This is a genomic window from Streptomyces sp. NPDC002520 (genome assembly GCF_053595235.1).
Genome location: NZ_JBSFXG010000038.1, coordinates 1 through 55,266, shown reverse-complemented (window position 1 = coordinate 55,266; position 55,266 = coordinate 1). Strand labels below are relative to the sequence as shown.

The following is a 55,266-nucleotide window of genomic DNA, read 5'->3' as shown; positions in this document are numbered from 1 at the left end:
GCATCAACGCCGAAGTCTGCACCCCAGCACCGTAGGGAACCATGCTGGGAGTGCCCGCTGTGCGGCTACTGCCGCACAGTGCCGACGCCAGTCCACCGGTGCTCGCCCTGCACGTGCGACATGGAGTAGCGCGCCGCGAATGGCGGGTCCTCTCTCTTCGTGTATGACGTACCGGGGGCCGCGGTCGCGGCTGAACGAAGAGGGGGGACCTGCAAGGTGACGATGCTGGATCTGGGAGTCGTCGGCCCAGCGCAGAGCGACTATCTGTACCACTTCACCGGTCGCAACGGACAACGGCCCGACTGGGTACCGGAGTCGATCCAGGTCATGAGCGCTCAGCAACGCCTGGACAGCATCCTGCGAGAGAAGCAGTTCCGGGCGTACGCGCCGTTTGGCGCGACCACCCGGTGCATCTGCTTCTCCGAAAGCCCGCCCGACCACCTCAAGTACCTCATCGGCATCGGCCGATTCTCCCCCTGGGGCATCGTCACCCACCGCTCCGCGATCCTCAGCGCCGGCGGGGGCTCCGTCGCCTACGTCCCGGACGCGGTACACGCACAGTTCCAGGAGGCCGGACTCGCGCACTGGAGCGTCCGCACGGGAGCGGGATCGACCTGGATGCACGAACGCGAGTGGCGACTTCCCTGGCCCGAGGGAACCGTCGGAATCCGGTACGCCCAGGCGATCCTCGTGGGCGACCCCAGCTGGCGGCCGGCGCCCGTCGAGACCGGCTGGGTGGACGCGTCCACCGGGGATCCCGTCACCGGGGAAGAGGCCAGCCCGTACGCCGAGCCGGTTTACGAACTGCCCATCCTGTGGCGCACGTCGTGGATATGGGTCTGGGACCCGCACCAGGAGGCGGTGATGAAGTACCCACCCGGCACCCTGTGCTGAAGACCTCACCTGACGCCCCCGAACCGACACCACAGCGCCGTTGCCCGTGGGGGCATCGCACGCGAGCCTGGTCGGGGCGCGACGCTCTGCGCACCTCTGGAGCTGAGACCGGGCGGTCTGCCGAGAGAACCGCCAGTGCACCGGTCTCCGGTGCCCCGAGTGGTTCGAATCCCCTGCCGGAGCCTCGCGCACACCTCTTGCCGACGCAGCGCGGGCTGAGGGCATCGGGGCGATACCGGCGGTCGCACTCTCCGGGACATCCGCCGTTGTCCCTCAGCGTCCTCCTTGTTGACCACGGCGCCGGACCGGCGGATCGGGCGCCGGGGCCGGGGGCTCAGAGCTGCCCTTCATCCAGTCCAGCAGCCGGAATGCCCGGTCGCTGTATTCGCGGGGTGCGTACAGCGCTGTGCAGGCCACTACTCCGAAGAAGACCAGCAAGGCGGTGACCACGACCATGTCTGTGCCGGTGCCTCCCGCGCGTCGGTCTGCGGTCACTATCAACGTCCTCCCTGTCGCTGAGGCCGCGCCGAAATCCCGGAGGCGCGGACTCGGGGTTGCCGGCCACCAGCGTAGGAGCTGGAAGGGGGGAGCCACCGGAGTTCGAACGGAACCTGCCGTTCATCCCCATCACCCGAGTCTGACTGGGAGGAAAGGATGCCCGAACCCCAGCGAAGGGGTGCTTGTGGAGGTCCTACAGTGGCTTCCGTTCGACTCTCCGATCGGTCGAACGCGTGGTCGGGAGCCCAGCTCCGGTCTCGCTGCTGGGCCGGTGACAACCCCGTCGGTGGACAGCCGGTGGACAGACGCCTTTGGACCATGCATCACGGGGTGGCGCAGGTCAACCTGTCGCACGTGCTCTGATCAGGAAAAACGTCACCACGCAGCACGACGAGGTACCAGGCAACACGAACGCTCATGGTCTCGTAATGCGTAGGTCCCGGGTTCGAATGCAGTTGCCCGCGACCCCCGTGCTGGGCCCGCAAGCGCTGGACGGGCCGCTCCGAACCAGGGACTTTTCAGGGACTTTCAGCTCTGTCCCGGGGACTTTCCAGGGACTTTCCGCTGAGTAAGCGGGAAAGGCCCTGACAGCTTCGAAAGACACAAAGCCCCAGGTCAGAGCCTGTTTGATGTCGGTCGATGCCGCTCACCAGGCCGCGTCCCCGTGCAGTCCACACGGGCTGGGCGAGGACGCGCGGATGAGGCCCGGGCGGGCGCCGCGAGAGCCACCCACGGCAGCGCCGCCGTGGGCGCTGGTCCGGTGAATTCGCCCTTGAACAGCGCCACTTGGCGGCGTCGCCGCACTCGCTAGTACGTGTAGAAGCCCGAGCCGGTCTTCCGGCCCAGCCGGCCCGCCTCGACCATGCGCTGGAGCAGCGGGGGAGCGGCGTACAGCGGCTCCTTGTACTCGGTGTACATCGAGTTGGCGATCGAGACGATGGTGTCCAGGCCGATGAGGTCGGACAGCCTCAGCGGACCCATCGGGTGGGCGCAGCCCATCTCCATGCCGTTGTCGATGTCCTCGCGGCTCGCGATGCCCGACTCGAACATGCGGATCGCGGAGAGCAGGTAGGGCACCAGCAGCGCGTTGACGACGAAGCCGGAGCGGTCCTGGGCGCGGATGGCGTGCTTGCCGAGCACCTTCTCGGCGAAGAGCTGGGCGCGGCTCAGCGTGCCCTCGGAGGTGGTGAGCGCCGGGATCAGCTCGACCAGGTTCTGCACCGGGGCCGGGTTGAAGAAGTGGATGCCGACGACGTGGTCGGGCCGGGAGGTGGCGACCGCGAGCTTCACCAGCGGGATGGAGGAGGTGTTCGAGGCCAGGATCGCGTCCGGGCGGGTCACCACCTGGTCGAGGACCTGGAAGATCTCGGTCTTGACCTGCTCGTTCTCCACGACGGCCTCGATGACCAGGTCGCGGTCGGCGAACTCGCCGAGGTCGGTGGTGAAGCTCAGCCGCGCCAGCGTGGCCTCCCGCTCCTCCTCGCTGATCTTGCCGCGCTCGGCGGCCTTGGCCAGGGAGTTGAACAGCCGCGTACGGCCGATCTCCAGGGCCTCGCCGGTGGTCTCGGCGACCCTCACGTCCAGTCCCGCGCGGGCGCACACCTCGGCGATACCCGCGCCCATCTGGCCGCAGCCCACGACTCCGACGCGAGCGATGTCTCCCCCTGGCATGCCTGTCACATCGTCCCCTTCGCTGGTTCTCCGGCTCTGGCAGGACCGCCGTGTTCGGCTCCTGCTTTGACCGTGCACGTTACCGTCAAGTATCGATGATCGATCGTCTGGGTGGGAGAGATCGCGGCGCGCGGTACGATCCGTGACGGATCGATTCCGGAGCGCATGGGGGTGTTCGGCACCCGGGTCACCCGGCGCCGCGACGACATCGACAAGCCGGTGCAGGAGATGGCGGCGGCCGTGAGGCGGGTCCGGCCCGGCACCCGGTTCGGGGGCGGCCCCTTCGGGGTGTGGCGCAACGCCGCCACCGACCCGCGCGGCTCCGACACGCGCGCGGGCGTGCGGACGTACGACCCACGCGGACACCCGCAGATGGGTCCGCGAGCACTGGATCGACTACCTCGCCCCTCAGGTGTACTGGAACATCCGCTTCGCCGCCGCCGCCGACTACGCGAAGCTGGTCGACTGGTGGGCGGACGTCGCCCGGGCACCGCCACAGGGTTGTACAGCGGCGAGGCGCTCTACAAAGCGGGGGCTGCCGGGCAGCCCACGGCCTGGCAGGACCCGGCCGAGCTGTCCCGGCACCTCACGCTCGCCGCCCGCCACCCGCAGGTGCGCGGGCACATGCTCTTCGCCGCCGGGGACGTGGCGAGGGATCCCGTCGGGGCGATGGAGCGGGTGATGGTCGACCACTACCGACGGCCGGCGAAGCCACCGCTCTGAGCTACGACGGCCGGGTTTCCTTGTGCCGGATCTCGGTGTCGGGGCCGGGGGAGCAGATGCCCTCGTGCCCGTCGTCGAAGCGGACGCGGAACGGCGGGTTGCCTTCCTGGCCCATCACCTCGACGATCTCGCCGATCTTGTCGTGCTGTCCGACCACCCGGCCGTGCTGGACAAACTTGTCGCCCTTGGATGCGCGCATCTGCAGGCCCTCCTCACGGTCACGACCTCTGGGTGACGGCGATGCACACGAGCACGGCGACGGCGGTCAGCGGAGCTGCCGCAGTGAGGTGCTCGCCCAATAGCAGTGCCGACCACACCAGTGTGAGCAGCGGCTGGGCCAACTGCAACTGGCTCGCCTTCGGAATGCCGACGGCCGCCATCCCCCGGTACCAGACGACCAGTCCGAGGAACTGCGAGATCACCGCGACCCACAGCAGACCGGTCACCCCGTGCCAGGTGATGTGCACCGGCTCGTGGACCAGCGCCAGCGCGGCACCCGGCACGGTCAGCGGCAGGCACAGCACCAGCGCCCAGCCGATGACCTGCCAGCCCGGCATGGTCCGGGCCAGCCTGCCGCCCTCGGTGTACCCGGCGGCGCACACCACGAGCGCCGCGAACAGATACGCGTCGGCGGCGGTGAGGGCGCCGCCGCTCTGCCCGACGGTGAAGGCGAGCACGGCCGCCGCGCCCGCCAGGGCCGCCACCCAGAACCGGCGCGAGGGACGGTGGTCCATGCGCAGCGCGGACAGGGCGGCCGTGGTCAACGGGAGCAGACCCACCACGACGGCGGCGTGCGCGGTGGTGGAGGTCTGGAGCGCGAGCGTGGTCAGCAGCGGGAACCCGAGCACCACCCCGGCCGCGACGACGGCCAGCCCCGGCAGATGCCGGCGCTCCGGCAGCGGCACGCGCATGACCAGCAGACACCCGCCGGCCACGAGCGCCGCGAGGACGCTGCGCGCGGCCACCAGGGACCAGGGTCCGAAGCTCTCCAGACCCCAGGCGGTGGACGGGAAGGTGAGGGAGAAGGCGGTCACACCGAGGGCGGCCAGCCCGGTGCCGAGACCCCGGTGCTCGGAGGGGGCGGGGACCGCTATCGCCGTTGCGGTAGTAGCGCTACTCTGTGCTCTCATGCACGAGCGTAGCAGTGTCGCTGATCTGGCAGAACAGCTCCGGCGGGAGCTTCACCGCTACTCAGTCGATGGAAAACTCCCGTCGAGCAGGGCCCTGGTCGAGCGGTTCCGGGTGAGTCCGGTGACCGTCTCCCGGGCCCTGGCCCAGTTGGCCGCCGAAGGACTGGTGGTCACGCGGCCCGGCGCCGGCGCCTTCCGCGCACGGCCCCACACCGCCGCCGCGCCCGCCGGGGACACCTCCTGGCAGGAGGTCGCGCTGAGCGCCGACGGCACCGACCTCGTACCGCGCTCGGTGGACGCCTCCGGGGTCACGGTCTCGCTCACCACCCCGCCCCCGGGCGTGCTGGAGTTCAACGGCGGATATCCGCACCCCTCCCTGCAGCCCGAGCGGGCCATGGCGGCGGCCCTCGCCCGCGCCGGACGGCGTCCCGGCGCCTGGGGGCGGCCGCCGCTGGACGGGCTGCCGGAACTGCGGGAGTGGTTCGCGCGCGGCATCGGCGGGGCCGTCACCGCGGCGGAGGTGCTGATCGCCGCCGGTGGCCAGGCCGCCCTCGCCACGGCGCTGCGGGCGCTGGCCCCGCCCGGTGCGCCGGTCCTCGTCGAGTCGCCCACCTATCCGGGCATGCTGGCCCTGGCCCGCGCCGCCGGACTGCGCCCGGTCCCGGTGCCGGTCGACCCCGACGGCGTCCGGCCCGACCTCCTCGCCGACGCCTTCCGGGCCAGCGGAGCCCGGGTGTTCGTCTGCCAGCCCCTGTTCCAGAACCCGACCGGCGCCGTGCTGGCCCCCGACCGCCGCGCCGAGGTGCTGCGCATCGCCCGGGCCGCGGGCGCGTTCGTGATCGAGGACGACTTCGTACGCCGCCTCGTGCACGCGGACGCGGGCCCGCTGCCCCGACCGCTCGCCGCCGATGACCCCGACGGTGTCGTCGTCCACGTCGGCTCGCTGACCAAGGCGACCTCGCCCAGCTTCCGGGTGAGTGCCCTCGCCGCGCGCGGACCGGTGCTGGAACGCCTGCGCGCCATCCAGATCGTGGACAGCTTCTTCGTCCCGCGCCCGCTGCAGGAGGCCGCCCTCGAACTCGTCGGCTCCCCGGCCTGGCCCCGCCATCTGCGGTCCCTGTCCGCCGAGCTGAAGGCCCGGCGCGACGCCATGACCGGCGCGCTCGCCCTGCACCTGCCGGAACTCGCCCTGCCCCACGTCCCGTCCGGCGGCTACCACCTGTGGATCCGCCTTCCCGATGGTGCCGGGGGCACCTCCCAGGCTTCCGGCTCTGAGAGAGAGGCGGCCCTGACCGCGGCGGGCCTGCGCGCGGGCGTCGCCCTCACCCCGGGCCGCCCCTACTTCAGCGCCGAACCCCCCGCGGCCCACCTGCGCCTGAGCTTCGCGGCGGTCGCCGGTACCGGAGAGATCGCGGAGGGCGTACGGCGGCTGCGCACGGCCTGCGACGAAGTGCTCTAGCGCCGGATCCGCCAGGCCGCAGAAGCAGGCCGCCGCCTCGGGCGGAATCGGCTCGACCGCAGCCCCTGCCGCCTGCGAGGATCCCGCCCATGAACGACGCACCCGCCCTCCCCGACGGCTACGAGTTCTCCGCAGACACCGCCCGCGTCGACGTCGACCGCGTCCACCGCTGGCTGTCGACCGACGCGTACTGGGCGATCGACCGCCCCCGCGACAAGCACGAACGTGCGATGGATTCCTCGATCAACTTCGGCGTGTACGAGAGCGCCACGGGGGAGCAGGTGGCGTACGCGCGCGTGGTGACCGACCGGGCGCTGTTCGCCTGGCTCGCCGACGTGTACGTGGATCCCTCGGCGCGCGGCAAGGGTCTCGGCACCGCGTTCGTCGGCCGGATCCGCGACCACCTGCGGCCCTACGGGCTGCGGCGCCTCGTGCTGGCCACGGACGACGCCCACGGCGTGTACGAGAAGCTGGGCTTCCGTCCGCTGGAGCGGCCCGAGCAGTGGATGGCGCACCTCTTCGAGTGAGCAGGGGTCAACCCTGGGTAGCTCACAGCCGACAGCTCTTGACCCGCGTAGATCCGCGGCACACCATCACCGCATGCCACTTCGGGTGACTTTCGTGGCCGCCGCGCGCAGCTCCGCGCTGCTCGCCGAGCGCTTCGAGGACGACCGGCCGCTGGACCAGGCGGGCTGGGACGAGGTGCAGCGCCTCGCCGGGTGCCTGGTGCCGTTGGCCGCCGCCGACCTGCGTTACTGCTCGCCGACCGCGCGCAGCCGCGCCACCGGGGACGCCCTCGGCTACGCGCCACTGGTCCAGCTCGCCCTGCGCGAGAGCGACATGGGCCGCTGGCGCGGGCTGACGCTGGGCGAGGCGATGGCCCGTGAGCCGGCGGCGGTGGACGCCTGGCTCGCCGACCCGCGCTCCACCCCGCACGGCGGCGAGTCGCTGCTGGCCTTCATCTCCCGGGTCGGCGGCTGGCTCGACACCCGGCCCGCGCAGGACAGCGGCCAGATCGTCGCGGTCGCCGAGCCCTCGGTGATCCGTGCCGCCCTGGTGTACGTCCTGAAGGCACCGCCGGCCAGCTACTGGAACATCGACGTGCGCCCGTTGTCGACGACCACCGTGACCGGCCGCTCGGGCCGCTGGAACCTCCGCCTCGACGGGGTGTCCGCCCAGCCCACGCGCACGTAGCCGTCCCGCGCGTGACCGGCCCTTGCGCGGGCGGCCGTCAGCCTTCGCGCACGTAGTCCGTGGTGAGCACGAGGTCCTTCGCCGGGCCGCCGACTCGCCAGACCGTACGCCAGTGGTCGGCGTCCCGGACGGTGAACTCGCCGCGGTAGAGGTCGGCCGCGCACGGATGACCGGCGACGTACCGCCCCGTCGTCAGGTCCAGGTCGTGGAAGGGCCGTCCGTCCGCGAACCGCACGTCCGCCGTGCCGGGCGCCCGCCCCGGCAGGAACCGCAGGGTCCGGGTCGCGGGCCGCGCCACGCCCTGCCAGGTGAAGGTGCCGGACTCCTCGTGCAGCAGACCGCCGTCCGGGAGGGGAGCGAAGACGGTGACGCCCTCGAAGCGTCCCTCGTCGCCGCCCGCCAGGTCCCGCACCTCGCGCGTCACCCGCCAACGCCCGGACAGATGAGTCAGAACGTCCGAAACCGGCCAGAACACACCCGCCGCCACATCCATGGGATCGAGCCTACGGGGAGCGGACGGGCAGGCCGGTTCACCCCGACATCACCTCACCGGAATCCGGAGTTTCCCGCGCGATTGAGAAGTTCATAATCCGTTTCCCGTATTCGATGCGCGTAACCCCTTTTTTCGATGCGCGCACAACCATGGGCAAATTCGCTCCGTCTGACCCCGCGAAATCACCGAACAGAATGCGCTGGGGGCCTGCCGGCAAATGGACCGCTCGACCCCGCCCGTTGAGCCCCGCACGGTCACGCGTGCCACCACGCGTGCCGCCGCTCCGCTCGCCCTGATCACCGCCGTCGCGAGCCGCAGCGACCTCGTACGGTGGTGGATCTGGCCGGTGCTCGCGCTCGCCGTCGCCGGCGCCCTCCTGGGACTGGCCCTGCTGGGGCTCGCCCGAGCCCCGGGCCGTGCCCGGCTGGCCGGCCTGGCCGTCGTCCTGCTGATCGGCGCGCAGCTCGGCGAGAGCGCCGCCACCTCCGCCGTGGCCATCCGGCTCAGGCTCTCGCACCTGGACGACTACGCGCCCTGGGGGGAGCGGCAGGAGCGGGGTGGGGACCGGCGCCGCCGCGTTCGGCGCGACCGTCACGGCCCGCACCCTCACCGCCCGCCTGTACTACCGGCTCGTCAACCGCCTGGTCGACGTCGAACTCGTCGACGGCGTGGGCGACTTCCGCCTGATGTCGCGCCGCGTGGTGGACGCGATCTGAACCTCAGCGAGTACAACCGCTTCTCCGAGGGCCTGTTCGCCTGGGTCGGCTTCCCCAGCACCACCTTCGAGTACGACAACGCGGCCCGCGAGGCCGGCCGCAGTTCCTGGTCCTTCCGGGGCCTGCTCGACTACGGCCTCGACGGCCTGCTCTCCTTCAGCAACCGGCCGCTGCGCGCCGCCCTCTGGCTCGGCATGGGCCTGCTGCTGTGCGCGGGGCTGTACACCGCGTGGATCGTGGGCGCCGCGATGGCCAACGGGGTCCGGACACTCGGGTATGTCACCATCATCACCGCGGTCACCGCACTCGCCGGCGTGCAGATGGTGATGCCGGGGGTCATCGGGGAGTGCACCGGCCGCATCTACTACGAGGTGAAGGGGCGCCCGCACTTCCAGGTGCAGGCGGCCGACGTGGAACGGACGAAGGACCTCATCCCCTGATGTCGAGACAGATGGTCACCTTCGCCGTGGTCGGCGTGATCAACACGGCCACCTACTACGGCCTCTATCTGATGTTGCTCGCTTGGCTTCCGTATCTCGGTGCGCATATTCTGGCATTCCTGCTCAGCATGATCGGGTCCTTTTTCCTGAACGCGCGATTCACCTACAGGACGCGTCCGACCTGGCGGAAATTCCTGCTCTTCCCGCTGACCAACGTCACCAATTTCCTGATCACCACCGCCGGGGTGTACGTGATCGTCGACGTCCTCCACGCCGGAAGCCGCTTCGCCCCTCTTCTCGCCTCCGCGGCGGCGATCCCCGTGACGTTCGTCGTCTCGCGCCGGATCATGCTTCCCCGCGGGGATCGCAGGGATCTTCCCCGACGGGAGACCGTTGCATAAACGTGCATGACTACGTATAGTCATGCCATCCAGAGGAGGGTGGACATGGCGGTACGAGCGGCAGTGGCCGGAGCGAGCGGATACGCGGGCGGAGAGGTCCTGCGCCTGCTCCTCGCACACCCCGAGGTCGAGATAGGAGCCCTGACCGGCAACTCCAACGCCGGCCAGCGGCTCGGCACGCTGCAACCACACCTGCTGCCCCTGGCCGACCGCGTGCTGGCCGAGACCACGCCCGAGGTGCTGGCGGGGCAGGGCCGTCGGCATGACGTGGTGTTCCTGGCGCTGCCGCACGGGCAGTCCGCCGCCGTCGCCGAGCAGCTCGGCCCGGACGTCCTCGTCATCGACATGGGCGCCGACTTCCGGCTCACGGACCCCGCCGACTGGGAGCGGTTCTACGGCTCCCCGCACGCCGGCACCTGGCCCTACGGCCTCCCCGAACTTCCGGGTGCCCGCGCCGCGCTGGAGGGGTCCAAGCGCATCGCGGTGCCCGGTTGCTACCCCACGGCCGTCACGCTCGCCCTGTTCCCGGCCTACACCGCCGCACTCGCCGAGCCCGAGGCCGTGATCGTCGCCGCCTCCGGCACCTCCGGCGCGGGCAAGGCGGCCAAGCCCCACCTGCTGGGCAGCGAGGTCATGGGCTCCATGTCGCCCTACGGCGTCGGCGGCGGCCACCGGCACACCCCCGAGATGATCCAGAACCTCAGCGCGGCCGCGGGGGAGCGGGTCGCCGTCTCCTTCACGCCGACCCTCGCGCCGATGCCCCGCGGCATTCTCGCCACGTGCAGCGCGAAGGCGAAGGACGGCGTCACCGCCGAGTCCGTCCGCGCCGCCTACGAGAAGGCGTACGCCGACGAGCCGTTCGTCCACCTGCTCCCCGAGGGCCAGTGGCCCGCCACGGCGTCCGTCTACGGTTCCAACGCCGTTCAGGTGCAGGTCGCGTACGACGAGGCGATGGGCCGCATCATCGCGATCAGCGCCATCGACAACCTGACCAAGGGCACCGCGGGCGGTGCCGTCCAGAGCATGAACCTCGCCCTCGGGTTCCACGAGACCACCGGGCTTTCCACGATCGGAGTCGCACCGTGAGTGTCACGGCAGCCAAGGGATTCACGGCGGCGGGTGTCGCCGCCGGGATCAAGCAGAACGGCAATCCCGACCTGGCCCTCGTGGTCAACAACGGACCCCGCCGCGCCGCCGCCGGTGTCTTCACCTCCAACCGTGTGAAGGCCGCGCCGGTGCTGTGGTCCGAGCAGGTACTCAAGGCCGGCGAGGTGACCGCGGTCGTCCTCAACTCCGGTGGCGCCAACGCCTGTACGGGCCCCAAGGGCTTCCAGGACACCCACGCCACCGCCGAGAAGGTCGCCGAGTCCCTCAACGCCGCGGGCCACGAGGAGACGGGCGGTCACGCGCCCGGTCAGGTGGCCGTCTGCTCCACCGGCCTGATCGGCGTCCTGCTGCCGATGGACAAGCTGCTGCCCGGCGTCGACCAGGCCGTCGCCCAGCTCAGCGAGCACGGTGGCGAGAAGGCCGCCATCGCCATCAAGACGACCGACAGCGTCCACAAGACCTCCGTGGTCACCCGGGCGGGCTGGACCGTCGGCGGCATGGCGAAGGGCGCCGGCATGCTCGCGCCCGGCCTCGCCACCATGCTGGTCGTCCTCACCACCGACGCCGACCTCGACAGCGCGACCCTGGACCGCGCCCTGCGCGCCGCCACCAAGGTCACCTTCGACCGCGTCGACTCCGACGGCTGCATGTCCACCAACGACACCGTGCTGCTGCTCGCCTCCGGCGCCTCCGGCATCACCCCCGAGTACGACGAGTTCGCCGACGCCGTACGCCAGGTCTGCGACGACCTCGGCCGGCAGCTCATCGGCGACGCCGAGGGCGCCAGCAAGGACATCAAGGTCGAGGTGATCAACGCCGCGACCGAGGAGGACGCCGTCGAGGTCGGCCGCTCCATCGCCCGCAACAACCTCCTCAAGTGCGCGATCCACGGCGAGGACCCCAACTGGGGCCGTGTCCTGTCCGCGATCGGCACCACGAAGGCCGCCTTCGAGCCGGACCGACTCAACGTCGCCATCAACGGCGTCCGGGTCTGCAAGAACGGCGGCGTCGGCGAGGACCGCGACCTGGTCGACATGCGCTACCGCGAGGTGCACATCGTCGCCGACCTCGCGGCCGGCGACCGGACGGCCACGATCTGGACCAACGACCTGACCGCGGAATACGTCCACGAGAACAGCGCGTACTCGTCATGAGCGCCGCGCCCACACGCAAGCACACCGCCCTGCCCAAGGCGCAGATCCTCATCGAGGCGCTGCCCTGGCTGACCCGTCACCACGGCAAGACCGTCGTCATCAAATTCGGCGGCAACGCGATGGTGAACGAGGAACTGAAGAGCGCCTTCGCCCAGGACGTCGTCTTCCTGCGCCACGCCGGCCTCAAGCCGGTCGTCGTGCACGGCGGCGGCCCGCAGATCAGCGCCGCCCTCGACCGGCACGGCATCGTCAGCGAGTTCAAGGCCGGCCTGCGCGTCACCACCGAGGAGGCCATGGACGTCGTCCGGATGGTGCTCGCCGGACAGGTGCAGCGTGAACTCGTCGGTCTGCTCAACCAGCACGGGCCGCTCGCCGTCGGCCTGACCGGCGAGGACGCGCACACCATCACGGCGACCAGGCACCTGCCCGAGATCGACGGCGAACTGGTCGACATCGGCCGGGTCGGCGAGATCACCGAGATCGACACCGGCGCCATCGAGGCCCTGCTCGCCGACGGCCGTATCCCGGTCGTCTCCTCGATCGCCCGTAGCCAGGACGACGGACATGTCTACAACGTCAATGCCGATACGGCGGCTGCGGCACTCGCTGCCGCACTGGGCGCCGAGACCCTCATGGTCCTCACCGACGTCGAGGGCCTCTACGAGGACTGGCCGAACTCCGACGAGGTGATCAGCCGCCTCACCGCGTCCCAGCTGGAGAAGCTGCTGCCGGAGCTGTCCTCCGGGATGGTGCCCAAGATGGAGGGCTGCCTGCACGCCGTGCGCAACGGCGTCCACACCGCCCGCGTCATCGACGGGCGCGTCCAGCACTCCATCCTGCTGGAGATCTTCACCGACGAGGGCATCGGCACCATGGTCGTGCCCGACGAGCCGGACACCGAGGGGGAGTCATGAGCAACGAGGAACTGACCGCGCGGTGGCAGGGCGCGCTCATGGACAACTACGGCACCCCGCGGCTGCCCCTCGTGCGCGGCGCGGGCGCGAAGCTCTGGGACGCCGACGGCCGAGAGTACGCCGACTTCGTCGGCGGCATCGCCGTCAACGCCCTCGGCCACGCCCACCCGGCCGTCGTCGAGGCCGTGAGCCGGCAGATCGCCTCCCTCGGCCACGTCTCCAACCTGTTCATCGCCGAACCGCCCGTCGCCCTCGCCGAGCGGCTGCTCCAGCTCTTCGGCCGGGACGGCAAGGTCTACTTCTGCAACTCCGGCGCCGAGGCCAACGAGGGCGCCTTCAAGATCGGCCGGCTGACCGGGCGCGGCCACATGGTGGCGACCACGGGCGGCTTCCACGGCCGGACCATGGGCGCCCTCGCCCTCACCGGCCAGCCCGGCAAGCAGGAACCCTTCCTGCCGCTGCCCGGCGACGTCACCCACGTCCCCTACGGCGACGCGCAGGCCCTCGCCGCTGCGGTCACCGAGGAGACCGCTCTGGTGATCATCGAGCCGATCCAGGGCGAGAACGGCGTCGTGGTGCCCCCGGCCGGCTACCTCAAGGCGGCCCGCGCCATCACCGCCGCCACCGGCGCCCTGCTGGTCCTGGACGAGGTGCAGACCGGCGTCGGCCGCACCGGCAACTGGTTCGAGTACCAGGCCCACGAGGGCGTCCTGCCCGACGTCGTCACCCTCGCCAAGGGCCTCGGCGGCGGGCTGCCGCTCGGCGCCACCGTCGCTTTCGGCCGCGCCGCCGAGCTGCTGCGGCCCGGCCACCACGGCACCACCTTCGGCGGCAACCCGGTCGCCTGCGCCGCGGGCCTCGCCGTCCTCGACACCATCGCGGACGAGGGCCTGCTGGACAACGTCAAGCGGCAGAGCGAGACGTTGCGCGCCGGTGTCGAGGCGCTGAACCACCCGTTGATCGACCATGTCCGGGGTGCGGGCCTGCTGCTGGGTATCGTGCTCACCGGGCCGCTCGCGCAGCAGGTGCAGCAGGCGGCCCAGGAGGCCGGGTTCCTGGTGAACGCGCCCGCCCCCGACGTCGTACGGCTCATGCCGCCGCTCAACCTCCGCGACGACGAGGCCGGCGCCTTCCTCCGGGCGCTCTCCGGCATCCTCGACGCCAGTGGGGACGGACGAGCCGGAGAATGAGACGACGATGAGCCAGGCGCAGGACAACGAGCAGGCGGCGGGCGCCGGGCCCGCCGTGCCGCAGACCCGCACCGCCCGCCACCGCCGGATCGTGGACATCCTCAACCGGCAGCCGGTGCGGTCGCAGAGCCAGCTGGCCAAGCTGCTCGCCGACGACGGGCTGAGCGTCACCCAGGCGACGCTCTCCCGCGACCTCGACGAGCTGAACGCGGTCAAGATCCGCAACAACGACGGCGACCTCATCTACGCGGTGCCGAGCGAGGGCGGGTTCCGCACCCCGCGCGCCCCGCTGGGCGAGTCGGCGAAGGAGGAGCGGATGCGGCGCCTGTCCCAGGAGCTGCTGATCTCCGCGGAGGCCTCGGCCAACCTCGTGGTCCTGCGCACCCCTCCCGGCGCCGCCCAGTTCCTCGCCTCCGCGATCGACCAGGCGGAACTGCACGACATCCTGGGCACGATCGCCGGCGACGACACCCTGATGCTGATCAGCCGCAACCCGGACGGCGGGCAGGCACTGGCGGACCACATGCTGCGTCTGGCCCAGAACGGGCACTGACCCGCGTGCGGGCCACGGCCCGACGGCGGACAATAGGAATGTGATCTTCCGAGGCCGGGGGGCAATCCCCTGGCGGCGGTCGGCCGTATACAGGGGTGTGTCGGGATTCCGGTTCCCCGCGGACCGTCTCCCGGACGAGGCCCTGCTGTCCGGGCTGTCCGAGGGCGACCCGGAGATCGCCGTCGCCTTCGTACGCAGGTTCCAGCACAGGGTCTTCGGTGTGGCCATGGCCATCGTCGGGGATCCGCAGCTCGCCGAGGACATCGCCCAGCAGACGTTCGAGCGCGCCTGGCGTCACGCGCAGATGTACGACTCGCGCCGCGGGTCGGTCACGACCTGGTTGACGACCATCGCGCACAACCTCGCGGTCGACGCCGTCCGCGCCCGGCGGACGCAGCCGGTGGCACCCGGGGACCTCGAGGCGCTGCTCGGCGCCGTCACGGAGAGCCCCGAGCAGTGGGCGCTGGCCGACGAGGCCTCCGCCCAGCTCCGGGAGGCCGTGGCGCGGCTGCCGCGGGAACAGGCGCGTGCCCTGGTGATGGCGGGTATCTATGGAATGACGGCCCAGCAGATCGCCGACCTGGAGCACATCCCGCTGGGTACCGCCAAGACGAGGATCAGGGCAGCGATGGCCAAACTGCGCACCAGACTCGCGTCCCCGAACCGAGGCGACCATGTCCGATGACATGAGCTGCGAGAAGCTGCGGGAGATCGGCGCCGAGCTCGCGCTGGGCGTGCTGTCCGGCCGCGAGCGGGCCGAGGCGGTCGCCCACCTGGACCGGTGCGCGGACTGCCGGGAGTACGTCGAGCAGCTGACCCTCGTCGGTGACCGGCTCATCGGGCTGCTCCCGGACAGCCCTCCGCCGAACGGTTTCGAGACCCGGGTCGCGCGCAGGCTGGTCCAGGAGGTGACCGAGCCCGAGAACCCGCACGCCCGCACGTCCGGCCTCGCGCTCCAGGACCTGCGAGGCCGTGCCCACCGGGCCCGGCTGCGGCTCGCCTCGGTCGTGGCCGCGTTCGCCGTCGCCTGCGGGCTCGCCGGCTGGGGGATCAGCGACGCCGTCGAGACGATCACGGCCTCGCCCGCCCCCGCCGTCGAGACCGAACCGGTGCTGCTCGGGGACCTCATCTCGGCCACGAGCGGCAAACCGGTCGGCGAGATCTACGCCCGCCCCGGCAACCCGGGCTGGATGTTCGTGACCGTCGCTCTCCCCGGCCCCGGCCCCGGCGCCGCGTACAGCGGAAAGGTCGGCTGCTTCCTGGAGCACAAGGACGGTACGGCCGTCGCGGTCGGCCACTTCTCCCTGCGCGACGGACACGGCAGCTGGGGCGTGACCGCCAAGGTGGACCCCGCGAAGGCCACCGGAGTCCGCCTGACGTCCTCCGACGGCACCGTTCTCGCCCGAGCCCCGCTCCATATCGGTCAGGTGCAGGCTCCGGAGGCCACCTGAGCCCGGTCCCGGCAGGGGCCTCAGGCGTGGGGCGCGCGGTACGCGCCGGGCAGTGTCGCCTCCAGGGCGGCGGCCAGCTCCGTGACCGTCGGACGGGCCGACGGGTCGGCCCGCAGGCAGCCGTCCACCGCGGTGGCGAGGGCGAGCGGCAGGCGTCGCAGGGACGCCAACGGCGGGGGGCTCTGCTCCAGTTGCGGATACCAGTCGTCCGGACCGCCCGTGCCCTCGTCCGCCTCGGCCGCCGTGCCGGGCTCGTCCTCGCTCCCGCCGCACTCGAAGGGCAGATCACCACAGGCGACCTCGAACAGGGTGATGCCGATGCCCCACACGTCCGCGGCGGCCGTGAGCGGTCCGCCGCGGGCCTGCTCCGGTGACAGATAGCAGCACGTTCCCACGCCGGCGGGCGCGGGGCCGGGCGGCCGGGCCACGCTCAGGTCCAGCACCTTCGCACGGCCGCGGTCCACCACCACGTTGGACGGCTTGAGATCCAGGTGCAGCAGGCCCCGGCCGTGCAGATAGTGCACCGCGGAACACAGCTGTACCCCGAGCAGGGCCACGTCGGCGGCGGCCGGCCGGCGCCGCAGCCGGTGCACCAGGTGGGACAGCGTCTCACCGGTCAGCGTCTCCAGGACGACGAGCGGCTCGGGCGAGGCGACGGTCTCGTAGCAGCGGACCAGGTGCGGATGCGTGAAGTCCCGCAGCCAGCGGCCCTCGCGCAGCAGCCGTTCGCCCAGCCGCCGCTCGTCGCGCCGGCCGGGCCGCACCACCTTGATCACGCAGCGGCAGTCGCGTTCCGTGCTCCAGGCGTCATAGACGTCGAGCCAGCCGGTGCGCGTCAGATGGGCCAGCACCTCGTAGCCCTGGACCGGTGGGGTGCCCGGTGCCAGGGGCGGGGCCTCCTCGGGGGCGAGGACCGTCATGACAGCACTTTACCTGGGGGTCCGGTGCCATTCGTACCGTTCGCGCTATTTTGCGCTGCTCGTGCTCGTGCTCGTGCCGTTCAGCCGGTGCAGCCGGGCGTACGTCCCGTCGCGCGCGAGCAGGTCGTCGTGGTCGCCCTGCTCGACGACCCGGCCGCGGTCCAGGACCACGATGCGCGTGGCGTCCCGGACGGTCAGCAGGTTGTGCGAGATCACGATCGTCGTCCGCCCGGCCATCAGGCGGCGCAGCGGCTCCATGATCCGCCGGCCCGAGCGGACGTCGAGACCCGTGGTCGGCTCGTCCAGCAGGAGCACGGGCGCGTCCCTGATCATCGCGCGGGCGATCGCCAGCCGCTGGCACTGTCCGCCGGACAGCGTCCGGCCGCGCTGGCCGACCAGCGTGTCGTAGCCCTCCGGCAGCCGCTCGACGAACTCGTGCGCGTCCGCCGCGCGCGCCGCCGCCACGATCTGCGCCTGCGTCGCCTCCGGACGGCCGTAGGCGATGTTGTCCCGCACGGTGCCGTGGAAGACGAGCGTCTCCTGAAGCACCACCGCGACGCTCTCGCGCACGTCGGCCAGGCGCAGGTCCCGCAGGTCGGTCCCGTCGAGGAGGATCGCTCCCCGGCCCGGGTCGTAGAAGCGCAACTGGAGCTTCGCGACGGTGGACTTGCCCGCCCCGCTGGCCCCGACCAGGGCCAGCGTCTCGCCGGGAGCCACATGGAACGAGACGTCCGAAAGCGCCCAGGGCGACGTGCCCGGGTAGCCGAACCACACACCGTCGAACCGCACGTCACCGCGCGCCCGGCCGATCCGCAGGGCGCGAGGCGCCTCGGCGACCTCGGGGTGCTGGTCCAGCAGCTCGATGATCCGCTCGGCGGAGGCGGAGGCCGTGTAGAAGGTGGTGCCGAGGTGGGACAGGTCGCGGACCGGTCCGTAGAGATTGCCGATCAGCGCCAGGAAGACCAGCAGCCCGCCGAGGGTGAGCTGTCCCTGCGTCAGTTTCCAGGTGCCCAGGCCCATCACCGCGAGGCCCCCGGCCACCTCGATGATCTCGACGACGGGACCGTAGACGGCACGGATCCGGGCCGAGGCCATCGCCGCCCGGAATCTCCCGGCGTTCTCCTTGTCGAACCGGCGCTGCTCCCACCCCTGCCGGTTGTACGCCTGCACCAGGGCGACGTTGCCCAGCGTCTCCTCGGCGATCGCGCTGATCGAGCCGCTGAGCCGCCTGCGCTCCCGCGAGGCCTGCTTGAACAGCCGTGAGAAGTGCCGGGCGGCCGCCCAGAACAAGGGCACGATGACGAGCGCGAGCAGGGTGAGGTCCCAGCTCAGGTAGAACAGCAGGCCCAGGAAGACGCCGAGACGGATCACGTAGTACAGGGCGTCCGCCACCCCGGAGAGCAGGAAGGTCTCGACGGCGTCGACATCGCCGGTGACCCGGGACAGCAGGTCCCCGAGCCGCCGGCGTTCGAAGAAGCCGAGCGAGAGCCCCTGGACGTGCCGGAACACGTCGGAGCGCAACGAGAGCAGGAAGCGTTCGCCGACCCAGGTCGACAGCAGGTCGTCGGTGACCCCCACCATGCCGGAGCCGACGATGAGCCCCAGATAGGCCGGTGCGATCCACAGGAACGGACGCAGATCCCGGGGGACGAGCACGTCGTCCACGACGACCTTGAAGAACCAGATCTCCGCGGCGTCGATGACGGGACCGATCAGGCTGAACAGGACGACGGGCACGAGCCAGCGCCGGCCACCGCGGGTGTAGGGCCAGAACCGCCGGAACACCTCACGCGGGGGCACCGGGGGAGCGGCCGCGACGACGTCGGATTCCCCGCCGACCGCCAGCAGACGCCGAAGGACCTGCGCCATGGCCTGCGTTCCTCGAGCCTCGAGCAGGAGTGGCCGGGCGGACCGCGTCCTCCGCGCCTCCGGTCCGCCCGGCCTCGGGTGTGGTCAGTAACCGCCGTGGCCGCCGCCATGACCGCCGTGACCGCCGTTTCCGTGGTCGCCGTGGCCGTGGTCGCCGTGGTCGCCGCGGTCGCCGTGGTCACCGTGGTCGTGACGGTGCCCGTGACGATCGTCGTCGTGACGCGACGAGTCGTCTCCGTAGTCCCAGCCCCTGGCGGGCAGGAGACTGCTGAAGATCGCCATGTTCGTTCCTCCCGAATGCTGGACTGCAGGGGATACGGCTGAGGGCGGGACTTGGATGGCTGTTCGGGGAAAAAGTAGATGTTTCATCAGAATTTGGGTGAAAGGGGATGAATCGAAGGAGAAGGGGCGCGCGGTGCGGAAGTGCCGCTCGCGCCCGGCCCGTTCGCCTCAGCCCAGGCGCGCCGCCAGCCCCCCGGTGCACCGCACCTCGTCCCCGGCCGTGATCAGCAACGCCTCCACGTCCGGCAGGGACTCCAGCCACTCCAGCCCCGCTCTCGACCCCATGGCGAACGCGGCCGTGGCCCAGCAGTCCACCCACGTCAGCCGCGGCCCCACCACGGTCACCGCCACCAGGTCCGTGACCGCCGGCCGGCCCGTCCGCGGATCCACGATGTGGTTCCCGCGCTCCGCGGTACCGGACGTCGCCACGGACAGCTCCGCCACCCCGGCCGCCGAGACCACCGCCGCCAGCCCACCCGGGCGCAGCGGATCGGACACCCCGACCCGCCACGGCCGCTGCGGCTCCGGCGCGCCCAGCAGTTGGACGTCACCTCCTCCGTTCACGCTCACACCGCACACCCCGTCGACCGATGCCAGAAGCCGCGCCGCCCGCTCGGCGGACCAGCCCTTGACGATCCCTGTCGGGTCCGGCGAACCCCGGTAGCGGATGCTGAACCACCCCTCGCTGACCCGCTCCGCCTCGGCCGCCAGCTCCAGTACCTCGACCACCTCGGGAGCACACCGGTCAGCCGTCAGCTCGCCCCGGGCCAGCCGGGACACCTCGCTGTCCTCGCGGTAGGTGCTGAACAGCGCGTCGACGCGGTGCAGGCCCGCGACCGCCTCCGCCAGCGCCTCGCGCACCGCATCGGGTCGCCCGCCGCGGACGTCGAAGGAGAAGACGGTCCCCATGACCTCCTCCGCGTGCCGCACCGCGGCGGGAGCCTCGGCCGGCTCGGACACCGCGTCAGTCACCGGCCCGGTCCAGCGCGGACTGCAGCGACTGCCTGTAGCCGGTGCTGGTGTACGTCGCCCCTGACACCGCGTCGATGTTCGCGCTCCCGGCCGCCACCGCCTCCTGGTTGAGCCGGGGCACGGCGAGGGCCGTCTTCTGGTCGCTGAGCCCGCCCTTGGGCGCCTGCACGGCCGCCGCGCTGGTGATCCTGCCGCCGCTGACCGTGATCCGGACCTGCACCGTGCCGTACTCCGTCCGCACGGCCGTTCCGGTGACGGTACGGGGCCGCGAGGAGCCGGAGGAAGCAGAGGCGGACGAGGCTGACGAGGCTGACGAGGCGGTGGGCGAGCCCGATGGGGACGCCTTCATCTTGTCCAGCGCCGACTGCAGCGACTGCTTGTACCCCGCGCTCGTGTACGTCGCCCCCGAGACGGAGTCGATCCGCGCGCTCTGGGCGTCCACGGCCTCCCGGTTGAGCCTCGGCACGGCGAGCGCGGTCTTCTGGTCGCTGGTCCCACCCTTGGGCGCCCGCACCGCCTCGGCCTTGGTGATCTTCCCGTCGGCGACGGTCAGGCGCACCTGCACGACCCCGTACTGGGTCGTGGCCGCGTCCCCGGTCACCGTGCCGGAGCCGCCGGCGGCCCGCGCCCCGTCCTGCTTTCCGCCCTGCGGCGCTCCCTGTGCCCCCTGGGTTCCCGCGGTCCGCTGCGGGGCCGCGCCCGATGCCGAGGCCGCCGCCGGATCCGTCGCCGGCTTCAGCGACAGCAGCAGCACGACACCGGACACGGTGGCGGCGGTGGCCAGCACGACGCGCCGAACGGGGTGGCTCTTCCTCATCTCTTTGCAGCTCCGCTCACATCTCGAACGACTCGTGATGGATGCGGCGGGCGGGAACCCCCGCGCCGCGCAGTGCCTCGTACACCGTCTGCGCGAACCCGGGCGGGCCGCACATGAAGACATCGTGCCGGTCGATGTCCGGGATCTTCCGCTGGAGGTTCTCCGCGGAGATGTCCGGACGCTCGCCGTCCGGGCTGTTGACCGCGTACATCAGCCGGGCGCCCCGCTCGTCGGCGATCGCGGCCAGCTCGTCCCACAGCGCCAGGTCCTGGGTGGTGTTGGCCCGGTACAGCAGGGTGATGTCACCGGACGCCCCGGGCAGCGTCTCGAACAGCGCCCGCATCGGCGTGATGCCGACCCCGCCCGCGACCAGCAGTACCTTGCCCCGGCTGCGCCGCTGCGCGGTGAGCGCGCCGTACGGGCCCTCCGCCCACACCCGGGTGCCGGGCGTGAGATCGCCCAGCCGGGCGCTGTGGTCGCCGATCGCCTTCACCGTGATCCGCAGCATGCCGGGGCGGGGCGCCGCCGACAGCGAGTACGGGTGCGAGCTGAACCGCATCCCCGGTGCGAGGAAGCGCCAGCGGAAGAACTGGCCCGCCTCGGCGCCCATCCTGTGCAGCTTCCGGCCGCCGATCAGCACGGACACGATGCCCGGCGTCTCCTCGATCACCGCCTCCACACGCATCCGGTGACGGAGGTTCAGCCGGATCGGGGTGAGGATCCGGTACCAGATCACCAGCGCGGTGACCGAGCCGTACAGCAGGTACCAGAAGGTCTTGGCGGAGGGTTCCACCGCGAAGTCGTTGCCGGAGCTGATCTGGTGCCAGAACGTCAGGAACACCGCCGCGTACGTCAGTACATGGACGTGGTACCAGGTGTCGTACGGCAGCAGGCGGCGGATCCCGCCGATCGAGGTCACCCCGATGAGCACCAACAGGCCCGCGCCGACGGCGGCCTTGCCCATGTCCGGAAGCGTCTCGACGGAGTCGACGGTCTGCCGGACGATGTCGCCGAGCGACCTGCCGGCCTGCAGCGCGTACCCCCACATGGTGAGGAACACGTGCGCGACGACCAGGCAGAGCGTGTATCGGCCGCTCATGGCGTGCCAGCGGGCCACCCGGTCGGAGCCGACGCGGCGCTCCAGCGCCGGGACGCGCGCCATCTGGAGCACGACCAGCGCCATCAGGTAACCGGCGAGCAGACCGGTGATGCGGCCCGCGTTGAGGATCCTGCTGTCGTCGTCGGCGATGGACGGGGTGTCGTGCCACCAGAGCCACAGCACGGCCGCCGCGCCCGCCCAGAGCGCGAGCAGCAGCGGGACGGCCGGGGAGCGGCGCGGTCGGATGCGGCGCATCGTCTGGCGGCGGGCGGCACGACCGCCTGCGAGCGTGGTGGTCACGGTTCCTCCGTGGGGACTTGACCCTTGGCCCAGAGATACGCGTCGCATGCGCCGAGTGTTCAGCGCCCCGACGCGTCCAGCGCCGACTGGAGCGACTGCCGGTAGCCGTCGCTGGTGTATGTGGCGCCGGAGACGGTGTCGATCCGCGCGCTCTGCGCCGCCAGCGCCTCGCGCCGCAACTGGGGCAGGGCGTAGCCGCTGATCTCCTCGTCGCGCGGGTTCTGCGTCGGGTGGGCGAGGGCGGTGACGTCGGTGAGCCTGCCGTTCTCGATCGTGACCCGCACCCGCACCGGCCCCCACCGGGTCTGCACGGTGTCGCCGGTGACGGTCCGGGTGCCGGAATTCGACGTTCCGCCGCTCTTCCCCGGGGACGCGCCGGACGCGTCGGCGCTGCTGCTCGGTGCGGGCGGGGCCGTGTCCGCCGCCAGGGCCGGGCTCGTGTGCGGCTTCAGGGAGAGCAGCAGCACCATCCCCGAGACCGTGGCCGCACTCGCCAGCACGATGCGGCGGAAGGGGCGGTTCTTGTTCAACGCGTGCACGCAGGGCCTCACAGTTCGAACGACTCGTGGTGGATACGGCGGTCCGGCACCCCGGCCGCCCGCAGCGCGCGGTACACGTCCTGGGCGAAGCCGTGCGGGCCGCAGACGTACACGTCGTGGTCGGCCAGGCCGGGGCAGGCCGCGTGCAGCGACTCGGCCGTGATGCCCGGCCGTTCTCCCCGCTGCCCGTTGAGCGCGTACAGCACCCGCGCGCCGCGCCGGCGGGCGATCGCCTCCAGCTCGCCGCCCAGCGCCAGGTCCCGCGCGGTGCGCGCCCGGTAGAGCAGGGTGACCTCGCCGGGGAGCGTCTCGAACAGCGCCCGCAGCGGGGTGATCCCGACACCGGCCGCGATCAGCAGGGCCCGGTGACCGGTGGCGCGGTCGGAGGTCAGGGAGCCGTACGGGCCCTCCGCCCACACCCGGGTGCCAGGGCGCAGCAGCGGGACGGCCGCGCTGTGGTCGCCGAGCGCCTTGACGGTGATCCGCAGCAGGTCCGGGCGCGGGGGAGCGGACAGGGAGTACGGCGTCGAGGCCCAGCCCAGGCCCTCGCCCAGGAACCGCCAGCGGAAGAACTGCCCAGGCCGCGCCCTCAGCTCGTCCAGGTGCCGCCCGCGCACGACGACCGAGTAGACACCCGGAGCCTCCTTGTGAACGGAGTCCACACGCAGTCGGTGGCGCCGGTTGAGCCGGACCGGGGCGAGGATCCGGAACCACACCACCAGGACGGCCACGCCGACGTACAGCGTGTACCAGAGGGCGGTGGCCGGCCTGTTGCCGCTGAACTGCTCGCCCAGCGTCAGCTGGTGCCCGAAGGCGAGGAAGACGGCCGCGTAGGTGAGGAGGTGGACGTAGTACCAGAACTCGTGGCTCGTCCGGCGGCGCACCGCCCGCGCCGAGGTGACGCCGACCGCGAGGAGGATCACCGTGCCGGCGGTGGCCTTGAGCATGTCCGGGTAGTCAAGGACGACGGTGGCCGTCTCGTGCCACAGCGAATCCCGGTCCTGGGCGGCGTACCCGGTGAGGATCAGCACGACGTGCGCGACCAGCAGGCACACCGTGTACCGGCCGGCCATCGCGTGCCAGCGAGCCACCCGGTCCGAGCCGATCCGCGCCTCCAGCAGCGGCACCCGCGCCATCAGGCCGACCAGCACCGCGCAGGCGTACCCGCACAGCAGCCCGGCGATCCGCCCGGCACCGGTCAGCCAGCCCGCCGTACCGACCACGGATCCCGTGTCCGCCCACCACAGCCAGACCACGGCCGCCGCTCCCGCCCACAGCACGGCCAGCACCGGTCCCGCGAGGGAGGACCGTGCGGTCCGGGTCCGGGTCCGGGGCGGGGCGGCCCGCCCCGCGTCCACGGTGGTCATCAGGCCTCGCCTCGTTCCCACGTTTCCTCGTCGCTTCGTCCGCCGGCCGGCCGGCACCCGTGCGTACCCGGGCGCCGACGGCCAGGGGCAACTGTGCGTGCCGAAGCTTTGAGCGAGCTCTGAGCGGGCGCCGTACAGAGCCGGCTCAGAGGAAACTCAGAGGTGCCCGCGTGGCCCGCCGCTCGCCGCAGGGGCGATGCTGGGAGGCGCGATGAACACCACCCGATCCGGCCACCCCACCCTGACCCGACCCGACGGCACCCCGCTGCGCGTCCTCGTCGTCGACGACGACCCCGACCTCGCGGAGGTGCTCACCGGAGCCCTGCGCTACGAGGGCTGGGAGGTGCGCGCCGCCGCCGACGGCGCCTCGGCCCTCACCGAGGCCCGGGGGCTGGCGCCCGACGCCGTCGTGCTCGACGTGATGCTCCCGGACACCGACGGCTTCGCCGTGCTGCGCCGGCTGCGCGAGGTGAAGCCCGACGTGTGTGTGCTCTTCCTCACGGCCCGGGACGCCGTCGAGGACCGCATCGCCGGCATCACGGCGGGCGGTGACGACTACGTCACGAAGCCGTTCAGCCTGGAGGAGGTCGTCGCCCGGCTGCGCGGGCTGCTGCGCCGGGCCGGGATGGCCCGCCGGCCGGAGGAGGGGCCACGGCTGATCGTGGGTGACCTCGTGATGGACGAGGACGCGCGCGAGGTGACCCGGGCCGGCGAGCTGATCGAGCTCTCGCCGACCGAGTTCGAACTGCTCCGCTTCCTCATGCGCAACCCGCGCCGCGTCCTCAGCAAGGCCCAGATCCTCGACCGGGTGTGGTCCTACGACTTCGGCGGCCGCGCCCACGTGGTCGAGCTGTACATCTCCTACCTGCGCAAGAAGGTGGACGCGGGCCGCGAACCCATGATCCACACCGTGCGCGGCGCCGGCTACGTCCTGAAGCCGGTGACCGGATGAGCCCCGTGAGTCCTGTGAACTTCGCAGCACGCCTGCGCCGCCGCCTGTCCCGCGCCCTGCCCCGCCCGCGCGCCCCGCGCACCCTGCGCGCCCGTCTCACCGTCGGCCTGGTGGTCCTCCTCGCCGTGAGCTGCGCGGCTGTCGGACTCGCCGCGGTCGTCGAGCTGAACGGTTTCCTCACTCAGCGGGTGGACGAGCAGCTCTCCCAGGTAGGCACCCGGTTCCCGGAGAGCCTGGAGCACAACGGCCGGGTCCGGGACGACCACGACGGCGACGAGTACGGCGACACCCGCCGCCAGGCCACCGGCACCTTCGGCGCCCGCCTGGTGCGCGGCACGGTCACCCACGAGGGTCTCATCCGCTCCGGCGACCCCGCCGCGGACCTCGACGTCGACCTGACGGCCGCGGACGGGCGGCGGCTCGCGGCCGTACCGGTGGACGGCAGGCCCCGCACCGTCGAGCTGTCCGCGCTCGGCGACTACCGCGTCGTCGCCGCTCCGGGCCGGGACGGGGACGTACTGGTCGTCGGCCTGCCGCTGGAGCCGGCGCGGGCCGCCGTGCACCGCCTGGAACTGGTGGCCGGGATCGTCTTCGGCCTGGCCCTCGTCGTGACCGGGGTGGCCGGTGCGCTCTGGGTCCGCTGGTCGCTGCGCCCGCTGAGCCGGGTGGCCGCGACCGCGACCCGCGTCAGCGAACTGCCCTTGGCCAGCGGAGAGGTGGCCCTGCCCGAACGCGCCCCCGAGGCGGACCCGCGCAGCGAGGTCGGCCAGGTGGCGGGGGCCTTCGACCGCATGCTGGGCCATGTCGAGGACGCGCTGACCAAGCGCCACGCCGTCGAGGAGCGGCTGCGCCGCTTCGCCGCCGACGCCAGCCACGAACTGCGCACCCCGGTCGCCTCGGTCCGCGGCCACGCCGAACTGGCCCTGCTGCACCCGGGCCCGGTGCCGGCGGAGGTGAGCCGTGCCCTGCGGCGCATCGCCGCCGAGTCCTCCCGCATGGGGGAGATGGTCGACGACCTGCTTCTGCTCGCCCGCCTGGACGCGGGCCGTCCCCTGGAGCGCCGCCCGGTCGACCTGACCCGCCTGGTGCTGGACGCGGTCACGGACGCGAGCGCCGCGGGCCCCGGCCACCGCTGGACCCTGGACCTGCCGGAGGAGCCGGTCACCGTGACGGGCGACGCCCATCGCCTCCACCAGGCGTTGGCCAACCTGTTGACCAACGCGCGCTTGCACACACCCGTGGGCACCGAGGTGACGGTGACCTTGGAGGCCGAGGACGGTACGGCCCGCCTCTCGGTCCACGACGACGGTCCCGGCGTCTTCGAGGACGTCCTCCCGCACGTCTTCGAACGCTTCACCCGCGCGGAACACCGCCGACGCCCGGACGGCTCGGGCGGCGGGGCGGGCCTGGGCCTGTCGATCGTCGCGGCGGTGGTGGAGGCCCAGGGCGGCCGGGTCGACCTGGCGAGCGCACCGGGCGCCACGACCTTCACCGTACGGCTGCCCCGGGCGCGCGGCTGACCGCCGTGGTCAGTACCGCGTGATCGCCGTCGCCCCCTGCGCCGTCCCGATCGCCATGTGCGGGTCGCGGCCGGGGTCGGCCCACCGCAGGATCCGCCGCATCGCGTCCTTCGGCACGGACACACAACCGGCCGTCGCCCCCTTCCCGTTGACGTGGAGGAAGATCCCGGCACCGCGCCCCCGCTCCGGCCACGCGTAGTTGAAGCCGATGACGAGCCCGTACGCGTACTGGGCCCGGTACGTGATCAGATGCTCGGACTCGGTGGCACGGCAGCCCGCCGGGAGCGGGTCCACCCAACGGTTGTACTTCCTGGAGTTGTTGTCCTGGCACCACCAGGAACTCTCCTTCACCGGCCGGTAGCCGAAGGGCAGGTCGTACAGGCCGGTGGGCGTCGTGTTCGTCCCCTGCTTGCGCCTGGTCCCCTCGACCAGCCCCTTCGCCCCGAACCGGGCGGGCGCGGTGCCCGCCTGGATCCACTGTCCGTCCCGCAGGTCCCACCAGGTGACCGTGCCGGACGTGGCGTCGGTGCCCGGCGCCTGCGCGGTGATCAGCTGGGTGCCGCCGCCGGTGTCCGCCATCCGGGCGGGCAACGGCCCGGAGCCGGCGGCGGGCGCGAGGCCGAGCGCGCAGAAGGACGCGGACACGAGGGCGACGACCACACCGGGGCGCACGGCTCAGACAGTAGAGGGCGGGAGCGGGAGCGGCAGCCCGGGTAGGCCGTCCAGGCTCGTCGCGATGTGCTCCTTGTTGTGGAAGTACGCGTCCAGTGAGACGTCGTCCTCGCGCGCGAAGCGCTTCCCGTGCAGGTCGCGGTCCTCCTCGTACGCCATGAAGGGGACGGCGTACCCGCAGGTGTCACGGATCAGCTCGGCGTGGACGACGATGACCGCGCGCAGCCCGTGCGGGCCCGGGTCGACGTCCGGGAAGCGCGCGACCAGCTCCGGGAAGCGCGGGTCGTCGCGGAAGACGGGCTCGCCCCGGCCGTGCACGCGCACGATGTTCGGCGGGCCCTGGAATGCGCACCACATCAGGGTGATCCGCCCGTTCTCCCGCAGGTGGGCGATCGTCTCCGCGTTGGACCCGGCGAAGTCGAGATAGGCCACGGTGTGGTCGTCGAGCACCGCGAACGAGCCCTTGAGGCCCTTGGGGGAGAGGTTGACCGTGCCGTCGCCGGCCAGGGGCGCGGTGGCCGTGAAGAAGAGGGGCTGCTCCTCGATGAACGTCCGGAGCCTGCCGTCGATGCGCTCGTAGGTCTTTCCCATGTCTCACGATGGTCGCCGAAAATCCTTCGGCTGTCTAAGTATTTCTCGTGTCCGGCGCCATGGAATCTGCCGCCCTCGCGAGCCTCGATTGACGAATCATGCAGAGTTCTGCATACTCATGCATGTCAGCGAATGCACTGTGAGGAGAAACCCGTGACCGAGCGCGTCGTACTCGCCTACTCGGGCGGTCTGGACACCTCCGTCGCCATCGGCTGGATCGCCGAGGAGACGGGCGCCGAGGTCATCGCCGTTGCGGTCGACGTCGGCCAGGGCGGCGAGGACCTGGACGTCATCCGTAAGCGCGCCCTCGCGTGCGGCGCCGTCGAGGCCGAGGTCGCCGACGCCAAGGACGAGTTCGCCGACGAGTACTGCCTCCCGGCGATCAAGGCCAACGCCCTGTACATGGACCGCTACCCGCTGGTCTCCGCCCTGTCCCGGCCGACGATCGTCAAGCACCTCGTCGCCGCCGCCAAGAAGCACGGCGCCACGACCGTCGCCCACGGCTGCACGGGCAAGGGCAACGACCAGGTCCGCTTCGAGGCCGGCATCGTCGCCCTCGCCCCCGGCCTGAAGTGCATCGCCCCGGTCCGCGACTACGCGATGACCCGTGACAAGGCGATCGCCTTCTGCGAGGCGAAGCAGCTCCCGATCGCCACCACCAAGAAGTCCCCGTACTCCATCGACCAGAACGTCTTCGGGCGCGCGGTCGAGACGGGCTTCCTGGAGGACATCTGGAACGCCCCGATCGAGGACATCTACGAGTACACCTCCAACCCGGCCGAGGTCCGCGAGGCCGACGAGGTGGTCATCACCTTCAAGCACGGCGTCCCGGTCGCCATCGACGGCAAGGCCGTCTCCGTCCTTCAGGCCATCCAGCAGCTCAACGAGCGCGCCGGCGCCCAGGGCATCGGCCGGATCGACATGGTCGAGGACCGGCTCGTCGGCATCAAGTCCCGTGAGGTCTACGAGGCTCCGGGCGCGATCGCCCTGATCACCGCCCACCAGGAGCTGGAGAACGTCACCGTCGAGCGCGAGCTGGCCCGCTACAAGCGGCAGGTCGAGCAGCGCTGGGGCGAGCTGGTCTACGACGGCCAGTGGTTCTCCCCGCTCAAGCGCGCCCTGGACGGCTTCATCGACGAGGCCAGCCAGCACGTCAACGGCGACATCCGGATGACCCTGCACGGCGGCCGCGCCGTCGTCACCGGCCGGCGCTCCGAGTCGTCCCTGTACGACTTCAACCTCGCCACCTACGACACCGGCGACAGCTTCGACCAGGCCGCGGCCAAGGGCTTCATCGACATCTACAGCCTGTCGTCGAAGATCGCCGCCAAGCGGGACCTGGCGTAACCCCGACGGGGCACCCACGGGTCTCCCACGGGTCACCTCGCAACGATCGGCCTGACAGCCGCCTCCTCACCTGCCAAGGTGAGGAGGCGGTGTCACATCACGAGTCTTGTGGCACACCAAGAGCTTTGAGGAGCAACGCAGTGAGCAGCAACAGCGGTGACGTACGGCTCTGGGGCGGCCGTTTCGCCGACGGTCCCGCCGAGGCCCTGGCGAAGCTGTCCGCGTCCGTCCACTTCGACTGGCGGCTCGCCCCCTACGACATCGCCGGTTCCCGCGCCCACGCGCGCGTGCTGCACCAGGCCGGACTGCTCACCGCGGACGAACTCGAGCGCATGATCGCCGGGCTCGACCGGCTGGAGGCCGACGTGGCGGACGGCTCCTTCGTCGGCACCATCGCCGACGAGGACGTCCACACCGCCCTGGAGCGCGGCCTGCTGGAGCGGCTCGGCCCCGACCTCGGTGGCAAGCTGCGCGCCGGCCGGTCCAGGAACGACCAGGTCGCGACCCTTTTCCGCATGTACCTGCGCGACCACGCCCGGATCATCGGCGGCCTGATCGCCGAGCTCCAGGACGCCCTGATCGGCCTCGCCGAGGGCCACCCGGACGTGGCCATGCCCGGCCGCACCCACCTCCAGCACGCCCAGCCGGTGCTCTTCGCCCACCACGTCCTGGCCCATGTGCAGTCCCTGTCCCGGGACGCCGAGCGGCTGCGCCAGTGGGACGAGCGGACGGCCGTGTCGCCCTACGGCTCCGGCGCCCTCGCGGGCTCCTCCCTCGGGCTGGACCCGGAGGCGGTCGCCAAGGACCTCGGCTTCGAGCACGGCAGCGTCGGCAACTCCATCGACGGCACGGCCTCGCGTGACTTCGTCGCCGAGTTCGCCTTCATCACCGCGATGATCGGGGTCAACCTGTCCCGGATCTCCGAGGAGATCATCATCTGGAACACGAAGGAGTTCTCCTTCGTGACCCTGCACGACGCGTTCTCCACCGGCTCGTCGATCATGCCGCAGAAGAAGAACCCGGACATCGCCGAGCTGGCCCGGGGCAAGTCCGGCCGCCTCATCGGCAACCTCACCGGGCTCCTGGCCACCCTCAAGGCCCTGCCCCTCGCCTACAACCGCGACCTCCAGGAGGACAAGGAGCCGGTCTTCGACTCCTGCGACCAGCTGGAGGTGCTGCTCCCCGCCTTCACCGGCATGATCGCCACGCTCACGGTCAACCGCGAGCGCATGGAGGAACTGGCCCCGGCCGGCTTCTCGCTCGCCACCGACATCGCCGAGTGGCTGGTCAAGCAGGGTGTGCCGTTCCGGGTGGCGCACGAGGTCGCCGGCGAGTGCGTGAAGGTGGCCGAGGCCGAGGGCAAGGAGCTGGACGGGCTCACGGACGAGCAGTTCGCGAAGATCTCCGCCCACCTCACCCCCGAGGTCCGCTCCGTCCTCAACGTCCCCGGCGCCCTCGCCTCCCGCAACGGCCGCGGCGGCACCGCCCCGAGCGCGGTCGCCGTCCAGCTGACGGAGGTCAAGGCGGACGTGGCGCAGCAGCACGCGTGGGCGACCGCGAAGAAGTAGCCGCCGGTGCGGCTCGTCCTGCGACGGCGCCACTCGTGGCGTGATCAGTAGGGCGAGACCGCGTTGTTCTCGGCCCAGAGCTTCTCCGTGTCGGAGCCTCCGGGCGGCGGCACGAGCCCGTTGATCATCCAGAGATCCTCGCTGGTCTCGTCCACACTGAACTCCCAGTGCAGCCCCGCCTTCCCTTCGAGGTGGGGCTGCAGTATGTCCATGACCCACTGAGCGGTCCGGCGCCGGCTCTCCTGGTCGGGGTTGTGCCGGGCGATGTGGTCGATGGTGATGCGGACCCCGGCCGGGGTGGGCTCCCCGCCGACGTACATGTCCTCGGGCCGGGTCTCGTGGAACAGCGTGACCACGTAGAACCGGGGCAGCCCGATCTTCTCGTAGTGGTCGGTGATGCGGGAGGCGAGGCGGTGCTTCTCCTCGCCGGTGAAGATTCCGGGCGTGTGGTGAATCGTCCAAAGGGGCATGACCGTTCGGCCTCCTCGTGTGCGTGTCGCGCGGGATGTCAGTGGGCGTACGGGAAGGCCAGGCCCTCCACGGGGCCGGACAGAGCCGCCTTGGTGGCGACGGTGAAGTCGTCGGTGAGCACCTCCGTGGCCCCGGCCTCCAGGCCGTCCACGATCCGCGCGGCCACGTCGGCCGGCGTCGCCTTCGGCAGATTCATGGCGGAGACCATCTCGGTGTCGATGAACCCCGCGTGCACGCCGACGACCTGGGTGTTCTGGCCGGCCAGTTCCCCGCGGAGCGAGTTCGTGACGGACCACGCCGCCGCCTTGGACGCCCCGTAGGCGCCGGCGCCGGAGACCCAGGACAGCACCGAGTGCATGTTCACCAGCGCGCCCCCGCCGTTCGCGGCCAGGATCGGCGCGAAGGCCCGTGCCACCCGCAGCGACCCGAAGACGTTGACGTCGAACGTCGTGGTGGCGTCGTCGAGGTCGCCCGTCAGCAGTGGAGCCGGCAGCAGGATCCCGGCGTTGTTGAAGACGATGTCGACATCGGTGGCGACCTCCGCGAGGGCGGCGACCGACGCCGCCGAACGGACCTCCAGCTCCGCCGTGACCACCTCCGGCCGTTCGTCGGTGTACGCCGAGCGTGCCGTCGAGTAGACCTTGCGCGCCCCACGTGCCATCAGCTCGTCCACCAGCGCCGCGCCGAGCCCCCGCCGGCCTCCGGTCACCAGGACCACCTTGTCCGCTACGGAAACCATGACCTCTCCTCCATCTGAGTAACGGGATCGTTAGTAAGAGGGAACCATGGCTAGCTGGGTAACGCAAGCATTAGTTATGCTGGTGCGATGGCGATGAACTTCGAGGAGCGGCTGCGCGACCGGGGCCCGTGGCCGATCGGCGACGACTGTTCGGCCGGGCGGGTTCTGGACCTGCTCAGCACCAAGACGGTGTTCCTGGCGATCCGGGAACTCTTCTACGGCACGACCCGGTTCGACGACTTCGTGACGCGGATCGGGGCCTCGGCGCCCGCGGTGTCACGGGCCCTCGCGCAGCTGAAGGCCGCGCAGATCGTCAGGGCCGTTCCTTATCGCGAACCGGGCAGCCGCGCGCGCGAGGAGTACCGTCTGACCGAGGCCGGCGAGGACCTGCTGCCGGTGTTCCTGTCGCTGATGCAGTGGGGCGACGCGTACCTGCAGGACGGCCGCCCGCCCCTGTCGTTCGTCGATGCCGACACCGGTCGTCCGGTCCGCGTCCGCGTCACCGCCGACCCGGCGCCGGAGGCGACGTCCGACGACATCGAGATCCGGCTGCACCCCGACTTCCGGCCCCGGCGCCCGCAGGCGGCCGCGGTCGGCGGCGCCCGCGGACGCCACGCCTCCGAGAGCCCTCGCTCCGCCGGTCAGGGTGAGCCGGGGTCCGCCGATCAGGGTGAAGCCGGGGCCGGCTGAGCCTTCCGGGCCGCATCGCCTCGCCCCGTCCCGCCCCGGAACCCGGCGCGCACGGGTGAACGCGCACGCATGAAACGACCACCTCGCGGGTTACGTTGGGCCGAGCCCCCACGGAGCCGACCCCACGGAGCCCGCGATGCCCTTCGCCCGTCTCGCGACCGCCACCACGCCGACCTGCCACATCGGCCTCGGCCTGGCCGCCGTCGGCCGCCCCGGCTACATCAACCTCGGCCGGGAGGGCGACCTCGGCGAGGACCGCAGCGTCGAAGCCCTGCGCACCCGCACCCACGAACTCCTCGACGCCGCCTACGCCCAGGGTGTGCGCTACTTCGACGTCGCCCGCTCCTACGGCCGTTCCGAGGAGTTCCTCGCCGACTGGCTGCGCGCCCGCCCCGCCGTCGACGACGTGGTCGTGGGCAGCAAATGGGGCTACACCTACACCGCCGCCTGGCACACCGACGCCGCACAGCACGAGGTCAAGGACCACAGCCTGGCGGCGTACGAGCGGCAGCGCGCCGAGACCGACGCGCTGCTCGGCGACCGGCTCGACCTCTACCAGATCCACTCGGTGACCCCCGACAGTCCCGCCCTCACCGACAAGGAACTCCACGCGCGGCTCGCCGAGGCCGCCGCCGGGGGCCTCACCATCGGCTTCTCCACCAGCGGCCCCGCCCAGGCCGACACGATCCGAGCCGCGCTCCGGGTGACCGTCGACGGCGAACCCCTCTTCCGTACCGTGCAGTCGACGTACAACGCGCTGGAGCACTCGGCCGGCCCCGCGCTCGCCGAGGCGCATGACGCGGGGCTCACCGTGATCGTCAAGGAGGGCATGGCGAACGGCAGGCTGGCCGAACCGAACGCGCCGGCCGCGCTGAAGGCCGTGGCCGCCGAGACGGAACTCGGCTGCGACGCCGTGGCCCTCGCCCTGATCCTGCGCCAGCCCTGGGCCGGGGTCGTCCTGTCCGGCGCGGCCACCGTCACCCAGCTCGCCTCCAACCTGCACGCCCCCGTCGTCGACCTCGACGTCGACCAGCTCACCCGCCTCGCCACGCTCGTGGAGGATCCGCACGCCTACTGGGAGCGGCGCGGACAGCTGCCCTGGCACTGACGGACACCCCTGCCGACCAGCACCTGTGAGTCACGCATGCCTATTGTGAGACACAGATGTCTCACATGGGCTACTCTTGTCTCATGGCCCTGGATCGTGACCACGTGCTGCGCAGCGCAGCCACCCTGCTGACCCGCAAGTCCACCGCGACCATGGACGAGGTCGCCAAGGCCGCCGGGATCAGCCGGGCCACGCTGCACCGCCACTTCGCCGGGCGCGACGCGCTCGTACGGGCGCTGGAGGCGCTCGGCATCGCGGAGTGCGAGGCCGCGCTGGACGCGGCCCGTCTCGACGAGGGCCCGGCGAGCGAGGCCCTCCGGCGCATGGTCGGGTCGATCGAACCCGCGGCCGCCCTGCTCGCCTTCCTCTACACCGAGAACCAGCTGTTCGAGGGCGAGCAGCAGAACCAGGGCTGGGCCCGCCTGGACGAACGCCTCATGGCCCTGTTCCGGCGCGGTCAGGAGAGCGGCGAGTTCCGCATCGACCTCACCCCGGCCTGGCTCACCGAGGCGCTGTACGGCCTGCTGGCCTCCGCCGCCTGGGCGGTCGCGGAGGGCCGGGTGGCCGGCAAGGACTTCACCTACATGACCGTCGAGCTGCTGCTCGGCGGCGCACGACGTGCGGACGCACCAAGAAGATCAAGAAGAGAGGAATCATGACCAGCACCGTGCAGTCGGTCCACGCGGCGGAGGTGGAGAAGCGTCCGGGCCGCTGGCTCGCGCTCTCCGTCCTCGTCCTGGCCGTACTGCTGGTGGCCGTCGACGCCACCGTCCTCGGCCTGGCCACCCCCTACATCACCGAGGACCTGGGTCCCACCGGCACCCAGCTCCTGTGGATCGGCGACGTCTACTCGTTCGTCATCGCCGGTCTGCTGGTCTCCATGGGCAGCCTCGGCGACCGCATCGGCCGCAAGCGGATCCTGCTCGGCGGCGCCACGGTGTTCGGCGCGGTCTCCGTCCTGAACGCCTACGCGACGACACCCGAACTCATGATCCTGGCGCGGGCGTTGCTCGGCGTCGCGGGCGCCACCCTGATGCCCGCCACCCTCGCCCTGATCCGCAACATCTTCCACGACGCGCGCGAGCGCAGCCTCGCCGTCGGCATCTGGGGCGCCACCGCGTCCGCGGGCACCGCCGTCGGCCCCATCGTGGGCGGCTTCCTGCTCGAGCACTTCTGGTGGGGCTCGGTCTTTCTGATCAACCTGCCGGTGATGGCCGTCCTGGTCGTCGTCGGCATCCGCACCCTGCCCGAGTCCCGCAACCCGAACCCCGGCCCCTGGGACATGATCAGCGTCGTCCTGTCACTGGTCGGCATGATCGGCGTCGTGTACGCGGTCAAGGAGGCGGCGACGCACGGCTTCACCTGGTCCACGCTCGCCTCGGGCCTGCTGGGCACGGCCGCGCTCCACGGCTTCGTCCGGCGCCAGCTCACCATGCCGACCCCGCTGCTGGACATGCGGCTCTTCAGGCGGCGCGGCTTCAGCGGGGCGGTGCTCGCCGACCTGCTGACCGTGCTCGGCATGTCCGGCCTGGTGTTCTTCCTGTCCCAGTTCCTGCAACTCGTGCAGGACAGAGGTCCGTTCGAGGCGGGTCTGGCCGAACTGCCCGCCGCCGTCGGCGCGGTGGTGTCCGGCCTGGTCGCGGGCCGCGCGGCCCGGCGCTTCTCGGTGCGCGCGGTGGTGTCGGGCGGTCTGGCCGCCGTCGGCATCGCCCTCGCCGTCCTGACGACCCTGGACGTGTCGACGGGCTACCCGATGCTCGGCGCCGCACTCCTGGTCGTCGGCGTCGGCGCCGGCTTCTCCTTCACGGTGACGGCCGACGTCATCCTCTCCAGCGTCCCCAGGGACCAGGCGGGCGCCGCCTCCGCCGTCTCCGAGACGGCGTACGAACTCGGCGCGGCCCTCGGCATCGCCCTGCTCGGCTCGATCGTGACCGGCGTCTACCGCGACTTCACCGGTCCGGCCGGAACCCCGGCAGCGGCCCACGAGTCACTGGGAGCGGCGGTGGAGGCGTCGGCGCACATGTCCCCGCACACGGCGCAGACCCTGCTGGAATCGGCGCGCTCGTCCTTCGTCCACGGCCTGCATCTGGCCTCGGGCGCGGGAGCGGCGGTCCTCCTGGCCGCGGCACTGGCGGCGTGGTTCCTGCTGAAGGGGCAGAGACTGGAAAGCGCGGGGTGATCCGACCGACCCAGGGGCGCGGGGGGAACTGCGCGCTCAGCCCCCACGCACCGGCACCCGAAGGCCGGCCCGACCGTCGGCGACGCTACGCGGCTTTGGCCTTCGTGGCGTACATGTCCACGTACTCCTGACCGGACAGCCGCATGACCTCGGCCATCACCGAGTCGGTCACGGCCCGCAGCACGTAGCGGTCGCGGTCCATGCCCTCGTAGCGGGAGAACTCCATCGCCTCGCCGAACCGCACGGTCACCCGGCCCGGCCGCGGCATCCCCGCGCCGCCCGGCTGCAGCTTGTCCGTGCCGATCATCGCGAAGGGAACGACCGGCGCGCCCGTCATCAGCGTGAGGCGGGCGATGCCGGTGCGGCCGCGGTAGAGGCGGCCGTCGGGGGAGCGCGTGCCCTCCGGGTAGATGCCGAAGATCCTGCCCTCCTCGAGGACGCGACGGCCGGTCATCAGCGCCGCCACACCGCCGCGGCCGCCGTCACGGTCCACCGGGATCATGCCGACGCCCGTGAAGAACCAGGCCATGAGACGGCCCTTGAGGGTCTTGCCGGTGACGTACTCGTCCTTGCCGATGAAGACGACCTGACGGTCGCAGACCAGCGGCAGGATCATCGAGTCGATGAAGGTCAGGTGATTTCCGGCCAGAATGACCGGGCCGTCCCCGGGGATGTGCTCCGCGCCCTCCACCTGTGGGCGGAACATCAGGCGCATGATCGGTCCGAGCACTGCCTTGATGAGCGCGAAGCGGGACAACGGGTCCTCCGATGTCGAGGGGAGCGATATGAGTCTGTGCAGGTGAGGACATTACTCGCGGCCCGGAGGGAAACGCACATCGGGTGCGCTCGGTTCACCGAGGTCTTACTCATTGTTGACATGGGTTTACCTGCGATGGCGCGCCGGAATCGGCGGCCCACACCCCGGTGACGATGTGACGGACATCGCGCCGCGCCCGGCACCGCCCGCAGACCCGTCCCGGCCCGCCCGGCACCCCGTCCGCCGACGGTCCGTCACACCTCGCCGCCCAGACGACATACGGCGTCACCTCTGTGTTCCGGCCGGGGTCGATCGTCCGTCATGTGGACACCCCTACGATCGGCGCGCACTCGAGAGCGGACGGCAGGAGGGCGCTCATGGACAGCGACCAGGCGAACCAGAAGACACACGGAACCGCACGGCGGGCGCTCCTCGGCGCCGCGGTGCTCGGCGCGAGCGGGGCGGTCCTCGGGCTGCCCGGTGTCGCCCGTGCGGCCGACACCCGGACGGCCGCACCCGGCGCGGGCGGCCTGAAGAGCCTGCCCGTGCCGACGATCATCGGCCACCGGGGTGCCAGCGGCTACCGCCCGGAGCACACCTTCGGCTCGTACAACCTGGCGCTCGACCTCGGCGCCGACATCGTGGAGGCCGGCGACCTGGTGGTCACCAGGGACGGACACCTCGTCTGCCGGCACGAGCCGGAGATAGGCGGCACCACGGACGTCGCCTCGCACCCCGAGTTCGCGGGCCGCAGGACCACCAAGATGCTGGACGGCGTCGCCACCACCGGCTGGTTCGCCGAGGACTTCACCCTCGCCGAGCTGAAGACGCTGCGCGCCGTCGAGCGCATCCCGGCCAACCGCCCCCACAACACGCTCTACGACCGGCGCTGGGAGATCCCCACCTTCGAAGAGGTCCTGAAGTGGCAGGACGAGCAGACCCGCAAGCGCGGCCGGCAGGTCTGGATCTACCCCGAGACCAAGCACCCCACCTATTTCCGCAAGCTGGGCCTCGGCCTGGAGGAGCGGGTGGCGAAGCTGCTGCGCAAGTACGGCAAGGACAACCGCAACTCGCCGGTCATCCTCCAGTCCTTCGAGCCGACCAGCATCCAGAAGCTGAACCAGCTCGTCGACAACCCGCTCGTCGTCCTGCTCTCCTCGGCCACCAGCCGCCCCTACGACTTCGTCGAGGCGGGCGACCCGCGCACCGTCGCCGACCTGATCACGCCCAAGGGCCTCAGGGAGATCGCCGGCTACGCGCAGGGCATCGGCCCCACGCTGGACCTGGTCATCCCGAAGAACGCCGACGGCACCCTGGCCCAGCCGACCCGCCTGGTCTCCGACGCGCACAAGGTGGGGCTGATCCTGCACCCCTACACCATGCGCAACGAGAACCCCTTCCTCCCGGCCGAGTACCGCAAGGGCGGCGCGGCGGACGCCTATGGTGACCCCTTCGGTGCCTTCAAGACGTACTTCGCGACCGGCATCGACGGCGTCTTCACCGACAACGCCGACACGGGCCTGCTGGCCCGCGCCGACTTCCTGGCCGGCTGAGCCCCGCCGCCTTCGTCAACACCAAGACCGTGCAACACCCTTCGGGGTGACTCCGCGCCGCCCCGGAAACCCCCCGCCGGGGCGGCACGTCGTTGTGCATATGACGCCCGACCTGGTGACCGCCCTGCGCCCGCTGCTCACTGCCGAGGCCTCGGCCGAGGCGCACGCCTTCGGAGGCGAGCCCGGGGACCTCGAGCAGGCGGTCTGGCTGCGCCTGCTCGAACGGCTGGAGAGCGACGGGCCGCCCCCCGACCCACCGGGCTGGCTGCGCAAGGCCGTCCGCGCCGAGGCGCGCCGCACCCGTCGTACGAACCGCATCGAACTCCCCTACGGCGCCGAGCCGGTCGCCGACACCCGGCCCGGACCCGAGCAACTCGCCCTCACCGCCGCCCGGTACCGCGCCCTGCGTGCGGCGATCCGCCGGCTGCCCGGCCGCTGCCCGCTTCTCATCGAGGCGCTGCTCTCCCCGGAGGACCTCACATACCGGGAGATCGCGGGGGAGTTGGGTATCTCACAAGGCAGTTTGGGACCGGAACGTTCCAGATGTCTGGGATGTCTGCGTCGATTGCTCACTCCGGAGGTTGCGGCCGCCGAAGCGCGGGGATAGGAGTGGGAACGACAGGCGATCAGGTGAGCGGGAGGCGTGCGCACATGGGCATGAGCGTGACCATCTCGGTGGCGACCGGGCAGGATGCGGAGCAGATCTTCAGGCTCCAGTACCTCTGCTTCCAGAGCGAGGCCGCTCTGTACGGCAACTACCGCATCGACCCGCTGGTCCAGAGCCTCGACTCGGTCCGCGAGGAGGTCGCCGCCGACTGCGTGTTCGTCGCCCGGCTCGGCGACGAGGTGGTCGGCTCGGTGCGCGGCAAGGTGACCGAGGACGGCGCCGCCGCCATCGGCAAACTCTGCGTCCACCCCCGCCTCCAGGGCCACGGAATCGGAGCCCGCCTGCTGCGCGCGGCCGAGGCGGCGTTGGCCGAGGAGCGGGGCGCCACCAGGTTCCGCCTCTTCACCGGCCACCGCAGCGAGGGCAACCTCCGCCTGTACCGCCGCGTCGGCTACGAAGCGGTGGGCCGCTCCAGGGGTGCCGACGGAGTAGAACTGATCATTCTGGAGAAGCCGGCCGGGGTCTTCGTCCAAACTGCCTGAGGACAGCGCCCTGAAGGGGGGCGAAGCTGCTTCGCTGTGCGGCTCCGCCCCTCAGGCGCCCTGCCCGGCTGCCGCCTTCCGCAGCCAGTACATCGCGGAGAGCGGCAGCAGAACCGGAATGAAGATGTAGCCCATCCCGTACTGCGACCACACGGTCGCGTCGGGGAACGCCGAGGGCTCCACGAGCGTCCACGTGCCGACCACCAGCACGCCCACCAGCTCGGCGGCGCAGCACACCAGCGCCGCCCTGCGGGCGGTCTCCCCGCCCCGGACCAGCGTGTACGTGATGAACCCGTACACGACACCCGCCAGCGCCGACAGCGAGTAGGCCAGCGGCGCCCGCTCGAAGTCCGTCGCGATCTGGTACGCCGAGCGCGACACCGCGCCGACCACCATCACGCCGTAGAACCAGACGAGCAGCATGCCCGGCCCGCTGATCAGCCGGGCCGGCTTCTCCTCCACCGCCGTCATCTCAGCCTCCCCAGATGTCGAAGAGCCGCACTTCGAGAACGGCCAGCACCACACCGCCGGCCGCCGCCGTCACCGAGCCCCAGCGTGTCCGCTCGGCCAGCGACATGAAGCCCGCGGCCGGCACGCACGCGAACGCGCCCAGCAGATACGCCACGAAGATCGTCGTGCCCTGCTCCGGCTTCTCGCCCCGCGCCAGCTGCACGATCCCGGTCACCAGCTGGATCAGGGCCAGCAGGGACACCACGGCCATGCCGATGAAGTGCCAGTCCTTGGTCGGCTGGTCCCGGTAGGCGGCCCAGCCGCACCAGGCGGCGAGCAGCAGCGCGGCGACGCCGGTCACCAGCGTCAGGGCATTGAGCATGCCGTGACCTTATTACGGCCGAAATGGCCGGCCGTCGCCGACCCCGCCGTACCCCGTAGGGGCTGGACCATGACGATCCACGCGCACGCCCTCCTGTTCGACAACGACGGCACCCTCGTCTCCTCCCTCGACGCCGTCGAGCGCCGCTGGACGGACTGGGCCCGGGAGTACGGGATCACGACGGAGCGGTTGCGGGCCGTGGCGCCGCACGGACGGCCCGCGGCCGAGATCGACGCCGACCTGCTGCCCGCCCACCTCGTGGCGGAGGCCGTCGCGCGGGTCGAGCTGCCGGAGGTGGAGGACGTGCCGAACGGGGGCGTCCGTCTGCTGCCCGGGACACGGGAGTTCCTCGACTCCCCGCCGGCCGACCGCCGGGCCGTCGTCACCTCCGCCACCCGGCGCCTGGGCGAGGCCCGCCTCGACGCGGTCGGCATCCTGCCGAAGACGCTGATCACCGCCGACGACGTCACGCGCGGCAAGCCCGGCCCCGAGCCGTACCCGCTCGCCGCGCGGCAGCTCGGCGTGGACCCGGCCCACTGCGTGGTCTTCGAGGACGCCCCCGCCGGGCTCCGGGCGGGCCGCGCGGCCGGGATGACCACCGTGGCGTTGGCCACAACCCACCGGGCCGAGGAACTGGACGCCGACCTGGTGGTCGAGGACCTCTCGGCCTTGTCCGCGCTGGTCACCGACACGGGAGTGGAGATCTCCGTCCGCCGCTGAACCCTGTCCGCCACTGTCCGGCATGTGGACAACGGCGGCCTGTCAGGACCGTCCGTCTGCTTTACTGCTCGCATGACCACGACGAGCTGCCGCATCCCTGCGACCGAGGCGCCCATGACGCCCGGTGCTCGTTGTATGTGTCTCCTGACGTGTCGAATGTGCGCCTTCTAGAGGGCCCCCGCACCGCCTGAGCCTCGCGCCCCGAAGCGAGAGCCGTGGCCGTCCGACGTCCGGATCACCGGAGTTCGCGACCAGGCCGCCTCGCGCACACGCCGTTCTCCCCGGTTCCACCGCCGGCGCGAGAACCGTGCCGCGTCCCTGAACGAACGCAATGAACGCAACCGTGCCCGGGCACACCCGCGCCCGCGCACTCGACCGTGACGGAAATCCCTGTGATCACCACATCGGGCCTGACCAAGGTCTACCGCTCCCGCGGCCGCGAGGTCACCGCTCTCGACGGAGTCGATCTTCACGTCCGCGAAGGCGAGGTCTACGGCGTCATCGGCCAGTCCGGCGCCGGCAAGTCCTCCCTCATCCGCTGCGTCAACCTCCTGGAGCGTCCGACATCCGGGACGGTGAGCGTCGCCGGACAGGACCTCACCGCGCTCGCGGGGCGCGGACCGCGCGCCGGAAGGGAACTCCGGCAGGCGCGCAGCCGTATCGGCATGGTCTTCCAGCACTTCAACCTGCTCGCCTCACGGACCGTGCAGGACAACGTCGAGCTGCCGCTGGAGATCCTCGGGAAGTCGGGCAAGGACCGTTCCCGCAAGGCGCTGGAACTCCTCGACCTCGTCGGCCTCGCCGACAAGGCCAAGGCCTACCCGGCCCAGCTCTCCGGCGGACAGAAGCAGCGCGTCGGCATCGCCCGCGCCCTCGCCGGCGACCCCAAGGTGCTGCTCTCCGACGAGGCCACCAGCGCCCTCGACCCGGAGACCACCCGCTCGATCCTCCAGCTGCTGCGCGACCTGAACCGGCAGCTGGGCCTGACCGTCCTGCTCATCACGCACGAGATGGACGTCGTGAAGTCGATCTGCGACTCCGCCGCCCTCATGGAGAAGGGCCGCGTCGTGGAGTTCGGCACGGTCAGCGAGCTGCTGGCCACGCCCGGCTCGGAACTGGCCGCCGCACTGTTCCCGGTGGGCGGCGAGGCCACCGGCACCGACCGGACCGTCCTCGACGTCACCTTCCACGGCGAGGCCGCGACCCAGCCGGTCATCTCCCAGCTCGCCCGTACGTACAACATCGACATCTCGATCCTCGGCGCCGCCATCGACACCGTCGGCGGCCTCCAGATCGGCCGCATGCGCATCGAACTGCCCGGCCGCTACGAGGACAACGTGGTGCCGATCGGCTTCCTGCGCGAACAGGGCCTGCAGATCGATGTCGTGGACAACGCGGCCCAGGGGCCCGTGCTGGTGAAGGATGGTGCCAAGTGACCTGGTCCGAGATGCAGCCGCTGCTGTCCCAGGCGTGTTGGGACACCCTGTACATGGTCGGCTGGTCCACACTGATCGCCATCGTCGGCGGGCTCCCGCTCGGCATCCTGCTCGTCCTCACGGACAAGGGCGGACTGCTGCAGAACGTCGTCGCCAACAAGGTGATCGGCCAGGTGGTGAACATCGCCCGCTCGATGCCCTTCATCATCCTGATGGTTGCGCTGATGAGCTTCACGCGGACGATCACCGGGACGACGATCGGCCGTGAGGCCGCCATCGTGCCCCTCGCGATCGGGGCGATCCCGTTCTTCGCGCGCCTGGTCGAGACGGCTGTCCGCGAAGTGGACGGCGGACTCGTCGAGGCCGTGCAGTCGATGGGCGGCAACACCTGGACCATCGTCCGCAAGGTGCTCGTCCCCGAGTCCCTGCCGTCGCTGATCTCCAGCACCACCACCACGATCGTCGCGCTCATCGGCTACTCGGCCATGGCCGGCACCGTCGGCGCCGGCGGCCTCGGCGACATCGCCATCCGCTACGGCTACCAGCGCTTCGAGACCCAGCTCATGTGGATCACGGTGGCGATCCTCGCCGTCGTCATCTCGGTCATCCAGTTCGCAGGCGACTACGCGGCCCGCTCCCTGCACCGCCGCGGCGGCCGGTCCGGCCCCGCGCCGAGGCTCCGCCTGCTCAAGGCCAAGGAGCCCGCGCAGGCCGACATCAGCAAGGTCGCCTGAGCCCCCTCCCTCCCGCAGACTCCCCGTCCCACCACACGACGGGGTCGCACCACCCCTTCAGGAAAGGCACTTTTCGTGCGTAACACCGCCAAGATCACCGCTGCTGTCCTCACCGCCGGAGCCCTCACGGTCGGGCTCACCGCCTGCGGCTCCGGCAAGGACTCCTCCTCTTCCTCCGCCGACTACAGCGGACCGCTGGTCGTCGCCGCGAGCCCCGTCCCGCACGCCGAGATCCTGAACTTCGTCAAGGACCACCTGGCGAAGAAGGCCGGACTCGACCTGGAAGTCAAGGAGTTCCAGGACTACATCGTGCCGAACACGGCGACCGAGGACGGCTCGGTGGACGCCAACTACTTCCAGAACCAGCCGTACCTGGACGACTTCAACAAGAAGCGCGGCACCCACATCGTGCCCGTCGTCACGGTGCACCTGGAGCCGCTCGGCCTCTACTCCCACAAGGTGAAGAGCGCCGACGCCCTGAAGAGCGGTGCGACGGTCGCCATTCCCAACGACGCCGTCAACGAGGCCCGCGCCCTCAAGCTGCTCGCCGCCGACAAGCTCATCACGCTCAAGGCCGGCGCCGGCACCGAGGCGACCCCGCAGGACATCGCCGACAACCCCAAGCACCTCCAGTTCAAGGAGGTCGAGGCGGCCCAGACCGTGCGCTCCCTGGACGACGTGGACGCCGCGGTGGTCAACGGAAACTACGCCATCTCGTCCGGCATCAAGCCCGCCAAGGACGCCCTGGTCCTCGAGTCCGCGAAGAACAGCCCGTACGGCAACTTCCTCGCCGTCAAGAAGGGCAACGAGAAGGACCCGCGGGTCAAGAAGCTCGCCAAGCTGCTGACCTCGCCCGAGGTGAAGAAGTTCATCGAGGACAAGTACCAGGGTTCGGTCATCCCCTCCTTCTGATCGGACGACCCCCTACGCCCTACGGCAATCCGCGACGCACGGGGTCCACTCCCTCACCCGGGGTGGACCCCGTCGTGTCGTTCAGTGGTTTCATGCTGCATGCTGGGCAGTTCAGCAGGGCCCACGGCGGTTCTGATGGTCTCTCAAGTTCTTCCGAAGGTTACGGAGCGGCGCATGACGAGCACCTTCCCCAACATCTCCATCAGCACGGAGCGGTTGGTGCTGCGTCCCCTCGACGAGGACGACGTGCCCGCCCTCGCCGAGATGATGAACGACGAGCAGGTCGCCGCCTGGACCGACGTCCCCCAGCCGTTCACCGAGGACGCCGCCCGGCGCTGGATCACCGAGCACGCGCCCGCCGAGCGGGCCGCCGGCCGGGGTCTGGACCTCGCCGTCACCGAGTTCCTCACCCAGCGCCTGGTCGGCGTCGTCCAGCTGACCAGGACCGACTGGCACATCCGGTCCACCGAGCTGTCGTACATCATCGCCCCCTGGGCCCGCGGCGAGGGCTACGCCTCCGAGGCCGCGCTCGTCACCGCCCAGTGGCTCCTGGGCGACCAGCGGTTCGAGCGCATCGAGATCCGCACGGCCGCCGACAACACCGCCTCCCAGCAGGTGGCCCAGAAGATCGGCTGCATCAGCGAGGGCGTGCTGCGCAACGCCTGCATAGTGCACGTCCGCACCGAGGACGGCACCTGGAGCGACCTGCGCACCGACTTCATCGTGTGGAGCCTGCTGCCGGAGGACCTCGACGGCGCCGACGAGCAGCTCGCCGACACCGGCGGCTTCACGGCGTACTCCGACTGGAACTGAGACCGGCGAGTGCCGGCCGGGCCCCGGACCGGACCCGAATCCGGCCCCGCCGCGCGTCCGACACCTTCACCAGGTACGCTCACGAAGCCCGCCCGTGGGCCCCGCACCCCTGACGACCTGCGAAGACCAGGAGACTGACGACGATGGCCGACCGGGTCACGGTGATCGGCTGGGACGGCTCGCCGCTGACCGCCGCGGCACGCGCCGCCCTCGGCGCCGCCACGCTCGTGGCGGGCGCGCCCCACCACCTGGCGCTGCCCGAGGTCCTGCCCACCGCCGAACGCGTCCGCCTCGGCAGTGTCACCCTGGCCGCCCGCAGGATCGCCGCCCACCGCGGCACCGCCGTCGTCTTCGCCGACGGCGACCCCGGCTTCTTCGGCGTCGTACGCACGCTGCGCGCACCCGAGTTCGGCCTGGAGGTCGAGGTCGTCCCCGCCGTCTCCTCGGTGGCCGCCGCCTTCGCCCGGGCCGGCATGCCGTGGGACGACGCCCAGGTCGTCGTCGCCCACCGGCGCACCCTGCGCCGGGCCGTCAACGTGTGCCGCGCCCACGCCAAGGTCGCCGTCCTCACCTCACCCGGCGCCGGGCCCGCCGAACTCGGCCTGCTCCTGGACGGCGTCCACCGGACCTTCGTCATCTGCGAGGAACTCGGCACCGAGCACGAGCGGGTCAGCGTCGTCACCTCCGACAAGGCCCCGGACCACGCCTGGCGCGACCCCAACGTCGTCATCGTCATCGGCGGCCCGGTCGGCGGCGCCGAGGGCGGCGGCTGGATCGCCGGACGCGACCCGGCCGCCGGCCCGCGCGGCTGGGTGCAGCCCGCCGAGGCCTACGACGGCCGGCTCGGCGAGGGCGAGTCGGAGCTGCTGCGCGCCGCCCAACTCGCCCGTCTCGGCCCCCGGGTCGGCGACCTCGTCTGGGACATCGGCTGCGGCTCCGGCGCGTTCGCCGCCGAGGCCGGGCGCGCCGGAGCCGCCGTCATCGCCGTCGACCGCGATCCCGCCGCCTGCGCCCGGACCGACGCCGCCGCGCGCCGCTTCGGGGTCCAGCCGCAGATCGTGCAGGGCGACGCCCCGCACGTCCTGGAGAACCTGCCCGAACCGGACGTCGTACGTGTCGGCGGCGGGGGAGCGGCCGTGGTCTCCGCGGTCGCCGACCGCCGCCCTCAGCGCATCGTCACGCATGCCGCGACCCGGGACGAGGCCGAACTCGTGGGCCGCGACCTGACCGAGCACGGATACCGGGTCGCGTGCGCACTCCTGCAGTCCGTCGAACTCGACACCCGGGCCTGGTCGGAGACGGAGCGCAGCGTCGTGTTCCTGCTGACCGGGGAACTCCCGCCGCGCTGAACACCTCGTCGAGGGGCGGTCGCCGGGTGACGGACGGGTGCTGCGGGACAGCGCCCCGTGATCCTGTTGTCGTACCGCGCGCGGTAGGCTGGCCGATCGTTGTACCGCACCGGTGGCCCGGAAATTCGTTCGCCAATGTCCGGAAAACGTGCCCGTTTTGGGGTGGGTGTGGTACGGCGTAACCGGAGGACGCGCGCAAAGTGGCGCAGTCCACAGCGGACTGTCCCGGATCATGCTGTCGCGATGGCGGAACGGCCGGGACAATGCCACTGAATGGCTTTGTCGCCTTTTCCGGCGGGTCGTTCGTGCCGCTGGGCACGGACGCTCGTTCTTCACTACGGGCGGTCGGTGCGCCGTTCCGGGTGAGCTGGTCGTAGAAGCACTAACCGATGGGCGAGGGGTACGCATGACGGACACCGGCCAGGTCCCGGGCGAGGGGCTGCCGGAGAGCGCAGGCATGGTGGAACAGCCGGGCGTTCCCGCGCACGGTGCGTACACCTTCCTCGCCGAGGCGCCCGCCGAAGACGAAGACCTGTTGCTGCCGGGTGCCCAGGGCGCGTGGGGCAACGAAGTGCCGCCGCCCGCCCCGGAACCGGTCGTCGAGACCGTCCACGAGCCGGGACCGCACGAGACGGCCGGCCGGGACAGCGGCTCCGTCGACCTGAGCGGCGTACGACTGCCCGAGTCGGGCCCGGTCTCCGTCACTCCGTCACCCATCCTCTCGGCCCCGCAGGATCCGGCCACGGCCGCGCAGCCGTCGCGCCGTCCGCTGCACCTCGGCCCGCCGATCCCCGACGCCTCCGCGAGCCCGGTCCGCTCCCTCGCCGACCGCGGCCCCGCCGGGGCGCCGGTGCGTCAGCCGGGACCGCCCACCACCGGGCCCGAGTACCTCGACGTCCAGCCGCTGCGCGACATGGCCCCGCAGAACGCGGCCCCTTGGGGCGCGACCCCGGCCGCCGAGGGTCAGGCCGGCACCATGGCCCGGGCAGCGGAAACGGTTGGCCCGGTGGGTGAGGTCCTGGGTGAACCGTGGGGTGACGGGGCCGGCGCGGCGCAGGCCGGCGTGACCGGCGTTGCCGCGCAGGCGGGGGTGCAGGGTCAGGCCCTGAGCACGGTCGTCCACGGCCACGACGGTGTGCAGGCCGTGCACGGTCACGACGGGGTGTACGCCGTCGACGCCGCTCACCTCGCGGGCGGGGTCGTGGCTCAGGATGCGGCCGTGCCGGGCGAGGCCGAGGCGGCGGTGCCGGGCGAGGCCGACGGTGCGCGGCCGGCGGACATGGCTGTCCCGGGCGGAGCAGGCCTGGTGACTCCGGTTCAGGAGACGCCGGTGGAGGTCGTCCCGGGGCAGGACGCTCCCGTCCAGGAGCCGCAGGCCGTGGCGGTCGAGCCCGTCGCGGTCGTGGCGCCGGTCGAGGCGGTCGAGGCGGCTGAGTCCGCCCAGCCCGTCGAGACCGTGCAACAGGACGCAGTGCAGCAGAACGTGGTGCAGTGGAGCGAGGCCGTCCTGGCGGACGGGTCCGCGCAGCCGGTCGACGGTGCGCAGATCGCCGAGGCGTCGCAGCCCCAGCGCGTCGCCGCGGTCGTCGGTACGGCCCCGGTCGAGGAGGCGAGCGCCGACGCCGCCGCCGCTGCTGTCGTCGAGCAGGGTGCCGTGGCCGCGCCGGGCGAGGTCGAGAGCGCCGAGGCTGTCGGCGTGCAGGCCGCAGCCGCCGACGCCCTTGCTGTCGAGGCTGCGCCGCAGGCTGCCGACGCCATCGCCGCACAGGCTCCCGCCGAGATCGCCGGCCTTATTCCCGCGCAGGCAGGCCCGCACGCCTCCGGCGTCGTAGCGGCGCAGCCGGTCGTCGCAGTCCCCGCGCCGGCCGCTGAGCCGACGCCCGAAGCCGTGGCGGTCACCGCCCCGGTGCCGACGCCCCAGGCAGGCCCCGCCACCGACGAGGCGCAGGCCGCTGACGTTCCCCAGGCGCCCGAAGCTCCCCAGGTCCCCGAGGCCACCGAGCCCGGTGCGGCCCCGGAACCGGCAGCGGCAGCGGCTCAGGAACCGGCAGCGGTCCCGGAATCCGCGGCGGCCCCCGAGTCCACCGCCCCCGTGACGCCCGCCCCGGAAGCCGAAGTCCTCGCCGCCCCGGCCCCCGTCGCCGTACCCGTCCCGCCCGTCGGTGACGGCTCTCCCGCGGACGGCACCCCCACGGTCCCCGACGCGGCCCCGGCCCCCGAGCCGGCCCTCCCGCAGAACCAGGGTCCGCAGCTCACGGCCCCCGTCCCGCACGACGGTGAGATCATGACCGCTGTGCAGTCCCACCCAGAACCGCAGTCCCACCCGGAACCGCAGTCCCACCCGGAACCGCAGGTTCACCCGGAACCCCAGGCCCACCCAGAACCGCAGGTCCACCCGGAATCCCAGGCCCATCCGGAGCCTCAGCCTCAGTCGCAGGCTCAGACCCCGGCACAGGACACCCAGGGCGGGCAGGTGCTCACCACCGTCCCGGCCCCGGCCACCGCTGCTGCCGTCGCCTCCACAGCCCCCGCCACCTCCGCTGCCCCGGCCACCCCGCAGGTCGAGGCTGTCGAGGCCGCGCCCGTGCAGCCCACCGGTGAGGCCGTGTCGGGGTCCGGGGCGATCGCGGCCGCCGGGCACCCCGGCCTTCCCGTGCCGCAGGTCCTCGCCGGTGCGGCCGACCCGCTGCCCTCCAGCGTTCCGCTGGAGCCGCGGGCGGAGCAGCCGCTCGGGCAGTTCGTGCCCGTGGACGGTTCCGTACCCACCACCCCGCACCTTGCCCCGACCCCGCCGCAGCCGCTGATCCTGCCGACGGACGAGCAGGACGGCGCGCCGCAGGGGCCCGTGGCGACCGTGCCCGCGTCCTCGGTACCCGCGCCTTCCGTGCCGGCGCCCCGCGAGGCCGAACCGGTGGCGCCGGGCGCGCCGGAGGCCGAGCCCGCCCCCGACGTCGCACAGAGCGCGGAGGACCTGGAGACCAGGGCCGCCGACCAGGAAGAAGACCCGGAACCGGTGGACGAGGCACGCCGGTCCACCGGACCTGCCGCGCCCGCGTACGACGACGTCGAGCGCGAGGCCGTCCTGAAGGTCATGCGCGAGCGCCGCGACATCCGCAACGGCTTCCGCGGCGACCCGATCCCGCACGAGGTGCTGCTGCGCGTCCTGGAGGCGGCCCACACGGCGCCCTCGGTGGGCCACTCGCAGCCCTGGGACTTCGTCGTCATCCGGTCCGCCGACACCCGGCGCACGATGCACGAACTGGCGATGCGTCAGCGCGACGCGTACGCGAAGTCGCTGCCCAAGGGCCGGGCGAAGCAGTTCAAGGAACTGAAGATCGAGGCCATCCTCGACACCCCGGTCAACATCGTCGTCACCGCGGACCCGACCCGCGGCGGCCGCCACACCCTCGGCCGGCACACCCAGCCGCAGATGGCGCCGTACTCCGCCGCGCTCGCCGTGGAGAACCTCTGGCTCGCCGCCCGCGCCGAGGGCCTCGGCGTCGGCTGGGTCAGCTTCTTCGACGAGCGCGAGATGGTCCGTGCCCTCGGCCTGCCCGAGCACCTGGAGGTCATCGCCTACCTGTGCGTCGGGTACGTCGACGAGTTCCCGGACGAGCCCGAGCTGATGCAGGCCGGCTGGTCCAAGCGACGCCCGCTGTCGTGGGTGGTGCACGAAGAGACATACGGGCGCCGCGCCCTTCCCGGAGAGGAACCCCACGACCTGCTTGCCGAGACCGTCGCCCAGATCCGCCCGCTCGACGCCAAGGCCCTCGGTGAGGCCTGGGAGCGCCAGAAGCGCATGACCAAGCCGGCCGGCGCGCTCGGCATGCTGGAGATCATCTCCGCGCAGCTGTCCGGTCTTTCCCGGCAGTGCCCGCCGCCGATCCCGGAGCCCGCCGCCGTCGCGATCTTCGCCGGTGACCACGGCGTGCACGCCCAGGGCGTCACCCCCTGGCCGCAGGAGGTCACCGCCCAGATGGTGGCGAACTTCCTGGGCGGGGGAGCGGTCTGCAACGCCTTCGCCGGCCAGGTCGGCGCCGAGGTCTGCGTCGTCGACGTCGGTGTCGCCGCCGACCTGCCCGCCACCCCGGGGCTGCTGCCCCGCAAGATCCGCGGCGGCACGTCCGACATGACCGCCGGTCCCGCGATGACCCGCGAGGAGGCCAAGGCGGCCATCGAGGTCGGCATCGAGACCGCCCGTGACCTGGTGGCCGCCGGCAACAAGGCGCTGCTCACCGGTGAGATGGGCATCGCCAACACGACCGCGTCCGCCGCGCTGATCTCCGTCTTCACGGGCACCGACCCGGCGGAGGTGACCGGCCGGGGCACGGGCATCAACGACGAGACGCTCGCCCGCAAGACCGAGGTCGTCCGCCGCGCCCTCGAACTGCACCAGCCGGACCCGGCCGACCCCATCGGCGTCCTCGCGGCCATCGGCGGCTTCGAGCACGCGGCCATGGTCGGCCTGCTCCTCGGCGGCGCCTCCCTGCGTACGCCGGTGATCCTGGACGGCGTCAGCGCCGGCGCCGCGGCGCTGGTCGCCCGTGCGATCGCCCCCGAGGTCCTCGCGGCCTGCATCGCCGGCCACCGCAGCGCCGAGCCCGGCCACGTCGCGGCCCTCAACAAGCTGGGCCTGCGCCCCCTGGTCGACCTGGACCTCCGTCTCGGCGAGGGCACGGGCGCGCTGCTTGCGCTGCCCCTGGTCCAGAGCACCGCGAGAGCGATGCACGAGGTGGCGACGTTCGATTCCGCCGGGGTCACCGAGAAGTAGTGGCCGGCGCAAGGGGTCCGGGACAGCGGTTCCGGGCTCCTTGCGGTCGTGCCGCCGTTGCGGGCAGAGGCTCCGGGACGGCGGTGGCCGGTCCCGTGCCGGTGTGCCACGTTCGCGCCGTTCGCGGGCAGGCGTTCGGCACGGCGACGGGGGTCCTCATCGAGCGAAGCCGGGAGCGGGGGAGTTCGGGCACAACCGCCCGCAGCCCGGCGCCCGGCCCCCTGCTCAGCCACCGGACACCTGAGCCGCCCTTCCTGACCTGGACGTAAAATCCGCACGTCAGGGCCATCCTCCCGCCGCCACACCAGGAGCCGCACAGCCATGGCCGAACACCCCGCCTACCCCGTAGGTCTCCGCCTCTCCGGCCGCCGCGTGGTCGTCCTCGGCGGCGGCCAGGTCGCCCAGCGCCGCCTCCCGGCACTGATCGCGGCCGGCGCCGACATCTTCCTCGTGTCCCCGCAGGCGACCCCCTCCGTGGAGGCGATTGCGGACGCGGGCGAGATCACCTGGGCGCGGCGCCCCTACGCCGAGGGCGACCTCAGCGCCGCCTGGTACGCCCTCATCGCCACCAGCGACCCCGTCGCCAACGCCCAGGCCTCCGCCGAGGCCGAGCACCATCGTGTCTGGTGCGTCCGCTCCGACGACGCCGACCGGGCGACGGCCTGGACCCCGGCCACCGGGACCAGCGAGGGCGTGACCGTCGCCGTCCTCACCACGGACGCGCGCGGCCGCGACCCGCGCCACACCGCCGCCATCCGGGACGCGGTCGTGGAGGGCCTGCGCGACGGCACCCTGGTCGCCCCGCACCACCGCACCCGCACGCCCGGCGTGGCCCTGGTCGGCGGCGGCCCCGGCGACCCGGACCTCATCACCGTGCGCGGCCGCCGCCTGCTCGCCGAGGCCGACGTCGTCATCGCCGACCGCCTCGGCCCGCGCGACCTGCTCGCCGAACTGCCGCCGCACGTCGAGGTCATCGACGCCGCGAAGATCCCCTACGGCCGGTACATGGCCCAGGAGGCCATCAACAACGCGCTCATCGAGCACGCCAAGCAGGGCAAGTCGGTCGTACGGCTCAAGGGCGGCGACCCCTTCGTCTTCGGCCGGGGCATGGAGGAGGTCCAGGCGCTCGCCGAGGCCGGCATCCCGTGCACCGTCGTCCCCGGCATCTCCAGCTCGATCTCGGTGCCGGGCGCAGCCGGCATCCCCGTCACCCACCGGGGCGTCGCCCACGAGTTCACGGTCGTCAGCGGCCATGTCGCCCCCGACGACGAGCGCTCCCTGGCCGACTGGCCGTCGCTGGCGAAGCTCACCGGAACGCTCGTGATCCTCATGGGCGTCGACAAGATCGGGAAGATCGCCGAGACGCTCGTCGCGCACGGAAAGTCCCCCGAGACCCCCGTCGCCCTGATCCAGGAGGGCACGACGGCGGCGCAGCGCCGCGTCGACGCCACTCTCGCCACGGTCGCCGAGACCGTACGGGCGAAGGACGTGAAGCCCCCCGCGGTCATCGTCGTCGGCCCGGTCGTGAACGTCGGGCCGACGCCCGTGGCTTGATGCGTGTGTCCGTGCCGGCGGGGTCGGCGCGTAACCCCGAGTAACACGACCGTTCCCAGCCGTTGGCACCACACCCAGGACAAGGCAGTATCACCCTGTGGCCGATCTCATCACCATCGAGGATCCCGACGACCCGCGCCTGCGCGACTACACGGGCCTGACCGACGTCGAGCTGCGCCGCAAGCGCGAGCCCGCCGAGGGGCTGTTCATCGCCGAGGGCGAGAAGGTCATCCGCAGAGCCAAGGACGCCGGCTACGAGATGCGTTCCATGCTGCTCTCGGCCAAGTGGGTCGACGTCATGCGCGACGTCATCGACGAACTCCCGGCACCCGTGTACGCGGTGAGCCCGGAACTCGCCGAGCAGGTCACCGGTTACCACGTGCACCGCGGCGCCCTCGCCTCCATGCAGCGCAAGCCGTTGCCGACGGCGGCCGAGCTGCTGCGCTCCGCCCGCCGGGTGGTGGTTATGGAGTCGGTCAACGACCACACCAACATCGGCGCGATCTTCCGTTCCGCGGCGGCCCTCGGCATGGACGCGGTGCTGCTCTCGCCGGACTGCGCCGACCCGCTGTACCGCCGTAGCGTCAAGGTCTCCATGGGCGCGGTGTTCTCCGTGCCCTACGCCCGTCTGGAGACCTGGCCGAAGGGGCTGGAATCGGTTCGCGAGGCGGGCTTCACGCTCCTCGCGCTCACCCCGGACGAGAAGGCCCGCTCCCTCGACGAGGCGGCCCCGCACAAGATGGACCGGGTCGCCCTGATGCTCGGCGCCGAGGGCGACGGACTGTCCACCCAGGCCCTGGTCGCGGCCGACGAATGGGTACGCATCCCGATGTCCCACGGCGTCGACTCGCTCAACGTGGGCGCGGCGGCCGCGGTGGCCTTCTACGCGGTGGCCACGGGCCGGCCGGAGTCCTGAGCCGGCTCCCGGGCGTCACGTTCCGGGACCGGCCTCGGTCGCGGTACCCGCGTCACGTCCAGGAGGTGGCGCCCGGCGTGGTGCCGGAGCCGGTCCGCGGCGTCGGCCCGTACCGCTGAGACATCGGTGCGCCGGCGTCCAGCAGGGGGACGCCCGGCCGTACGAGCATCCGCCCGTGTACGACACGGCCGCCGCGGTCCTCGCCGCCGAGCCCGCGCGCCGGACCCTGGCAGCCCTGCGCCACCGCGATACCCAGCGCCACCAGCAGCGTCACCACCACGAACACGAACAGCCGTTGGCGCAGCAGCCGAGGATTGGCCGGCCGCCGACCGGTCCCCGTCGCCCGCGGTGCCGGACGCCCGTCGCCGACGCGCGGAGCGGGCCGGCTCCCGCTGCCGGAGCGCGGGGCGGCGCCACGCGGAGTCGGGGTGGGGCGGGCCGTGCCGGGGCGCGAGGCGGCGCCCGCGGGACGTGAGCCGCTGCCGCCCCGAGAGGGCACCGGCCCCCGGGCGGGCGCGGCACCGCGCGGCACCGGAGTGCCGGGGGCGGTCCGCCGCTGGGTGCGCTGTTGCTCGGGGTAGGTGTCGACGAGCCGCCCGGTGGGCCGGTCCGCCTCCGCCGTGCGGGGCGAGGGGGGCCGGGCCTCACTCAGGCCGTGGGCCTCGCGGGCGGCGATCTCCTTGAGCCGCAGCGACAGTTGGAGCGTGCTGGGCCGGTCGTCGGGGTCCTTGGCCAGACAGGCCTGCACGAGCGGGGCGAGCGCGTCCGGTACGCCGTGCAGCTGCGGCTCCTCGTGCACCACGCGGTACAGCATCACCTCGGAACTGCCGTGCCCGAAGGGCGAGTCACCGGTCGAGGCGTAGGCGAGGGTCGCGCCCAGCGAGAAGACGTCCGTCGCCGGGGTGACGGCCGCGCCGCGCACCTGCTCGGGGGCGAGGAAGCCGGGGGAGCCGACGGCCGTGCCGACGTGGGTGAGCGTGGAGGCGCCGGTGGCCCAGGCGATGCCGAAGTCGATGATCCGCGGTCCCTTGGGGGACAGCAGGATGTTGGACGGCTTGAGATCCCGGTGGACGACACCGGCCTCGTGCACGGCGACGAGTCCCTCGGACAGGGCCGCGCCGATCGCCGCCGCCTCGGCCGCGACGAGCGGGCCCTCGTCGGCGACCTTGTCGTGCAAGGAGGGGCCGGGCACGTACTGCGTCGCGAACCAGGGCCGCTCCGCCTCCAGGTCCGCCGCGACCAGCCGTGCCGTACAGCCGCCCCGGATGCGCCGGGCCGCCGAGACCTCACGGGCGAAACGCGAGCGGAACTCCTGGTCCTCCGCGAGATCGGGCCGGATCACCTTGAGCGCGACCCGCTGCCCCTTCTTGTCGGAGCCGAGGTAGACCACGCCCATCCCGCCCGCGCCGAGCCGTCGGTGAAGCCTGAACGAGCCGACGGCACGCGGGTCCTCGCGCCTCAGGCGCATCATCGCCATGTTCATCCCCGCTGCCCGGTCCCTGTGACGTGGCACAGCTTACGTTTTCACCGCCGCCCGCGCGCAGAGGCCGCGCCCTCTGGGGCGGACGGATTGTGCGTGCCGGACGCGGAAAATGAGGCAAAGTCAGGAGGCCGTTTCCCGCCGTGTGTTTGGGACTCACGGGATTTCAACCCGTCGACGGAACAAGGAGGTTGGTGTCGGGCGACCCCGGTCTACGAGGACCCGGCGACGTCCAGCCGCGTCCTGTCGCTGCACCGGCCCGGCTTCAAGCAGCTGCTCGAAGAGGCGGGCGTCGGCGAC

The 55,266-nt window shown here is 72.1% G+C and carries 53 protein-coding genes and 3 pseudogenes; 35 read left to right on the top strand and 21 right to left on the bottom strand.

The features are described from left to right. The first annotated feature begins 222 nt into the window (after positions 1-222). Entirely contained in the window at positions 223-894 is a 672-nt protein-coding gene (locus ACWD5D_RS36150; RefSeq protein ID WP_451377029.1) for a hypothetical protein, read from the top strand. A gap of 273 nt (positions 895-1,167) precedes the next feature. Here ACWD5D_RS36150 and ACWD5D_RS36145 read toward each other — a convergent pair whose 3' ends face one another. Next, positions 1,168-1,389, bottom strand: coding sequence for a hypothetical protein (locus ACWD5D_RS36145; RefSeq protein WP_451377028.1), 222 nt, complete (start codon positions 1,387-1,389; stop codon positions 1,168-1,170). 810 nt (positions 1,390-2,199) lie between these two features. Continuing rightward, the gene (locus ACWD5D_RS36140; protein WP_451377027.1) at positions 2,200-3,063 is read right to left on the bottom strand and encodes a 3-hydroxybutyryl-CoA dehydrogenase; all 864 of its coding nucleotides are present in this window, start codon (positions 3,061-3,063) and stop codon (positions 2,200-2,202) included. Between the two features lie 144 nt (positions 3,064-3,207). On the opposite strand from ACWD5D_RS36140, the pseudogene ACWD5D_RS36135 reads away from it, so the two are divergent. Next, positions 3,208-3,786: pseudogene (locus ACWD5D_RS36135) on the top strand (family 10 glycosylhydrolase); the annotation flags it as partial. 1 nt (position 3,787) lies between these two features. Here the strand turns inward: ACWD5D_RS36135 and ACWD5D_RS36130 are convergent. Next, positions 3,788-3,985 carry a DUF1918 domain-containing protein gene (locus ACWD5D_RS36130; RefSeq protein ID WP_451377026.1) on the bottom strand — a complete coding sequence of 66 codons (198 nt, stop codon included), beginning with the start codon at positions 3,983-3,985 and terminating at the stop codon, positions 3,788-3,790. Between the two features lie 19 nt (positions 3,986-4,004). Next, positions 4,005-4,916: a DMT family transporter gene (locus ACWD5D_RS36125; protein ID WP_451377025.1), complete on the bottom strand. Its 912-nt coding sequence runs from the start codon at positions 4,914-4,916 to the stop codon at positions 4,005-4,007. On the opposite strand from ACWD5D_RS36125, the gene ACWD5D_RS36120 reads away from it, so the two are divergent. The 3 genes from ACWD5D_RS36120 (at position 4,915) to ACWD5D_RS36110 (ending at position 7,569) form a co-directional block, all read left to right on the top strand. Further along, positions 4,915-6,375: an aminotransferase-like domain-containing protein gene (locus ACWD5D_RS36120; RefSeq protein WP_451377024.1), complete on the top strand. Its 1,461-nt coding sequence runs from the start codon at positions 4,915-4,917 to the stop codon at positions 6,373-6,375. The two genes, ACWD5D_RS36125 and ACWD5D_RS36120, sit on opposite strands and share 2 nt — an antisense overlap. Positions 6,376-6,464: 89 nt before the next feature. Beyond that, positions 6,465-6,902, top strand: a complete 438-nt coding sequence (locus ACWD5D_RS36115) for a GNAT family N-acetyltransferase (RefSeq protein ID WP_451377023.1) — start codon at positions 6,465-6,467, stop codon at positions 6,900-6,902. A gap of 73 nt (positions 6,903-6,975) precedes the next feature. After that, entirely contained in the window at positions 6,976-7,569 is a 594-nt protein-coding gene (locus tag ACWD5D_RS36110) for a histidine phosphatase family protein (RefSeq protein WP_451377022.1), read from the top strand. A 37-nt stretch (positions 7,570-7,606) separates the two neighbouring features. On the opposite strand, the gene ACWD5D_RS36105 is transcribed toward ACWD5D_RS36110, so the two are convergent. Beyond that, positions 7,607-8,062 carry a DUF6314 family protein gene (locus ACWD5D_RS36105; RefSeq protein WP_451377021.1) on the bottom strand — a complete coding sequence of 152 codons (456 nt, stop codon included), beginning with the start codon at positions 8,060-8,062 and terminating at the stop codon, positions 7,607-7,609. 599 nt (positions 8,063-8,661) lie between these two features. Between ACWD5D_RS36105 and ACWD5D_RS36100 the strand changes: the two are divergent. From ACWD5D_RS36100 to ACWD5D_RS36060, 9 genes and pseudogenes are all read left to right on the top strand, one after another. After that, positions 8,662-9,218: pseudogene (locus tag ACWD5D_RS36100) on the top strand (glycosyltransferase); the annotation flags it as partial. 11 nt (positions 9,219-9,229) lie between these two features. Continuing rightward, complete coding sequence (locus tag ACWD5D_RS36095) at positions 9,230-9,619, top strand: GtrA family protein (protein ID WP_451377020.1); 390 nt, start codon at positions 9,230-9,232, stop codon at positions 9,617-9,619. 45 nt (positions 9,620-9,664) lie between these two features. Then, positions 9,665-10,705, top strand: a complete 1,041-nt coding sequence (gene argC / locus ACWD5D_RS36090; RefSeq protein ID WP_451377019.1) for an N-acetyl-gamma-glutamyl-phosphate reductase — start codon at positions 9,665-9,667, stop codon at positions 10,703-10,705. Beyond that, a complete protein-coding gene (gene argJ / locus ACWD5D_RS36085) occupies positions 10,702-11,880 on the top strand; it encodes a bifunctional glutamate N-acetyltransferase/amino-acid acetyltransferase ArgJ (protein WP_451377018.1) in 1,179 nt (392 codons plus the stop codon). The genes argC and argJ overlap by 4 nt, the downstream gene beginning before the upstream one ends. After that, entirely contained in the window at positions 11,877-12,794 is a 918-nt protein-coding gene (gene argB, locus ACWD5D_RS36080; RefSeq protein ID WP_451377017.1) for an acetylglutamate kinase, read from the top strand. Before argJ ends, argB begins: the two co-directional genes overlap by 4 nt. After that, on the top strand, positions 12,791-13,984 hold the full coding sequence (locus ACWD5D_RS36075; RefSeq protein ID WP_451377016.1) for an acetylornithine transaminase: 1,194 nt from the start codon (positions 12,791-12,793) through the stop codon (positions 13,982-13,984). The genes argB and ACWD5D_RS36075 overlap by 4 nt, the downstream gene beginning before the upstream one ends. A 7-nt stretch (positions 13,985-13,991) precedes the next feature. Continuing rightward, on the top strand, positions 13,992-14,537 hold the full coding sequence (locus ACWD5D_RS36070; protein WP_451377015.1) for an arginine repressor: 546 nt from the start codon (positions 13,992-13,994) through the stop codon (positions 14,535-14,537). Between the two features lie 97 nt (positions 14,538-14,634). Beyond that, the gene (locus ACWD5D_RS36065; RefSeq protein WP_451377014.1) at positions 14,635-15,222 is read left to right on the top strand and encodes an RNA polymerase sigma factor; all 588 of its coding nucleotides are present in this window, start codon (positions 14,635-14,637) and stop codon (positions 15,220-15,222) included. Continuing rightward, complete coding sequence (locus tag ACWD5D_RS36060) at positions 15,212-15,988, top strand: hypothetical protein (protein WP_451377013.1); 777 nt, start codon at positions 15,212-15,214, stop codon at positions 15,986-15,988. Before ACWD5D_RS36065 ends, ACWD5D_RS36060 begins: the two co-directional genes overlap by 11 nt. Positions 15,989-16,008: 20 nt before the next feature. On the opposite strand, the gene ACWD5D_RS36055 is transcribed toward ACWD5D_RS36060, so the two are convergent. The 8 genes from ACWD5D_RS36055 to ACWD5D_RS36020 all read right to left on the bottom strand — a co-directional run bounded on the left by ACWD5D_RS36055 (position 16,009) and on the right by ACWD5D_RS36020 (position 24,153). Beyond that, the gene (locus tag ACWD5D_RS36055; protein WP_451377012.1) at positions 16,009-16,908 is read right to left on the bottom strand and encodes a serine/threonine-protein kinase; all 900 of its coding nucleotides are present in this window, start codon (positions 16,906-16,908) and stop codon (positions 16,009-16,011) included. Positions 16,909-16,953: 45 nt separating this feature from the next. After that, complete coding sequence (locus tag ACWD5D_RS36050) at positions 16,954-18,777, bottom strand: ABC transporter ATP-binding protein (RefSeq protein WP_451377011.1); 1,824 nt, start codon at positions 18,775-18,777, stop codon at positions 16,954-16,956. An 84-nt stretch (positions 18,778-18,861) separates the two neighbouring features. Continuing rightward, on the bottom strand, positions 18,862-19,059 hold the full coding sequence (locus ACWD5D_RS36045) for a hypothetical protein (RefSeq protein ID WP_451377010.1): 198 nt from the start codon (positions 19,057-19,059) through the stop codon (positions 18,862-18,864). A 168-nt stretch (positions 19,060-19,227) separates the two neighbouring features. Continuing rightward, positions 19,228-19,968, bottom strand: coding sequence for an FAD:protein FMN transferase (locus ACWD5D_RS36040; RefSeq protein ID WP_451377054.1), 741 nt, complete (start codon positions 19,966-19,968; stop codon positions 19,228-19,230). Between the two features lie 55 nt (positions 19,969-20,023). Further along, complete coding sequence (locus tag ACWD5D_RS36035) at positions 20,024-20,848, bottom strand: FMN-binding protein (protein ID WP_451377009.1); 825 nt, start codon at positions 20,846-20,848, stop codon at positions 20,024-20,026. Between the two features lie 16 nt (positions 20,849-20,864). Beyond that, positions 20,865-22,247 (bottom strand): ferredoxin reductase family protein, encoded by a 1,383-nt coding sequence (locus ACWD5D_RS36030; RefSeq protein WP_451377008.1) that lies wholly within the window; start codon positions 22,245-22,247, stop codon positions 20,865-20,867. 59 nt (positions 22,248-22,306) lie between these two features. Next, the gene (locus ACWD5D_RS36025) at positions 22,307-22,786 is read right to left on the bottom strand and encodes an FMN-binding protein (RefSeq protein WP_451377007.1); all 480 of its coding nucleotides are present in this window, start codon (positions 22,784-22,786) and stop codon (positions 22,307-22,309) included. A gap of 8 nt (positions 22,787-22,794) precedes the next feature. Then, complete coding sequence (locus ACWD5D_RS36020) at positions 22,795-24,153, bottom strand: ferredoxin reductase family protein (protein WP_451377006.1); 1,359 nt, start codon at positions 24,151-24,153, stop codon at positions 22,795-22,797. A 211-nt stretch (positions 24,154-24,364) separates the two neighbouring features. On the opposite strand from ACWD5D_RS36020, the gene ACWD5D_RS36015 reads away from it, so the two are divergent. Beyond that, complete coding sequence (locus ACWD5D_RS36015; protein ID WP_451377005.1) at positions 24,365-25,105, top strand: response regulator transcription factor; 741 nt, start codon at positions 24,365-24,367, stop codon at positions 25,103-25,105. Continuing rightward, complete coding sequence (locus tag ACWD5D_RS36010) at positions 25,102-26,625, top strand: sensor histidine kinase (protein WP_451377004.1); 1,524 nt, start codon at positions 25,102-25,104, stop codon at positions 26,623-26,625. Before ACWD5D_RS36015 ends, ACWD5D_RS36010 begins: the two co-directional genes overlap by 4 nt. A 9-nt stretch (positions 26,626-26,634) precedes the next feature. Here the strand turns inward: ACWD5D_RS36010 and ACWD5D_RS36005 are convergent, their stop codons facing one another. Both ACWD5D_RS36005 and ACWD5D_RS36000 read right to left on the bottom strand, forming a co-directional pair. Next, the gene (locus ACWD5D_RS36005) at positions 26,635-27,297 is read right to left on the bottom strand and encodes a L,D-transpeptidase family protein (protein ID WP_451377003.1); all 663 of its coding nucleotides are present in this window, start codon (positions 27,295-27,297) and stop codon (positions 26,635-26,637) included. Between the two features lie 3 nt (positions 27,298-27,300). Then, positions 27,301-27,888, bottom strand: coding sequence for a pyridoxamine 5'-phosphate oxidase family protein (locus tag ACWD5D_RS36000; protein ID WP_451377002.1), 588 nt, complete (start codon positions 27,886-27,888; stop codon positions 27,301-27,303). A 153-nt stretch (positions 27,889-28,041) separates the two neighbouring features. On the opposite strand from ACWD5D_RS36000, the gene ACWD5D_RS35995 reads away from it, so the two are divergent. Both ACWD5D_RS35995 and argH read left to right on the top strand, forming a co-directional pair. Then, the gene (locus ACWD5D_RS35995) at positions 28,042-29,235 is read left to right on the top strand and encodes an argininosuccinate synthase (protein WP_451377001.1); all 1,194 of its coding nucleotides are present in this window, start codon (positions 28,042-28,044) and stop codon (positions 29,233-29,235) included. A gap of 140 nt (positions 29,236-29,375) precedes the next feature. Beyond that, entirely contained in the window at positions 29,376-30,803 is a 1,428-nt protein-coding gene (gene argH / locus ACWD5D_RS35990) for an argininosuccinate lyase (RefSeq protein ID WP_451377000.1), read from the top strand. Positions 30,804-30,847: 44 nt separating this feature from the next. Here argH and ACWD5D_RS35985 read toward each other — a convergent pair whose 3' ends face one another. Both ACWD5D_RS35985 and ACWD5D_RS35980 read right to left on the bottom strand, forming a co-directional pair. Beyond that, complete coding sequence (locus ACWD5D_RS35985; RefSeq protein WP_451376999.1) at positions 30,848-31,273, bottom strand: tautomerase family protein; 426 nt, start codon at positions 31,271-31,273, stop codon at positions 30,848-30,850. Between the two features lie 38 nt (positions 31,274-31,311). Beyond that, positions 31,312-32,013 (bottom strand): SDR family oxidoreductase, encoded by a 702-nt coding sequence (locus ACWD5D_RS35980; RefSeq protein ID WP_451376998.1) that lies wholly within the window; start codon positions 32,011-32,013, stop codon positions 31,312-31,314. 87 nt (positions 32,014-32,100) lie between these two features. Here ACWD5D_RS35980 and ACWD5D_RS35975 point away from each other — a divergent pair, with 87 nt between their 5' ends. The 4 genes from ACWD5D_RS35975 to ACWD5D_RS35960 all read left to right on the top strand — a co-directional run bounded on the left by ACWD5D_RS35975 (position 32,101) and on the right by ACWD5D_RS35960 (position 35,990). Next, a complete protein-coding gene (locus ACWD5D_RS35975) occupies positions 32,101-32,703 on the top strand; it encodes a winged helix-turn-helix transcriptional regulator (RefSeq protein ID WP_451376997.1) in 603 nt (200 codons plus the stop codon). A 136-nt stretch (positions 32,704-32,839) separates the two neighbouring features. Continuing rightward, positions 32,840-33,811, top strand: coding sequence for an aldo/keto reductase (locus ACWD5D_RS35970; protein WP_451376996.1), 972 nt, complete (start codon positions 32,840-32,842; stop codon positions 33,809-33,811). An 83-nt stretch (positions 33,812-33,894) separates the two neighbouring features. After that, on the top strand, positions 33,895-34,470 hold the full coding sequence (locus ACWD5D_RS35965; protein ID WP_451376995.1) for a TetR/AcrR family transcriptional regulator: 576 nt from the start codon (positions 33,895-33,897) through the stop codon (positions 34,468-34,470). Further along, complete coding sequence (locus ACWD5D_RS35960) at positions 34,467-35,990, top strand: MFS transporter (protein WP_451376994.1); 1,524 nt, start codon at positions 34,467-34,469, stop codon at positions 35,988-35,990. The genes ACWD5D_RS35965 and ACWD5D_RS35960 overlap by 4 nt, the downstream gene beginning before the upstream one ends. Before the next feature lie 85 nt (positions 35,991-36,075). Here the strand turns inward: ACWD5D_RS35960 and ACWD5D_RS35955 are convergent, their stop codons facing one another. Continuing rightward, the gene (locus ACWD5D_RS35955) at positions 36,076-36,747 is read right to left on the bottom strand and encodes a lysophospholipid acyltransferase family protein (protein ID WP_451376993.1); all 672 of its coding nucleotides are present in this window, start codon (positions 36,745-36,747) and stop codon (positions 36,076-36,078) included. 377 nt (positions 36,748-37,124) lie between these two features. Between ACWD5D_RS35955 and ACWD5D_RS35950 the strand changes: the two genes are divergently transcribed. The 3 genes from ACWD5D_RS35950 (at position 37,125) to ACWD5D_RS35940 (ending at position 39,449) form a co-directional block, all read left to right on the top strand. Further along, entirely contained in the window at positions 37,125-38,300 is a 1,176-nt protein-coding gene (locus tag ACWD5D_RS35950; protein WP_451376992.1) for a glycerophosphodiester phosphodiesterase, read from the top strand. 100 nt (positions 38,301-38,400) lie between these two features. Further along, positions 38,401-38,907: an RNA polymerase sigma factor gene (locus ACWD5D_RS35945; RefSeq protein WP_451376991.1), complete on the top strand. Its 507-nt coding sequence runs from the start codon at positions 38,401-38,403 to the stop codon at positions 38,905-38,907. 44 nt (positions 38,908-38,951) lie between these two features. Continuing rightward, on the top strand, positions 38,952-39,449 hold the full coding sequence (locus ACWD5D_RS35940; RefSeq protein ID WP_451376990.1) for a GNAT family N-acetyltransferase: 498 nt from the start codon (positions 38,952-38,954) through the stop codon (positions 39,447-39,449). A gap of 51 nt (positions 39,450-39,500) precedes the next feature. Here the strand turns inward: ACWD5D_RS35940 and ACWD5D_RS35935 are convergent, their stop codons facing one another. Together ACWD5D_RS35935 and ACWD5D_RS35930 are read right to left on the bottom strand one after the other, a co-directional pair. Continuing rightward, a complete protein-coding gene (locus ACWD5D_RS35935; protein WP_451376989.1) occupies positions 39,501-39,920 on the bottom strand; it encodes a hypothetical protein in 420 nt (139 codons plus the stop codon). 1 nt (position 39,921) lies between these two features. Then, entirely contained in the window at positions 39,922-40,281 is a 360-nt protein-coding gene (locus ACWD5D_RS35930) for a hypothetical protein (RefSeq protein WP_451376988.1), read from the bottom strand. 69 nt (positions 40,282-40,350) lie between these two features. Between ACWD5D_RS35930 and ACWD5D_RS35925 the strand changes: the two genes are divergently transcribed. From ACWD5D_RS35925 to ACWD5D_RS35885, 9 genes are all read left to right on the top strand, one after another. Next, complete coding sequence (locus ACWD5D_RS35925; RefSeq protein WP_451376987.1) at positions 40,351-41,001, top strand: HAD family hydrolase; 651 nt, start codon at positions 40,351-40,353, stop codon at positions 40,999-41,001. Positions 41,002-41,393: 392 nt separating this feature from the next. Next, a complete protein-coding gene (locus tag ACWD5D_RS35920; RefSeq protein WP_451376986.1) occupies positions 41,394-42,437 on the top strand; it encodes a methionine ABC transporter ATP-binding protein in 1,044 nt (347 codons plus the stop codon). Continuing rightward, positions 42,434-43,171: a methionine ABC transporter permease gene (locus ACWD5D_RS35915; RefSeq protein WP_451376985.1), complete on the top strand. Its 738-nt coding sequence runs from the start codon at positions 42,434-42,436 to the stop codon at positions 43,169-43,171. Before ACWD5D_RS35920 ends, ACWD5D_RS35915 begins: the two co-directional genes overlap by 4 nt. Before the next feature lie 75 nt (positions 43,172-43,246). Continuing rightward, positions 43,247-44,083 (top strand): MetQ/NlpA family ABC transporter substrate-binding protein, encoded by an 837-nt coding sequence (locus tag ACWD5D_RS35910; protein WP_451376984.1) that lies wholly within the window; start codon positions 43,247-43,249, stop codon positions 44,081-44,083. Between the two features lie 174 nt (positions 44,084-44,257). Next, positions 44,258-44,896 carry a GNAT family N-acetyltransferase gene (locus tag ACWD5D_RS35905; RefSeq protein WP_451376983.1) on the top strand — a complete coding sequence of 213 codons (639 nt, stop codon included), beginning with the start codon at positions 44,258-44,260 and terminating at the stop codon, positions 44,894-44,896. A 143-nt stretch (positions 44,897-45,039) separates the two neighbouring features. Beyond that, complete coding sequence (gene cbiE / locus ACWD5D_RS35900; protein WP_451376982.1) at positions 45,040-46,245, top strand: precorrin-6y C5,15-methyltransferase (decarboxylating) subunit CbiE; 1,206 nt, start codon at positions 45,040-45,042, stop codon at positions 46,243-46,245. Positions 46,246-46,651: 406 nt separating this feature from the next. Further along, positions 46,652-51,016, top strand: coding sequence for a nicotinate-nucleotide--dimethylbenzimidazole phosphoribosyltransferase (gene cobT / locus ACWD5D_RS35895; RefSeq protein WP_451376981.1), 4,365 nt, complete (start codon positions 46,652-46,654; stop codon positions 51,014-51,016). A gap of 321 nt (positions 51,017-51,337) precedes the next feature. Continuing rightward, on the top strand, positions 51,338-52,570 hold the full coding sequence (gene cobA / locus ACWD5D_RS35890; protein WP_451376980.1) for a uroporphyrinogen-III C-methyltransferase: 1,233 nt from the start codon (positions 51,338-51,340) through the stop codon (positions 52,568-52,570). A gap of 97 nt (positions 52,571-52,667) precedes the next feature. Beyond that, positions 52,668-53,486 carry a TrmH family RNA methyltransferase gene (locus ACWD5D_RS35885; RefSeq protein ID WP_451376979.1) on the top strand — a complete coding sequence of 273 codons (819 nt, stop codon included), beginning with the start codon at positions 52,668-52,670 and terminating at the stop codon, positions 53,484-53,486. Between the two features lie 52 nt (positions 53,487-53,538). Here ACWD5D_RS35885 and ACWD5D_RS35880 read toward each other — a convergent pair whose 3' ends face one another. Continuing rightward, on the bottom strand, positions 53,539-54,969 hold the full coding sequence (locus tag ACWD5D_RS35880) for a protein kinase domain-containing protein (protein WP_451376978.1): 1,431 nt from the start codon (positions 54,967-54,969) through the stop codon (positions 53,539-53,541). A 93-nt stretch (positions 54,970-55,062) separates the two neighbouring features. On the opposite strand from ACWD5D_RS35880, the pseudogene ACWD5D_RS35875 reads away from it, so the two are divergent. Continuing rightward, positions 55,063-55,266, top strand: a pseudogene (locus ACWD5D_RS35875) (hypothetical protein); the annotation flags it as partial.

Bases quoted from the DNA above. Each gene is read 5' to 3' on its own strand.
- ACWD5D_RS36140 (WP_451377027.1), bottom strand. From the start codon at position 3,063: ATGCCAGGGGGAGACATCGCTCGCGTCGGAGTCGTGGGCTGCGGCCAG.
- ACWD5D_RS36105 (WP_451377021.1), bottom strand. From the start codon at position 8,062: ATGGATGTGGCGGCGGGTGTGTTCTGGCCGGTTTCGGACGTTCTGACT.
- ACWD5D_RS36045 (WP_451377010.1), bottom strand. From the start codon at position 19,059: ATGGCGATCTTCAGCAGTCTCCTGCCCGCCAGGGGCTGGGACTACGGA.
- ACWD5D_RS35950 (WP_451376992.1), top strand. From the start codon at position 37,125: ATGGACAGCGACCAGGCGAACCAGAAGACACACGGAACCGCACGGCGG.
- ACWD5D_RS35925 (WP_451376987.1), top strand. From the start codon at position 40,351: ATGACGATCCACGCGCACGCCCTCCTGTTCGACAACGACGGCACCCTC.
- ACWD5D_RS35945 (WP_451376991.1), top strand. From the start codon at position 38,401: ATGACGCCCGACCTGGTGACCGCCCTGCGCCCGCTGCTCACTGCCGAG.
- ACWD5D_RS36010 (WP_451377004.1), top strand. From the start codon at position 25,102: ATGAGCCCCGTGAGTCCTGTGAACTTCGCAGCACGCCTGCGCCGCCGC.
- ACWD5D_RS35905 (WP_451376983.1), top strand. From the start codon at position 44,258: ATGACGAGCACCTTCCCCAACATCTCCATCAGCACGGAGCGGTTGGTG.
- ACWD5D_RS36115 (WP_451377023.1), top strand. From the start codon at position 6,465: ATGAACGACGCACCCGCCCTCCCCGACGGCTACGAGTTCTCCGCAGAC.
- ACWD5D_RS36120 (WP_451377024.1), top strand. From the start codon at position 4,915: ATGCACGAGCGTAGCAGTGTCGCTGATCTGGCAGAACAGCTCCGGCGG.
- ACWD5D_RS35970 (WP_451376996.1), top strand. From the start codon at position 32,840: ATGCCCTTCGCCCGTCTCGCGACCGCCACCACGCCGACCTGCCACATC.
- ACWD5D_RS36060 (WP_451377013.1), top strand. From the start codon at position 15,212: ATGTCCGATGACATGAGCTGCGAGAAGCTGCGGGAGATCGGCGCCGAG.
- ACWD5D_RS36015 (WP_451377005.1), top strand. From the start codon at position 24,365: ATGAACACCACCCGATCCGGCCACCCCACCCTGACCCGACCCGACGGC.
- argB (WP_451377017.1), top strand. From the start codon at position 11,877: ATGAGCGCCGCGCCCACACGCAAGCACACCGCCCTGCCCAAGGCGCAG.
- ACWD5D_RS36150 (WP_451377029.1), top strand. From the start codon at position 223: ATGCTGGATCTGGGAGTCGTCGGCCCAGCGCAGAGCGACTATCTGTAC.
- ACWD5D_RS35940 (WP_451376990.1), top strand. From the start codon at position 38,952: ATGGGCATGAGCGTGACCATCTCGGTGGCGACCGGGCAGGATGCGGAG.
- ACWD5D_RS36070 (WP_451377015.1), top strand. From the start codon at position 13,992: ATGAGCCAGGCGCAGGACAACGAGCAGGCGGCGGGCGCCGGGCCCGCC.
- ACWD5D_RS36050 (WP_451377011.1), bottom strand. From the start codon at position 18,777: ATGGCGCAGGTCCTTCGGCGTCTGCTGGCGGTCGGCGGGGAATCCGAC.
- argC (WP_451377019.1), top strand. From the start codon at position 9,665: ATGGCGGTACGAGCGGCAGTGGCCGGAGCGAGCGGATACGCGGGCGGA.
- ACWD5D_RS36040 (WP_451377054.1), bottom strand. From the start codon at position 19,968: ATGGGGACCGTCTTCTCCTTCGACGTCCGCGGCGGGCGACCCGATGCG.
- ACWD5D_RS36075 (WP_451377016.1), top strand. From the start codon at position 12,791: ATGAGCAACGAGGAACTGACCGCGCGGTGGCAGGGCGCGCTCATGGAC.
- ACWD5D_RS35935 (WP_451376989.1), bottom strand. From the start codon at position 39,920: ATGACGGCGGTGGAGGAGAAGCCGGCCCGGCTGATCAGCGGGCCGGGC.
- ACWD5D_RS35975 (WP_451376997.1), top strand. From the start codon at position 32,101: ATGGCGATGAACTTCGAGGAGCGGCTGCGCGACCGGGGCCCGTGGCCG.
- ACWD5D_RS36130 (WP_451377026.1), bottom strand. From the start codon at position 3,985: ATGCGCGCATCCAAGGGCGACAAGTTTGTCCAGCACGGCCGGGTGGTC.
- ACWD5D_RS36020 (WP_451377006.1), bottom strand. From the start codon at position 24,153: ATGACCACCGTGGACGCGGGGCGGGCCGCCCCGCCCCGGACCCGGACC.
- cobT (WP_451376981.1), top strand. From the start codon at position 46,652: ATGACGGACACCGGCCAGGTCCCGGGCGAGGGGCTGCCGGAGAGCGCA.
- ACWD5D_RS36110 (WP_451377022.1), top strand. From the start codon at position 6,976: ATGCCACTTCGGGTGACTTTCGTGGCCGCCGCGCGCAGCTCCGCGCTG.
- ACWD5D_RS36055 (WP_451377012.1), bottom strand. From the start codon at position 16,908: ATGACGGTCCTCGCCCCCGAGGAGGCCCCGCCCCTGGCACCGGGCACC.
- ACWD5D_RS36035 (WP_451377009.1), bottom strand. From the start codon at position 20,848: ATGAGGAAGAGCCACCCCGTTCGGCGCGTCGTGCTGGCCACCGCCGCC.
- cobA (WP_451376980.1), top strand. From the start codon at position 51,338: ATGGCCGAACACCCCGCCTACCCCGTAGGTCTCCGCCTCTCCGGCCGC.
- ACWD5D_RS35985 (WP_451376999.1), bottom strand. From the start codon at position 31,273: ATGCCCCTTTGGACGATTCACCACACGCCCGGAATCTTCACCGGCGAG.
- ACWD5D_RS35880 (WP_451376978.1), bottom strand. From the start codon at position 54,969: ATGAACATGGCGATGATGCGCCTGAGGCGCGAGGACCCGCGTGCCGTC.
- cbiE (WP_451376982.1), top strand. From the start codon at position 45,040: ATGGCCGACCGGGTCACGGTGATCGGCTGGGACGGCTCGCCGCTGACC.
- ACWD5D_RS35980 (WP_451376998.1), bottom strand. From the start codon at position 32,013: ATGGTTTCCGTAGCGGACAAGGTGGTCCTGGTGACCGGAGGCCGGCGG.
- ACWD5D_RS36095 (WP_451377020.1), top strand. From the start codon at position 9,230: ATGGTCACCTTCGCCGTGGTCGGCGTGATCAACACGGCCACCTACTAC.
- ACWD5D_RS35960 (WP_451376994.1), top strand. From the start codon at position 34,467: ATGACCAGCACCGTGCAGTCGGTCCACGCGGCGGAGGTGGAGAAGCGT.
- ACWD5D_RS36000 (WP_451377002.1), bottom strand. From the start codon at position 27,888: ATGGGAAAGACCTACGAGCGCATCGACGGCAGGCTCCGGACGTTCATC.
- ACWD5D_RS36125 (WP_451377025.1), bottom strand. From the start codon at position 4,916: ATGAGAGCACAGAGTAGCGCTACTACCGCAACGGCGATAGCGGTCCCC.
- ACWD5D_RS35930 (WP_451376988.1), bottom strand. From the start codon at position 40,281: ATGCTCAATGCCCTGACGCTGGTGACCGGCGTCGCCGCGCTGCTGCTC.
- ACWD5D_RS35965 (WP_451376995.1), top strand. From the start codon at position 33,895: ATGGCCCTGGATCGTGACCACGTGCTGCGCAGCGCAGCCACCCTGCTG.